Annotated in this window: 49 protein-coding genes and 1 other annotated feature (2 of these 50 cut by a window edge); of the genes, 6 read left to right on the top strand and 43 right to left on the bottom strand. The window is 43.1% G+C overall.

Translation table 11 applies throughout. The features are described from left to right. Both LXO72_RS01845 and LXO72_RS01840 read right to left on the bottom strand, forming a co-directional pair. Positions 1-179, bottom strand: partial view of an ABC transporter ATP-binding protein gene (locus tag LXO72_RS01845; protein WP_023027015.1) — the 5' portion only. Its footprint begins 565 nt before the window's first position; the window shows 179 of its 744 coding nt (coding positions 1-179); it begins with the start codon at positions 177-179; its stop codon lies beyond the left edge, outside the window. A 106-nt stretch (positions 180-285) separates the two neighbouring features. Continuing rightward, on the bottom strand, positions 286-1860 hold the full coding sequence (locus tag LXO72_RS01840; RefSeq protein ID WP_233331342.1) for a M20/M25/M40 family metallo-hydrolase: 1575 nt from the start codon (positions 1858-1860) through the stop codon (positions 286-288). A 444-nt stretch (positions 1861-2304) separates the two neighbouring features. On the opposite strand from LXO72_RS01840, the gene LXO72_RS01835 reads away from it, so the two are divergent. Further along, positions 2305-3756, top strand: a complete 1452-nt coding sequence (locus LXO72_RS01835) for an alpha-amylase (RefSeq protein ID WP_123159075.1) — start codon at positions 2305-2307, stop codon at positions 3754-3756. Positions 3757-4062: 306 nt separating this feature from the next. Here LXO72_RS01835 and trxA read toward each other — a convergent pair whose 3' ends face one another. The 12 genes from trxA to LXO72_RS01775 all read right to left on the bottom strand — a co-directional run bounded on the left by trxA (position 4063) and on the right by LXO72_RS01775 (position 18546). Continuing rightward, positions 4063-4377, bottom strand: coding sequence for a thioredoxin (gene trxA, locus LXO72_RS01830; RefSeq protein ID WP_233331341.1), 315 nt, complete (start codon positions 4375-4377; stop codon positions 4063-4065). Positions 4378-4471: 94 nt separating this feature from the next. Beyond that, the gene (locus LXO72_RS01825; RefSeq protein WP_233331340.1) at positions 4472-7543 is read right to left on the bottom strand and encodes a CocE/NonD family hydrolase; all 3072 of its coding nucleotides are present in this window, start codon (positions 7541-7543) and stop codon (positions 4472-4474) included. A gap of 113 nt (positions 7544-7656) precedes the next feature. Next, entirely contained in the window at positions 7657-9657 is a 2001-nt protein-coding gene (locus tag LXO72_RS01820; RefSeq protein WP_233331339.1) for a peptide ABC transporter substrate-binding protein, read from the bottom strand. A gap of 110 nt (positions 9658-9767) precedes the next feature. Further along, the gene (trpA, locus tag LXO72_RS01815; protein WP_233331338.1) at positions 9768-10553 is read right to left on the bottom strand and encodes a tryptophan synthase subunit alpha; all 786 of its coding nucleotides are present in this window, start codon (positions 10551-10553) and stop codon (positions 9768-9770) included. Between the two features lie 2 nt (positions 10554-10555). Beyond that, on the bottom strand, positions 10556-11758 hold the full coding sequence (trpB, locus tag LXO72_RS01810) for a tryptophan synthase subunit beta (RefSeq protein ID WP_233331337.1): 1203 nt from the start codon (positions 11756-11758) through the stop codon (positions 10556-10558). After that, on the bottom strand, positions 11755-12336 hold the full coding sequence (locus tag LXO72_RS01805) for a phosphoribosylanthranilate isomerase (protein ID WP_233331336.1): 582 nt from the start codon (positions 12334-12336) through the stop codon (positions 11755-11757). Before LXO72_RS01805 ends, trpB begins: the two co-directional genes overlap by 4 nt. Next, positions 12323-13090, bottom strand: coding sequence for an indole-3-glycerol phosphate synthase TrpC (gene trpC / locus LXO72_RS01800; RefSeq protein ID WP_233331335.1), 768 nt, complete (start codon positions 13088-13090; stop codon positions 12323-12325). The genes LXO72_RS01805 and trpC overlap by 14 nt, the downstream gene beginning before the upstream one ends. Further along, entirely contained in the window at positions 13087-14091 is a 1005-nt protein-coding gene (gene trpD / locus LXO72_RS01795) for an anthranilate phosphoribosyltransferase (RefSeq protein WP_233331334.1), read from the bottom strand. Before trpD ends, trpC begins: the two co-directional genes overlap by 4 nt. Positions 14092-14154: 63 nt before the next feature. Next, complete coding sequence (locus LXO72_RS01790; RefSeq protein WP_233331333.1) at positions 14155-14721, bottom strand: aminodeoxychorismate/anthranilate synthase component II; 567 nt, start codon at positions 14719-14721, stop codon at positions 14155-14157. Beyond that, positions 14718-16073: an anthranilate synthase component I gene (trpE, locus tag LXO72_RS01785; protein WP_233331332.1), complete on the bottom strand. Its 1356-nt coding sequence runs from the start codon at positions 16071-16073 to the stop codon at positions 14718-14720. The genes LXO72_RS01790 and trpE overlap by 4 nt, the downstream gene beginning before the upstream one ends. Positions 16074-16563: 490 nt before the next feature. After that, a complete protein-coding gene (locus LXO72_RS01780) occupies positions 16564-17601 on the bottom strand; it encodes a M42 family metallopeptidase (RefSeq protein WP_233331331.1) in 1038 nt (345 codons plus the stop codon). 336 nt (positions 17602-17937) lie between these two features. Beyond that, entirely contained in the window at positions 17938-18546 is a 609-nt protein-coding gene (locus LXO72_RS01775; RefSeq protein ID WP_233331330.1) for a hypothetical protein, read from the bottom strand. Positions 18547-18775: 229 nt separating this feature from the next. On the opposite strand from LXO72_RS01775, the gene LXO72_RS01770 reads away from it, so the two are divergent. Beyond that, on the top strand, positions 18776-19471 hold the full coding sequence (locus LXO72_RS01770; protein WP_117744435.1) for a VIT1/CCC1 transporter family protein: 696 nt from the start codon (positions 18776-18778) through the stop codon (positions 19469-19471). A gap of 453 nt (positions 19472-19924) precedes the next feature. Here LXO72_RS01770 and LXO72_RS01765 read toward each other — a convergent pair whose 3' ends face one another. The 23 genes from LXO72_RS01765 to trpX all read right to left on the bottom strand — a co-directional run bounded on the left by LXO72_RS01765 (position 19925) and on the right by trpX (position 46551). Beyond that, entirely contained in the window at positions 19925-20464 is a 540-nt protein-coding gene (locus tag LXO72_RS01765; protein ID WP_233331329.1) for an NADPH-dependent FMN reductase, read from the bottom strand. A 148-nt stretch (positions 20465-20612) separates the two neighbouring features. Next, positions 20613-21464 (bottom strand): VOC family protein, encoded by an 852-nt coding sequence (locus tag LXO72_RS01760; protein ID WP_233331328.1) that lies wholly within the window; start codon positions 21462-21464, stop codon positions 20613-20615. 239 nt (positions 21465-21703) lie between these two features. Then, positions 21704-24748: a type I restriction endonuclease subunit R gene (locus tag LXO72_RS01755; RefSeq protein ID WP_123159061.1), complete on the bottom strand. Its 3045-nt coding sequence runs from the start codon at positions 24746-24748 to the stop codon at positions 21704-21706. A gap of 54 nt (positions 24749-24802) precedes the next feature. Continuing rightward, positions 24803-26611: a restriction endonuclease subunit S gene (locus LXO72_RS01750; RefSeq protein ID WP_123159060.1), complete on the bottom strand. Its 1809-nt coding sequence runs from the start codon at positions 26609-26611 to the stop codon at positions 24803-24805. Further along, complete coding sequence (locus LXO72_RS01745; protein ID WP_123159059.1) at positions 26608-28179, bottom strand: type I restriction-modification system subunit M; 1572 nt, start codon at positions 28177-28179, stop codon at positions 26608-26610. Before LXO72_RS01745 ends, LXO72_RS01750 begins: the two co-directional genes overlap by 4 nt. A gap of 118 nt (positions 28180-28297) precedes the next feature. Continuing rightward, positions 28298-28663: a TIGR02328 family protein gene (locus LXO72_RS01740; RefSeq protein WP_123159058.1), complete on the bottom strand. Its 366-nt coding sequence runs from the start codon at positions 28661-28663 to the stop codon at positions 28298-28300. Beyond that, complete coding sequence (locus LXO72_RS01735) at positions 28664-29041, bottom strand: YbgA family protein (protein ID WP_123159057.1); 378 nt, start codon at positions 29039-29041, stop codon at positions 28664-28666. Between the two features lie 393 nt (positions 29042-29434). After that, a complete protein-coding gene (locus LXO72_RS01730; RefSeq protein WP_233331327.1) occupies positions 29435-31303 on the bottom strand; it encodes an ABC transporter ATP-binding protein in 1869 nt (622 codons plus the stop codon). Then, positions 31293-33041 carry an ABC transporter ATP-binding protein gene (locus LXO72_RS01725; protein WP_233331326.1) on the bottom strand — a complete coding sequence of 583 codons (1749 nt, stop codon included), beginning with the start codon at positions 33039-33041 and terminating at the stop codon, positions 31293-31295. Before LXO72_RS01725 ends, LXO72_RS01730 begins: the two co-directional genes overlap by 11 nt. A gap of 285 nt (positions 33042-33326) precedes the next feature. After that, the gene (locus LXO72_RS01720) at positions 33327-33494 is read right to left on the bottom strand and encodes a hypothetical protein (RefSeq protein ID WP_233331325.1); all 168 of its coding nucleotides are present in this window, start codon (positions 33492-33494) and stop codon (positions 33327-33329) included. 247 nt (positions 33495-33741) lie between these two features. Beyond that, entirely contained in the window at positions 33742-34887 is a 1146-nt protein-coding gene (locus LXO72_RS01715) for an FtsX-like permease family protein (RefSeq protein WP_233331324.1), read from the bottom strand. Positions 34888-34890: 3 nt separating this feature from the next. Beyond that, on the bottom strand, positions 34891-35571 hold the full coding sequence (locus LXO72_RS01710) for an ABC transporter ATP-binding protein (protein WP_233331323.1): 681 nt from the start codon (positions 35569-35571) through the stop codon (positions 34891-34893). Then, positions 35568-36143, bottom strand: coding sequence for a TetR/AcrR family transcriptional regulator (locus LXO72_RS01705; RefSeq protein ID WP_233331322.1), 576 nt, complete (start codon positions 36141-36143; stop codon positions 35568-35570). The genes LXO72_RS01710 and LXO72_RS01705 overlap by 4 nt, the downstream gene beginning before the upstream one ends. A gap of 150 nt (positions 36144-36293) precedes the next feature. Then, complete coding sequence (locus LXO72_RS01700) at positions 36294-37217, bottom strand: aldo/keto reductase (RefSeq protein ID WP_233331321.1); 924 nt, start codon at positions 37215-37217, stop codon at positions 36294-36296. A 253-nt stretch (positions 37218-37470) separates the two neighbouring features. After that, a complete protein-coding gene (locus LXO72_RS01695) occupies positions 37471-38685 on the bottom strand; it encodes an ABC transporter permease (protein WP_123159049.1) in 1215 nt (404 codons plus the stop codon). Continuing rightward, positions 38682-39575 (bottom strand): ABC transporter ATP-binding protein, encoded by an 894-nt coding sequence (locus tag LXO72_RS01690; RefSeq protein ID WP_013903836.1) that lies wholly within the window; start codon positions 39573-39575, stop codon positions 38682-38684. Before LXO72_RS01690 ends, LXO72_RS01695 begins: the two co-directional genes overlap by 4 nt. A gap of 11 nt (positions 39576-39586) precedes the next feature. Further along, a complete protein-coding gene (locus LXO72_RS01685) occupies positions 39587-40360 on the bottom strand; it encodes a DUF3169 family protein (RefSeq protein WP_233331320.1) in 774 nt (257 codons plus the stop codon). 2 nt (positions 40361-40362) lie between these two features. Beyond that, positions 40363-40572 carry a helix-turn-helix transcriptional regulator gene (locus LXO72_RS01680; protein ID WP_003002675.1) on the bottom strand — a complete coding sequence of 70 codons (210 nt, stop codon included), beginning with the start codon at positions 40570-40572 and terminating at the stop codon, positions 40363-40365. Positions 40573-40585: 13 nt separating this feature from the next. Further along, a complete protein-coding gene (locus tag LXO72_RS10180; protein ID WP_061455075.1) occupies positions 40586-40894 on the bottom strand; it encodes a hypothetical protein in 309 nt (102 codons plus the stop codon). Positions 40895-41128: 234 nt separating this feature from the next. Continuing rightward, entirely contained in the window at positions 41129-43534 is a 2406-nt protein-coding gene (gene pheT / locus LXO72_RS01670; protein ID WP_233331700.1) for a phenylalanine--tRNA ligase subunit beta, read from the bottom strand. Between the two features lie 157 nt (positions 43535-43691). Then, a complete protein-coding gene (locus LXO72_RS01665; protein WP_023023786.1) occupies positions 43692-44207 on the bottom strand; it encodes a GNAT family N-acetyltransferase in 516 nt (171 codons plus the stop codon). A gap of 2 nt (positions 44208-44209) precedes the next feature. Next, positions 44210-45256 carry a phenylalanine--tRNA ligase subunit alpha gene (gene pheS, locus LXO72_RS01660; protein WP_048691032.1) on the bottom strand — a complete coding sequence of 349 codons (1047 nt, stop codon included), beginning with the start codon at positions 45254-45256 and terminating at the stop codon, positions 44210-44212. Between the two features lie 314 nt (positions 45257-45570). Beyond that, positions 45571-46551: a tryptophan ABC transporter substrate-binding protein gene (trpX, locus tag LXO72_RS01655; protein ID WP_416308771.1), complete on the bottom strand. Its 981-nt coding sequence runs from the start codon at positions 46549-46551 to the stop codon at positions 45571-45573. A 156-nt stretch (positions 46552-46707) separates the two neighbouring features. Continuing rightward, positions 46708-46942: a binding site (T-box leader), on the bottom strand. A 180-nt stretch (positions 46943-47122) separates the two neighbouring features. Between trpX and LXO72_RS01650 the strand changes: the two genes are divergently transcribed. Further along, positions 47123-48784: an Rqc2 family fibronectin-binding protein gene (locus LXO72_RS01650; RefSeq protein WP_233331319.1), complete on the top strand. Its 1662-nt coding sequence runs from the start codon at positions 47123-47125 to the stop codon at positions 48782-48784. 170 nt (positions 48785-48954) lie between these two features. Here LXO72_RS01650 and budA read toward each other — a convergent pair whose 3' ends face one another. The 3 genes from budA to LXO72_RS01635 all read right to left on the bottom strand — a co-directional run bounded on the left by budA (position 48955) and on the right by LXO72_RS01635 (position 52219). Then, a complete protein-coding gene (budA, locus tag LXO72_RS01645; RefSeq protein WP_023023795.1) occupies positions 48955-49671 on the bottom strand; it encodes an acetolactate decarboxylase in 717 nt (238 codons plus the stop codon). Positions 49672-49821: 150 nt separating this feature from the next. Further along, positions 49822-51060: a tetratricopeptide repeat protein gene (locus tag LXO72_RS01640; RefSeq protein ID WP_023027056.1), complete on the bottom strand. Its 1239-nt coding sequence runs from the start codon at positions 51058-51060 to the stop codon at positions 49822-49824. Continuing rightward, positions 51050-52219, bottom strand: a complete 1170-nt coding sequence (locus tag LXO72_RS01635) for an AI-2E family transporter (protein ID WP_233331318.1) — start codon at positions 52217-52219, stop codon at positions 51050-51052. The genes LXO72_RS01640 and LXO72_RS01635 overlap by 11 nt, the downstream gene beginning before the upstream one ends. A gap of 175 nt (positions 52220-52394) precedes the next feature. On the opposite strand from LXO72_RS01635, the gene LXO72_RS01630 reads away from it, so the two are divergent. Beyond that, complete coding sequence (locus LXO72_RS01630) at positions 52395-53405, top strand: lactonase family protein (protein WP_233331317.1); 1011 nt, start codon at positions 52395-52397, stop codon at positions 53403-53405. Positions 53406-53481: 76 nt separating this feature from the next. Continuing rightward, positions 53482-53667: a hypothetical protein gene (locus LXO72_RS01625; protein ID WP_023023803.1), complete on the top strand. Its 186-nt coding sequence runs from the start codon at positions 53482-53484 to the stop codon at positions 53665-53667. A 103-nt stretch (positions 53668-53770) separates the two neighbouring features. Here LXO72_RS01625 and eno read toward each other — a convergent pair whose 3' ends face one another. Further along, on the bottom strand, positions 53771-55075 hold the full coding sequence (gene eno, locus LXO72_RS01620) for a surface-displayed alpha-enolase (protein ID WP_000022824.1): 1305 nt from the start codon (positions 55073-55075) through the stop codon (positions 53771-53773). A gap of 186 nt (positions 55076-55261) precedes the next feature. On the opposite strand from eno, the gene LXO72_RS01615 reads away from it, so the two are divergent. Further along, on the top strand, positions 55262-55705 hold the full coding sequence (locus tag LXO72_RS01615; protein ID WP_023027060.1) for a DUF1694 domain-containing protein: 444 nt from the start codon (positions 55262-55264) through the stop codon (positions 55703-55705). A 59-nt stretch (positions 55706-55764) separates the two neighbouring features. Here LXO72_RS01615 and LXO72_RS01610 read toward each other — a convergent pair whose 3' ends face one another. Both LXO72_RS01610 and ezrA read right to left on the bottom strand, forming a co-directional pair. Beyond that, the gene (locus tag LXO72_RS01610; protein ID WP_023027061.1) at positions 55765-56883 is read right to left on the bottom strand and encodes a glycerate kinase; all 1119 of its coding nucleotides are present in this window, start codon (positions 56881-56883) and stop codon (positions 55765-55767) included. 96 nt (positions 56884-56979) lie between these two features. Then, positions 56980-57671: the 3' portion of a septation ring formation regulator EzrA gene (gene ezrA / locus LXO72_RS01605; RefSeq protein ID WP_023027062.1), read on the bottom strand. It continues 1033 nt past the right edge of the window; only the last 692 of its 1725 coding nucleotides appear in the window; the start codon falls outside the window, past its right edge — the gene reads right to left on this strand; its stop codon occupies positions 56980-56982.

Raw genomic sequence — 57671 nt, 5'->3', positions numbered from 1 at the left:
ACTAGAATGCTGCCTGTCGTCGGTGTGATGACACTGACCAAGCTCTTAATGGTCGTTGATTTTCCGGCACCATTATGGCCAATCAAGCCGACAATTTGCCCATCTTCAATGGTCAAATTCAAGTGGTTTAATGCCAGATGCCCATCGTAATCTTTTGTGACTCCTTGAAATTCAATCATAGATTCTCCCTCTTCTATCCCACTTCCCTGATGAAAGAAAACGGTTTACTTGTTTTGCCAATATTTTATTCTATTTTTCCTCTTTTGTCAATGGAAAACTCAAGTATTAAAGTAATTCATCAAAGCGGTAGAGAAGGCCAAATAGATAACTAGGAATGGTATCTAGGAGGTCCTCCGTAAAGACCCGCTCCCCTCTTTGGTGGAGTTCCTTGCCCCAAGGCCCTAAATTGACCGCAGGCACTTGAATCTGTGCAATGTTTGCAAGATCCAACTCGTAAACTTGAGAGGGGATAGCTAAACTATCCAATACGACTTGATAGCTTTCTAGCTCTCTCTCCAAGGCACAATAACTGGTGTCGCAAATGCCCATGAAGTACTCTTCCACCTTCAGTGACAAGCCCCTGCTTGCTAAATAGTAGCGATAATCATCTATTAGGTTATCAATTTTTAGACTGGTATTCGGTAAAGACCGACAATTCATAGAAGGGTAATAAGGTGGAGCAAAGCCAATAACCACCAGAGGATTTTTCTCACTCAAAAACTCTAAGAAACTTTGAATCTGCTGGATGGCAATGGTCTGATAGCTGACTCCTGATAAGAAATCTTGACAGGCTCTTTGCTCACACTGCTCTTGAAAGCTTAAAAATCCTTCCTTCTTTTGGCATCGATCCAGCAATTCTTGATAGCTGATGACTCTTGGCTGAGAGATCACATGGTCTTGCCCTGCTTGGTCCTGAAGGGACAGGTATTTGACATAAAATTGATCAACCGCTTCCTGACTCAACTCTTTGATGCGTTGCAACAATTCTTGAGGGGTCTTTTTCAGATGCAGAACGCTGAAATAGCCGGCAGCATGGAGGACAGTCGACACATCATATTGATCCTTTAAATCCCTCAGATAAGACCAAGAAGGAAGGGGAGACCGCTCACCCAGAGCATGATCAGATAAGTCTGGGTGAAGGTCCAATTTTGATGCAACTGCTATTAGGAGAGAGAGGGCGTTGATTCCCTTTAGAGGCTCTTTCATATGTGACAAAACTCCTTGGGCGACAACGACTGGCATCAGCTTGCCAACCGTTCCGATATGAAGAACTTTCTCCTTGTCACTCCCTGCTTCAAAGGGCTCTGAATCCACTGCTAACACATAGTCCAAGTCAAACTCATCTTTTAACTGACAGAGTAGACCCAAGGCTCCTCTCATCCCGCGTGAATAAGACTCCTCATCTCCCACAGATAGATATAGTAAATTAACCTGACCTCCAGCTAGATCTGAGGCATAGGCTTCTAGAACTCCTAGCTGGAGCGCTAAGGCCGCCTTCATGTCACAAGAACCTCGTCCGAATTGCCATTGGCCAGAATTTAGATCCTCCTGCATTTCTGATCGAAAATCGAGGTCCTTTAAGGCGTGAACCAGTGCTTCCGAATCCAAAGCTATAGGTGCGAGGGGACCGTAATCTTCTAAATCTACCGTATCGTGGTGGTGAAAATGAATCACTGTCTTTTTCTTTCCCTTATCGACCAAAGCCCAGTTGACACTCCGATGGAGATGGTCATTAGGAAGAGGGTAGCGACCAAAGTGATGGGGGTGAGTCTGGAAATATGGAATAGCCCCAATTCGTTGGTCTAAATAATCCTCAATGACGCGTTCACTTTCGGTATTGGTAAAGCTAGGTATGGACATTGCCTCTTGAAAAAATGTGGCAATTTGTTCTTGGAACTTTTCTATGGATCTCAATGGAGGCCTCCTTTTAATGATAATAGCTATCTCTCCTAGAAAGAGTCTATATTACCTCTATTCTAGGACCTTCAACCTGCTTTCAAACAGGATCACAACTAAACTTACAGCAGGGAAAGCTATCTGGACTTTCCTTCCTGTAAATCAATTGATAGAGACACTTCTTCGACCTGTAGGGTCTTCTTAGACAGATTGAGCGAACTTGAATAAAAATAAAAAAATAGTTCCTATTCATGGGGCCAAATCCCTCTCTCTGATCCATACAAGACCTATCTTTTTACCCATTTATACACTATGAAATAAAGACAGCGCTTTCGAGAGCATAAACCTTTGCCCTATCCTTTCATTTTTGGTAAAATAAGGCATTAATTCACGAAAGATGAGAAACAAATGGAAAATCAAACCTTAATGCAATATTTTGAATGGTACTTACCTTCGGATGGTCAACACTGGTCCCGCTTAGCTGCAGATGCTCCTCACCTAGCAGACTTGGGTATTCGTAAAATTTGGATGCCTCCTGCTTTTAAAGCCACTTCTGCCAATGATGTCGGCTACGGCGTCTATGACCTCTTTGACCTTGGAGAATTCGACCAAAAAGGGACTGTTCGGACCAAATATGGTTTCAAAGAGGACTACTTGCAAGCCATCCAAGCCTTAAAAGAAGCTGGAATCCAACCCATGGCCGATGTCGTTCTCAACCATAAAGCAGCTGCCGACGGTTTAGAAACATTTGAAGTGGTCGAAGTGGACCCTAACGATCGGACCATCGTCTTGACAGAGCCTTTTACGATCAAAGGTTGGACAAAATTTACCTTTGATGGTCGAAATGGGGCCTACAATGACTTCCACTGGCATTGGTACCACTTTACTGGTACCGATTACGATGCTTCCCGCAATAAGAGTGGGATTTACCAGATTCAAGGGGAGAACAAAGGTTGGGCACAAGACTACCTCGTTGATAGTGAGAACGGAAACTACGATTACCTCATGTACGCCGATATCGACTTTAAACACCCCGAAGTGATCGAAAACCTCAATCAATGGGCAGAATGGTTTATTGAAACCACTGGGGTTCAAGGCTTCCGTCTAGATGCTGTTAAACACATCGACTCCTTCTTCATGAAGAACTTCATCCAGCAAATCACAGACAAATATGGAGAAGATTTCTATGTATTTGGGGAGTTTTGGAATGGGGATGAACAAAGCAACAATGACTACCTAGCCAGCATTGACTACAAGTTTGACTTAGTGGACGTTGCCCTCCACCAAAATCTCTTTAGAGCTAGCCAAGAAGGGGAAAACTTTGATTTAACGACTATTTTCAATGGTACTCTTGCAAGCAATCATCCAGAAAGCGCGGTAACCTTTGTCGATAATCACGATACCCAAAGAGGACAAGCCTTAGAGTCCACAGTTGGTGAATGGTTCAAGCCTGCTGCTTACGCCCTCATTCTCCTCCGCGAGGCCGGACTTCCATGTGTCTTTTATGGAGACTACTACGGGATTTCAGGTGAGTTTGCCCAGCAAGATTTCCAAGCGGAGCTTGATCAACTCCTTCGTATCCGCAAAGACTTAGCCTACGGTGAACAAAGAGACTACTTTGACGATCCTAACTGTATTGGTTGGACGCGGTCTGGAACTGAAGAGACTGCTCCTATCGCCTGCGTTATTTCAAATGCTGCTTCATCCGCAAAACGGATGGAAATCGGCCAAGTCTATGCAGGACGGACTTACTACGACGCTTTAGGAAATTACCAAGATACCATCCAAATTGAAGAAGACGGTTGGGCTGATTTCCCAGTCTCAGACCGCTCCGTCAGCGTATGGGTTTTAGCAGACTAACTAGAAAATAAGATTGACTGAAGAGGCTGGGACAAAAGTTCTAGCCTTTCAATTGTCTTTGGATTGTCGAGCAAGACGCAGTGGTTGAGTGGGACGACGAAATCGAATTCTAACGAATGACCGATTTCTGTCCCACTCTCTTTCTTATATTTTATAGCAAACTACAGGTTCATTCTAACACCTTAGGAAAGCGCTGTCAATTCTTTATCTGATTCTGTTAACAACTTCATGAAAAAAAAACTCGCTCACTTCCGCAGTGGGAAATGAGCGAGTTTGATCATCTAAGAAGCATGGGCTTCTTTTCTGTTAGCTTAATTCTGCAACAATCGCTTTGAGTTGTTCTTTAGTATGAACACCAGCGACTTGTTTCACCACTTGGCCATCTTTTTTGAACAAGAGTGTTGGGATGGACATGATGCCGAAGTTGCGAGCAGTGTTTGGATTTTCATCCACATCCATCTTAAAGATTTTCAATTCATCTTCATGGATTTCTTCTGCCAACTGTTCTAGGATTGGTGCCTGCATCCGGCAAGGACCACACCAAGTTGCCCAGAAATCGACCAAGACCAAACCTTGGCTAGTTTCTTGTTCAAATGCTGCATCTGTTAGTACGTGTACCATAGTTCCTCCTTTGATCAGTGATTGTCACTAATCTCTCATTGATAGTTCTATTCTACACCAAAATTCAAGTTTTTAGAAATATTTGCTACGTTCCTCAGCCTTGGGACTCCTCTTTCTTTTTCTTCCAGAAAAGAAGGCTAGACAAGAAGAGGGTACCTAAACCATAGAATCCCATCCATTCCTCTGCGCTACCTGTTTGAGGAAGCTGACCTGCTTTTTCTTGTGCTGGAGTTGCTTCTTTAACCGTCTCAGAGACAAATCTTTGTCCATAAGCAACAGATAGAGCCTCTGGTTTTGCAATTTCTTTCTCAGCTGATTTGACGAGAGGAAGTAGACTTGGACTAGCAGGAATTTCTGGTTTTCCATATTTTTCAGGCTCTGGAAGGACTGGCAGATGGTATTCTTCGATAGAATGAATGGCTGGTTCTACTAATTTTGCTCCTTGAATCTCAGGAAGGGCAGCATATGCTGTATCAGCCACGTTCGGAAGATAAGAGGCTACCTGCGAACGAGTCCCTTCTACGATCGGAATAGTCGCACGGATCGAATCTGTCTTGAATGTCACTTCATAAGGATTTTCAACGGTTAAGTCTGATGGATCATAAGTATTGAAGACTAGGGCTAGCTTGTGTCCTTTTTTAACCGTATAAAGGTTTGGTTGGAGATGGACCGTATAGTCGTGGAATTCTCCAATTTTTGGCTCGATGCTATTTCTTGAGCTAGCTGAATCATAGCCAGACTCAGGGTTGGCCAGGTTGATCCAACCTTTTGCGATGACCTTATACTTGGTCTTGATGGTTTCGAATTCAGCCACAGAAAGGTTGCTTAAATTGCTACCCATCCAGAAGCCATCTGCTTTTTTATCCGCCTTAACCCCACCGTTGCCGACCACATCAAATTCTTCATCCGATACGTCGACTAAAAGAGCATTGATTTGGAAGTTCTTTCCTTTCCCCTTAGCAAGGGCTGCCTTGAAGTGTACAGGGATATGTCCTTTGATAGTCGTGTCTTCTGTCACTTCCGATACGAAGGTCATGTTGGCTTTTGAAGAACCTTGGCTCACGGTTTCATCACGCTTGGCAACTTCGACACCAGCTCCAGCATAATCGCTCGAAATTGTTTCTTCCAAGCGTTTCGACTGCGCATTGAGGAAGAGGCGCTGCGTGGTCTTCCAATTATCATAAGTGGTCCACTTGCTTGGATCATAGTTATTTTGCGCCAAGACAGCTGGTAAATTTTCGACGTGATTGTCCACTCCATATAGGTAATGGGTCAACCAGGTATTGAGCAGGTCATAGAAATCTTGGCCATTAGCCTGAATACCATAACCACGGGACATAGCTGCTGGATAGACGTGGTCTCCTTGGTGGAGATAGAGTTTGACATCCTGCCCTGCTTTCTTAAGGGCATCGTACATGAGTTCAAAATGCTTGGTTTTGACATTGTCATCATTTAAACCATGAACCAGGAGGGCACTGGTCTTTAATTTTTCAGGATTGAGGGTATAATCCCGTTCCTTCCAGACATCGCTATAATTGCGTTCATGTGCATTTTGATCCTTATTGAGCTGGTTGATGTAGTTGGCATAATTTTGCCAAATACCGGCCCAGTCAGCTTCATCCAAGATCCGAGTCCCTACGTAGAGGGACAACCAAGAAAGGTCACTGTATGGTGGGTTCCCATAGGCTGTTCCTTGACTGTTAAAATAGTCATACCAAGAAGCAATCCCAGCAGCTGGTACGATGGTCTTCAAACCTTCGACTCCTGTCGCTGCGACACCAAAGGTCGTAGTTCCAGCCCAGGATAGGCCCGTCATGGCGACATTTCCTGTAGCCCAATCTGCCTTGATTTCGACATTGCTAGTCTTATCTGTGTAGGCTTTTCGCTTGCCATTGACCCACTCGATAATATTCTTGAAGGCATTGATTTCCAGATCAGACCCTGTCGTATTGAACCCTTCTGATCCCTTGGTTCCTAGACCAGCACTGGAGATAAAGGCATAACCTCTGACCAAGAAATAGTCATACCAGTTCAAGTTTTCGTAGTCATAGATATACTCGTAGGGACTGTAGTAATACCAATCCGAAGCCTTGGCTTTCTTGGCTGCTTCGACTGTCGAAGAGCTTCCGACTGCCTGGCGTTTAGCTGGTTGCTCCCGCAATTTCTTCATATCGTAAGAGCCATCTGTCGGCAAGCCCAAGCTTTCAAGGGTCACATTGTTCTCATCCAAGGTTCCTGCTACATATGGACGCGCTTCGAGAATGGTCGCCGCCTTAAAGTCTCCCCTGGCCACCGCCTTAGGCAACTGGACAATGGCCTTGACTAAGTCTGGCTTGCCATCCCCATCTGTATCGTAATCCGTCTCTACATAAACTGGGAAGCGAACAATTTCGCTATCCTCATAGTGATAGTCTTCATCTGCTTTTTCCCCTGTAGTATAAGGGAAGATGGGTTGAGCTCGCCCGTTTAAAAAGAGAGGAGCTTTCTTTTCAGAGCGATAGGCATCATAGAGTTTCTTGGCAATGCTGTACATATTGGTTAGCTCTTCTTGACTGACCTTGCGGTTCAAGTCTTCTTGAGTGCTAATCATTCCTAAACTCTTCGCAAAGCGTTCCCGATCCGCAGCCGATTGACCGGCCTGCTTGGGATCCTTCGCAGCCCACTGAAGCAATTCATCGACAGCATTTTGAACAGTTAATTCCTTGTCCTTGAGGTCACTATTCGCCAAGCTACCTGTATAAGAAGTTAAGGCTTGTCCTGTTGCTGGGGAAGATGTGCCTGCCGAAGTAGCTGGGCTAGCTTGTGCACCTGTTCCCTGAGGCACCTGTGGGATATTTGTTTTCTCAACAGTCGTAAGATCCTTATCTTGACCAACTGGCTTATCGACCTTCTCCGTCTCTGCCGGATCTATTGGACTCGCTATTGTTGGTTCAGAAGTCACGTCTTCCTTCTTTTGATCTACACTTGAGACTGATGCAGGCTGAGCTGCTTGAGATTGGGAAGCTGATGTTTCAGAAGCTACAGGCTCAGGAGTCACTTGAGTCACGACTTCTTTCGCTGGAGAAAGCTCTGGTAGATTCTCATCTGCTGCCACCACTTGATTTAAGATAAAGGGAGCTAGAAGGAGGCTAGAAGCCACCATCGAAACCACTGTTTTCTTTTTCATAAAAGAGACCTCGCTATTTTGTAATCAATACAGCTATTATACTATGTAAGCGTTTTTATATCAAATTCTTTTTAACAAAAAAATCGAGGCGAACTGCCTCGATTAATTCATGCTTATTTCACATGATCTTTTAATTCTTCTTGAGCTTTTTGGTTAGACTCTATTTTCTCTTTTTCCCATTTTTCAAGAGCTTTTTTGTAGTCTTCGGTTTTTACAGCCTCGTCTTGAAGTTCCATACCTTTATAGACAACGTTGTCTTTCCCTTTACCACCAGTCCAGGCAAATGGTGCTGAGAATGGTACAACACGACTCAAGAATGGACGACCAGTCTTAGAGGTTGTTGGGATGACCAAAGCACTATCAGTCAACCAAGCTTGAGCTGCAGCATATTTCTCATAACGTTTGTTAAGGTCTTGTGTTTCAGCACCTGCTTCTGTTACCATCTTCTCAAAGTCGTAAAGACCAACTTTCTTAGCTGCCTCGTTGTTTTCGCTTGGGTCAAATCCAAAGAAGGTACGGGTGTTTTCACCAGAAGATGCTTTCAAGATATCAAGGTAAGTTGATGGATCTTGATAGTCTGGGCTCCATCCAACGTTATCTGAGATATCCCAGTCTTCATCTTCTGCTTTAGCAGCAAAGAGGGTCACGTTCAAGAGGTCTTCTTTTGAGACCATGTGGATATCGACAACGACGTTTTCGTTTCCAAGTGTACTTTCAACCGATTGTTTAAAGGATTGAGCACGTTGAACCTTAGATTGAGTCGTTTGGTCTACTGGCATATCCAAGTGGATTGGGAATTTCACACCGTCTGCTTCAAGTGCAGATTTCGCTTTCGCAAACTCTTCTTTGGCTTGTTTTGCGTTATAAAGACCATTTTGACCATCGTCAAGATTTGCATCTTTCCACTCGTCTCCATAAGTCACCAAGTCAGATTTAACCATCTCACCGAAGGTCTTGCCATCTGCTTGAACAAATGTAGGTGGGATGTACAAGTTACGGATCAGTTTACTTGCTCCATCTTTACCATTTACTTGGGCAGCATAGGCTTCACGGTCAAAGGCAAAGCTGATCGCTTGACGGAAGTCTTTGTTCAAAAGAGCTTTCTTAGTAGATGATTTTTCTTCATCAGTTGTTTTTGATGTGTACTTGTATGACTGACGGTCGATATTGACACCGATCACAAAGGTGCTGGCATCTTGTGGAGCGTAGATGATGTTATCTTCAAACTTCTTAGCTTGGTCTGTGAATCCAGATCCAGTTGGGAACAATTTAGCAAGGCTAAGAGCGTTGTCCTCAAATGAGTTAGCCAATTTACTTTGGTCTTGACCATCATAGTATTCTAGCTTAACATCTGAGATGTGAACATTGTCTTTATCCCAGTAGTTTTCATTCTTGCTCATCTCGATAGATGATTTAGAAGTGAAGCTCTTCAAGATGTAAGGACCATTGTAAAGAAGAGAGCTAGTGTCACTTGCTTGGGCAAATTTATCCCCTTTAGATTCTACGAATTTCTCGTTGATAGGGAAGGTGATCCCAAGAGTCAACTTAGAATTCCAGAAAGGCTCTGCCTGGTTCAAAGTGATTTGAAGGGTATGATCATCGACTGCTTTAATGCCAACATTTGAGAAATCAGAGGTCTTTCCTTCAACATAATCATTCAAGCCCTTGATGGAATTTTGAATGATGTAGAGCATTTCAGACTTGTGGTCAGCGGCATATTTGATCCCTGCAACGAAGTCATCAGCTGTCACGTCCGCATACTCTTCCCCTTCTGAATCATACCATTTGGCATCATCACGAAGTTTGTAAGTATAAGTCAAGCCATCTTCTGAAACTGTCCAATCTTTAGCAAGTGACGGGATCAAATTCCCATACTTGTCGTTTTCAAACAATCCATCAATCAAGTTTCCTGTGATTTCGTGGGTTGCAGCTTTACCAGATGTGATGTAGTTCAAGTTTTCAGGTTCTGTCTCATAGACATAAGAGAATTTTTGACCTGCTTCACTTGATTTTGAGCTTGAGCTAGATGATTTAGAACCACCAGAACATGCTGCAAGAATACCTGCTGAAAGAAGAGCTACTCCTGCAAGAGCAATGATATTTCTTTTTTTCATTGTTTTCTCCTAATAAATTTTTTAAGGTTGTCTTAAGATTATACCACAAAGATTTTCAGAAGAGAAGTAATTTTCTGAAAATTTATTAAATTTTGTAATTTTTCTTATCCTTAGCATTTATTAAAGTGGGAACCATAGTCTACAAAGTCCTTGACTTGGCTGGTTTTGCCCTCATGAAGGTCCCGAACAATTTTCGATCCGACGATGACTCCATCTGATACCTGATTAAAGCGGTAGATATCTTCTTTAGTGGAGACTCCAAAACCTGTCAGTACTGGAATAGTGGCCAAGTCTCTCAAGGTCGCCAAGTGCTGATCCAAGTCATCCCGGTAGTTCCCCATTTTTCCAGTCACCCCATTGATGGCTACCGCATAGATAAAGCCTTCTGCTTCTTGGATCAAAGTCTTCTGGCGTTTGATACCTGTGGTCAAGCTGACCAAGGGAACGAGGGCAATGTCACTCTCTTTCAAGTAAGGGGCAATCATATCCGCATGCTCATTTGGCAGGTCCGGAATGATCAAACCTTTGACTGAAGTAGAAGCTAATTCGTTTATAAAGACTTCTATCCCATATTGGTAGACCGGATTGATATAGGTCATGATGACTAGGGGAATCTTGGTCTCTTGTTCTTGGAGTTTTTTCACAATAGCTGTTAAGGTCACGCCCTTGGCTAAACTGCGTTGCCCAGCCATTTCGATGACTGGCCCATCCGCTACAGGATCCGACCAAGGAATCCCAACTTCAATAGCTGATGCTCCACTTTCTTCCAAGAGCTGGATGGTATCAAATAGGCCATCCAATCCCAGCTCGTGATCCCCCGCCATAATGTAAGGCACGAAGATCCCACGCTTACCATCTTTGATGGCTTGTAAATGCTCTGTTAGTGTTTTCGTCATTTCTACTTCCCTTCTGCTTCAAACCGTTCTTTGACCTGCATGACATCCTTGTCTCCACGACCAGATAGGCAGATGATCAGCGTTTGGTCTGGAGTCATTTCTGCTGCGACTTTTTGCGCTAGAGCGATAGCATGACTGGACTCCAAGGCTGGGATAATCCCTTCCAAACGTGAAAGCAACTGAAATCCTTCTAGAGCTTCTTCATCCGTGATCGCATCATAGGTTGCCCGGCCAATTTCATTGAAATAGCAATGCTCTGGACCCACACCAGGATAATCCAAACCAGCAGAGATGGAGAAAGCTTCCATGATCTGTCCATGGGCATCCTGAAGCACTTCCATCAAGGCTCCATGAAGGATTCCTGGACGACCTTTGGCAAAGGTAGCTGCGTGTTTGTCCGTATCTAAACCAAGACCGGATGCTTCTGCTCCGTACATCGCTACAGATTCATCTTCTACGAAGGGATAGAACATGCCAATGGCATTGGAACCTCCACCGATACAAGCTAGGACCGCGTCAGGAAGTTTTCCACCTGAGATCTCTGCAAACTGGCGTTTTGCTTCCTTACCAATAACAGATTGAAAATCTCGAACAATCTCTGGGAAGGGAGCTGGTCCGAGGGCAGATCCCATGATGTAATGGGTATCATCAATCCCAGCTACCCATGCACGAAGGGCCGCATTGACTGCATCTTTCAGCACGCGCGATCCGTCTGTTACACTATGAACTTTTGCTCCCAAGAGCTCCATCCGAAAGACGTTGAGGGCTTGGCGTTTAACATCTTCTTCTCCCATGTAGATGGTACACTCCATCTCGAAGAGAGCCGCAGCCGTCGCAGTCGCTACCCCGTGTTGACCAGCCCCTGTCTCTGCGATAATCTTCTTTTTGCCCATCCGTTTAGCCAGCAAGACCTGCCCAAGGGCATTGTTAATCTTATGAGCCCCTGTGTGGTTGAGGTCTTCCCGTTTCAGGTAGATTTGAGCTCCACCGATGTGCTTGGAAAGACTCTTGGCATGGTAAAGGGGTGTTTCCCGACCTACATAATTCTTGAGCAAGTCATCCAATTCCGCTTGAAAGCTTGGATCTGCTTTGGCTTCTCTATAAGCCTTATCGAGTTCAATCACGGCTGTCATCAGGGTTTCTGGGACAAACTGTCCTCCAAATTTTCCATAAAACCCTTTTTCATCCGGTAGTTGATAATTCATGCTTTCACTCCTTCTATAAATGCTTTTATCTTTTCTATATCTTTGCGACCGTCCGTTTCGACCCCCGAGGATACATCTAGTGCATATGGCTGAAAGGTCTCTCTAGCTTGGCGGACATTGTCCACTGTCAAGCCCCCTGCAATAAAGAAGTCCTGCCGGATCTTCTGATCTTTCAGCAAGTCCCAATCAAAGGTTTGACCACTCCCAGCTACTGGTGCATCAAAGAGCAGATAATCTGCCTGGCTGGTGACTTGGGCTTCCTGATCACTGAGCTGGATGGCTCGAATTACGGGAACTGAAATCATTGGCATCAGCGCTTCATCAAAGGTTCCATGAATCTGAACCATGTCTAAGGGAACCTGACCAATGGATTGCTCCAAGTCCTCTAGACTCGGTGAGACAAAGACTCCGACAATTTTGGTCTTACCAGTCACCCGTTTTGCCAATTCCTGGGCTTGCTCTAGACTGACTTGCCGCTTGCTCTCAGCGAACACAAAGCCGATATAGTCTGCGCCTGCTAGGACAGCTGTCTCCACTGCTTCCAATGTAGACAGGCCACATATTTTAACCTTTGTCAATTTGTAACTCCTTGACCTTTTCTGCTACATCCTCTGCTGTCATGAGAGCCGTCCCTACCAAGATCCCATTGAAGTAGGAAGCGACAAGACCTGCATCTGCTCCATTAAAAATAGCAGACTCAGATATATAAACGGGCTGGTCTTTGAAATGCGTAGACAATTCAAGACTGGTATTCAGATCCGTTTCAAAGGTGACGAGGTTCCGGTTGTTAACCCCGATGATGTCAGCTCCGATCCGATGGGCTATTTCCAGCTCAGGTAAGTTATGAGTTTCTACAAGAACCTCCAGACCAAGTCCCGTCGCAAAGTCATAGAGTTCTTTGAGCCGGGCTTCTGGCAGGGCTGCGACAATCAAAAGAATGACCGTAGCTCCCGCATTGAGAGAGCGGACGATTTGTTTCTCATCAATGATAAAATCTTTGGCCAAGGTTGGAATCGTTACCTGGGAAGAAATCTCACGAAGGTAATCTAGATCCCCCTTGAAGAAGACTTGGTCCGTAAGGACCGAAATCATGGCTGCCCCATTTTCTTCATAGGTCTTAGCTTGGGCGACAATATCCACATCTAGATTGATATCCCCCATACTAGGACTAGCCTTCTTCACCTCGGCGATGATCTGTAAGTGCTCTTGATGACTCTTGAGAAAATCATAGAGACGGTAGGTCTGACGAAGAGATTGGAGGTCTTCCATGACCATTTGAGCCACTTCTTTTTCTTTTTGTTCTAGGATCGTTGGTAGAAAGGCTTTACTCATACTTGAACCTCTTGTAAGTGTTGCAATTTAGCAAGGGCAGAACCATCCGCTATCAATTGGCGCGCCAACTCTACACCTTCTTTGATCGTTGCGACTTTTCCATTAGCAAAGAAGCCAAGACCAGCGTTGAGAACCGTCGTTTCCAGATAAGGGCTGGCTTCATTCTTCAAGACACTGAGGAGAATGGCAGCATTTTCCTTGGCATCACCACCTGTAATTTCGGACAGCTCCACCTTTTCCATCCCCAGATCTTCATAGGTAAAGGAATGCTGGCTGATGTTTCCATCTTCTAGCAGGGTGTAGGTATTGGTCCCATAAAGAGCCGCTTCGTCCATATTGTCTGGTCCTGTGATGACCACTGCACGTTTGCGTCCCAACTGTTGGATAGCACAGGCGACAATTTCTTGCAATTCTACACGATAGAGTCCCATGAGTTGTGTTTCTAGATCCAACGGATTTGCCAGAGGGCCGACTAGGTTCATGATCGTTGGAATCCCCATAGCTTGGCGAGCAGGGCCAATGAAGCGCATAGCCGGATGCATGGTCTGAGCAAAGATAAAGGCCAAACCAACCTCATCCAAGGCTTTAGAGAGGGTCTCTGGCGAAGCAGCTACGTTGATGCCAAGGGCTTCTAGGACATCTGCAGATCCTGACTTGGAAGAAACCGAGCGATTACCGGCCTTGGCCATGCGGATCCCTCCAGCAGCCAGAACAAAGCAAACTGTCGTTGAAATGTTAAAGCTATAGGATTGATCGCCACCAGTCCCACAGTTACACATGGCATCTGAAAAAGTCTCGGGTAAAACCGTCGCATGGGCCTTTAAGGCGCGTACAATCCCCGTAATTTCATCCGCTGTTTCTCCCTTGGTTTTGAGTCCCATCAAAAAGGCAGCGATTTGACTTTCTGATAGTTGGTTCTGCAAGATTTGATCAAAGACTTCTTGGACTTGCTCTTGGGTCAAGTCTTGGCGATTAGAGATTTGTAAGAATAGTTCTTTCATAAAGGTTTCCTCTTGTCTTTTCTAAACGTTTATTCGGTATTCTATCTGCTTAGCACTGCCGGTCTAGTCTAGGACTAGCTTCACAAAATTTTCGATCATTTTTAGGCCATCTGGACTACCGATACTCTCCGGATGGTATTGAAGGCCGTAGATAGGCAGACTCTTGTGTTGAATGGCCATGATTTCTTGGTCGTCCGTAGTAATGGCCGTGACCTCAAATTCTTCTGGCAGTTGATCAACGACGATTGAATGGTAACGCATGATGGGTACTTCATTGTCAATATCCTTAAAAATTGGTGAAGGTGTTTTAAAGGTGATTTGACTTTGTTTCCCATGCATGACATTCTTAGCCAAGCGCAACTTGCCACCAAAGGTTTCAGCCAGGGCCTGGTGACCCAAGCAAATCCCTAACATAGGTTTTTTAGCTGCAAAGTCCTTGATCATGGCTTCCATTTTCCCAGCATCTGCCGGCCAGCCTGGACCTGGAGAGAAGACAAGGGCATCTGCCAACTCCGCCTGCTCATACAAGCGCTCATCATCATTTCGCAAGACCTCAACCTCTGTAAATGTCCCCAGGTATTGGGCCAAATTATAGGTGAAGGAATCATAATTATCCACTAATAAAATCATTGAACATCTCCTATTCTAGTCATTGATTTTGCCTTGTTAATCGTTTCGTAAAATTCATTCTCCGGAACACTGTCATAGACGATCCCTGCTCCTGCCTGGACATAGGCCTTTTGATTTTTGAGGATCATGGTCCGGATGGCAATGGCAAAGTCCATATCCCCTGTAGCGGAGAGGTAGCCGATCGCACCCGCATAGACCCCACGTTTTTCCTCTTCCAACTCATAGATCCGACGCATGGCCCGAATCTTAGGAGCTCCAGAGACTGTTCCCGCTGGTAGTGTAGCTTTCAAAGCATCTAAGGCTGTTAGGTGAGGCAGGAGTTGCCCCTTGACCACACTGGTCAGATGCATGACATAACGGAAGTACTCCACTTCCATATACTTGGTCACTTCGACCGTCCCGTTTTGGGCGATTTTCCCGATATCATTGCGTCCCAGATCCACCAGCATGCGGTGCTCGGCTGTTTCCTTGATATCGTGGAGGAGTTCATGAGCCAGGGCTTGATCCTCTTCCTCCGTCGTCCCACGTGGTCGAGTACCTGCGATTGGATTAGTCGTCACCTCTCCTTTTTTCACCGATACCAGGCTTTCCGGACTAGCCCCAATGATCTGGTAGTCTCCAAAGTCGTAGAAATAAAGATAGTTGGATGGGTTGGTCACACGTAAATTTCGGTAATAATCCAAGGGATCTCCTTCGAAGTCTGCTGAGAAGCGTTGACTGAGGACACACTGGAACATATCGCCTTCTCGGATCAGCTTCTTGGCCTTGGCCACCATCTCCATAAAGACTTCTTTTTCGATGTGGTTGCTGAAGTGCAGGGCCTGCAAGGCCTGAGGGGTGAACTCATTTGGTGCTTGAGTTTGTAGATCAGTCACCACTTTCCCCAGTGATTGGCGGACTGCATCATTGCTCCGACCAGAGTAGATATTGTCCTCCACCACATAGACTTTTTCCTTCTTGTGGTCAAAGATCAAATAGGATTCGTAGATGAAGAAATGCATGTCTGGTGTCCCGATGGTATCCTGAGGAATCCTTCCAATCTCCTCATAGACTCCGATCATATCATAGCCCGCAAAACCGATAGCTCCACCGGCAAAAGGAAGATCAGATGTCAGCCCCTTGACCGTTACCTGATGGAGGTAGTCAAAAGGATCTTGCTCCAGCACCTTGCCATTCTCATATAGGATCCCATCCTGATAGGTCACCTCAAAGACTGGATTGTAAGCCACGATAGAAAAGCGGGCATTCTCCTTCTCACGCGGGATAGACTCAAGGATGACCTTATGGTCTCCTTGGACACGCATGTAGGCTAGGATGGGGGTTAAGGTATCAGCTGGTAAAATTTTTTTCATAGGAATTCCTTTCTTTTCCTAAGGACGAAGCGATGCAAGTCCTGATCCAATCACATCCAATACTCTTCAAAGTTAACAACTAGACCAACTTCAAAAGAATACAAAAAACCTCACAGAGTAAAACTCTGTGAGGGCATTAAATCGGATTTAACACGGTACCACCTCAGTTAATGGTCAAAAAGGGTAGAAAGCGACCATTATCTCTATCTCCTCTAACAAGGAGTTGCACGATAAGGGGTGCCTACCGAGAAGAATATGTGTTATCTTCTCCTACTCTAAACAATCAGCCCAATGTTCACTAACTCCGACTACCTGCTCACAATACCCGCAGGCTCCCTGAAAATCTTAGACTAGTTACTTTCTGATTTACTACATATTTTACTACAATTTTTTGGCTTGTCAAGAATTTTTTGACAGTTTATCCTAAAAAATCTGCCCAGTCGGCTTGACCAGGCAGATTCAATCCGAGTTTTAAATTTGAAAATAACCCTTATTTCACCAAGTCACTCTTGAGATAGGCATCGACCATGCGTTCCGTCGCTACCACAGAATCCACATGGGTCCGCTCATAGGAGTGGCTAGACTCGATCCCTGCTCCGAGAAGACCATGCTTGACTTCTGCTCCTGCACTCATGGCTGCGGAGGCATCAGAGCCATAGAAAGGATAGATGTCCAGTTTGTAAGGGATGTTTTGCTCCTTGGCCAAGGCTACCAAGTGCTGGCGGAAACCATAGTGGTAAGGACCCGAAGCATCTTTGACACAGATAGAAACCGTGTATTCGTCTGTCTGCTGGTCATCTCCCATCGCCCCCATGTCCACCGCCAAGTATTCGACAGCTTGAGCCGGGATGCTAGAGTTAGCGCCATGCCCTACTTCTTCAAAGACAGAAAAGGCAAAGTGTGTCGTCACTGGAAGAGTCACGCCTTCTTCCTTGTAGACGCGCAAGAGGTTGAGCAAGATAGCAGCGCTGACCTTGTCATCCAAGTGACGAGACTTGATAAAGCCTGTATCCGTGACAATGGTCCGAGCATCAAAACTGATAAAGTCTCCCACTTCAATCCCCAAGTCACGCGTTTCTTTTTCATTGGTTACTTTTTCATCCAAGCGCACTTCCATATTGTCCTGAGTCCGCTCCACGGTTCCCGCATCCTTATAAACATGGCAAGAGGTTTGGTGGACAAGGATAGTACCCGAGTGGGTCTTACCAGTATTGGCTACATGGACAGTACAGTTTTCCCCTTCGATCATGTTCCAAGGGAAGCCACCGATGCGATCCAGTTTGAGACGGCCATCTGGCTTCACTGCCCGCACGATCGCTCCAAGCGTATCCACATGGGCTGTGATATAGCGGTGTTGTTCGTCATTTTCACCCTTGAGGACAACTGTTACCCCACCCTTGGCTGTACGGATCGGACTGTAGCCCATCTCTGTCAAGGTTTTCAACAAATAGGCTGCCACTTCTTCTGTAAAGCCTGTCGGTGATGCAATAGCTGTGAGTTCTTTTAGATATTCGACTGTTTGATTCATGAACTTCTCCTTCAATAATCTGCTAGTACGATTATAGCACGACTGCCTTTAAAAGACTAGCAAAGCAAGACAGCAAAAAAGAGTCAGAGAGTGGGACAGAAATCGGTAATTCGTTAGAATTCGATTTCGTCGTCCCACCTCCGCACAGTTGAGTAGGGCTGTAAAAGCTGATGAAATCAGCGTAGTAGAGCCCACTCAACCACTGCGTCTTGCTCGACAATCCAAAGTCAATTGAGAGGCTAGGACTTTTGTCCCAGCCTCTCACTCTTTTATTCATTTCGATTTTGATTCAATCTATAACTGCAGAAACTAAGTTCCCACAGAGAAGATAGGGGTTTAGCTAGTCAAACCTCCAACAAACTTATAAGCAGTTACCAAAGCATTTGTCATCGTATCACGGGTTGCTTTGAAGGCCTCAATAAAGGCTGCACGGTGCTCTTCTGGGAAAAGCGTTGTATCATCTCCAAATTGAGTCAGTGTTTCATTCACAGAAGCCAACTCTTCATCCATCTTTTTGATACCAGGTTCCAAGGTCTTAAAGTAAGATTCTTGTTCAGATTTTGGCAACTTTTCTCCCAATTCATTGGCATGCTTCTTATAATTTTCAGCTAGTTTTGCATAAAGACCCTTGATATCACCGATTGTTTTCGCATTTTCAATTTCTTGATCTGTCACCAAAACAACTTCTGGAGCTGTTGCTTGAGCGCCAGAGCCTGATGAAGACTGGCTGGAAGAGCTACTTGTATCATCCGTCAACTCAAATTTCTTTGATGAAAATGATTTCTTCTTAGATGAGGAAGTTTTCTTAGAGGAAGAAGATTTCTTTTCCACCTTGCTAGAAGATTTCTCTGAAGAAGACTCTGGTTTTGCAGTTTGATTTCCCGAACATGCGACCAAGGTCAAGACTGAAAGCAAAGTGATTCCACTTGCGACTAATTTTTTCATGGTTCTCTCCTATAAATATTTTTGCTTTTGTAAATTATATCTAAAATCATTTCGAATGTCAAAACACTATAATATCTATATTTCCCTCTCTTACCTTAGGATTAACTCAGGATTAAATGGTCATTAGACTTTTCTTAAATTGTCGGACTTTTATCATTTGGGACAAAAGACTTGCAAACTGATAAATATTTAATTATAATCATTCTAAATAAGAAATCAGGAGACAAGTATGACTGAAACAAAACATGGGGTTGATGCCTCTTTTAACGACCGCTTAAATATCTTACGGGCTGGAGTGCTCGGTGCCAATGATGGCATTATCTCAATCGCTGGAGTTGTCATTGGGGTTGCCAGTGCGACCAGTAACCTCTGGATCATCTTTCTATCTGGCCTTTCTGCAATTCTAGCTGGTGCCTTCTCTATGGCAGGTGGTGAATACGTGTCTGTATCAACTCAAAAGGATACAGAAGAAGCTGCTGTGAGTCGAGAACAAGCCCTTTTGGACCGCGATCCAAAAGCTGCACGCGACTCCCTCTACGCAGCCTATATTCAAAATGGGGAATGCGAAACAGCTGCTCAAATCATGACCGAGCGGGCCTTTCTCAAACACCCTCTCAAGGCCTTGGTGGAAGAAAAGTATGGCCTAGAGTTTGAAGAGTTTACCAATCCATGGCATGCGGCTATGTCTAGCTTTGTTGCCTTTGTCCTCGGATCTCTTCCTCCCATGCTGTCCATCCTTCTCTTTCCCAAAGAAATCCGAATTCCCGCAACGGTGATCATCGTAGCCCTTTCCCTTCTCTTTACTGGCTACACCAGCGCCAAGCTAGGAAAAGCCCCAACCAAGCAAGCCATGATCCGTAACTTGGTCATTGGACTACTTACCATGGGTGTAACCTATCTCTTCGGACAATTGTTTAGTATTTAAAAAAGCTGAGACAGCAGTCTCAGCTTTTGAAGATAAAATCTTCAAAAAAACTTTCCTTAGGTGAGTACGGACGTCAGCGAACTTCATAGAAGTTCCATGACTTAGTTTTGGACCTAAGGTTCCAAAACTCCCGAGTGCCTGAAACAATTGTGTTTCAGGTACTTTGCACACAGCGGAAAGTTTTAGATCTTCTTAAATGACTAAAAATAGAAGTCATTATATTGAAGAATCATCTAGATAGTTTACGTAAAAAGTAGTTTCTCTACATTCTAAGAGGCTGGGACAAAAATCCTAGCCTCTCAATTGTCTTTGGATTGTCGAGCAAGACGCAGTGGTTGAGTGGGCTCTACTACGCTGATCACATCAGCTTATACAGCTCTACTCAACTGTGCGGAGGTGGGACGACGAAATCGAATTCTAACGAATTACCGATTTCTGTCCCACTCTCTTTTCTTATGCTTCCAATAAAGCTTGGGCTTGTTTTTCTAAGCCTGCGATTGCTTCGTCTGTCAAGACCAATTCGCCTGTTGCCCAGGCTTCTGGGTTAACGGTTGTTCCTGTGAAGTCTCCCACTACTTGGGTACGAACGAATGGTAAGAGGGCTTGGTAGGCTGCAAACATTGGCTCGTGTCCAGCATTAGCAACTGAAGAGACTGTTACGATCTTGTCTTGAAGAGCAGATGGGCCACGAGTTTCTGAAAGATCAAGGGCACGGCTGAGCCAGTCGATCAAGTTTTTCACCACACCTGGAATGGCAAAGTTATAGACTGGTGAGAAGATCCAGATGGCGTCCGCAGCAAGGACTGCATCACGCGCTGCTTGCACCGCTGGCAAAGTTGGCGTTTCCAAATCTTGGTTCATCATCGGGATGTCCTTGTAGTCCAAGTACGTCACTGTTGCTTTTCCTTCAAGAAGGCTTTCTGCTTTCTCAGCCATTTGTTGGTTGAATGATTCTTGACGAAGAGATCCGACGATAAATAAAATGTTTTTCATAGATGTTTCTTCTTTCTGTTGTAATATCATTTATTACAATTACTATTCTACACGACCCAGGTATAAAGTCAAGAATTACATCTTGAATATTACTAATTCTTACTATTTTTTTATTTTTTCTCTCAAAAAGACAGATTTATCAAGCTTTCTAACCCTTTCTGACACGTGTTACAATCCCATCTGGGTCTGTAAACTCGAGCTCGCTTGAGGTCAACCAGTTGACAGGTGCCTCCTGCTCTTTTGCTCGCTCTGCAATGGCAACCAAGTCTTTTTTCTTTTCTACTTGGATGACGTAATAGGCAAGTCCAGGAAGCTGGGCTTCTCGTTTGGCCAAGTGCTTGCCACCCCACTCATTGACTGCCAAGTGATGGTGGTAGTCACCCGAAGCGATCCAGCTGGCTGATGGAAGAGTAAACTTATCCGATAATGCCAGCACCTTTTGGTAAAAGGCTGACGCTACTCGACTATCCCTTACGGAGAGGTGGATATGTCCCATGCGGGTATCGGACGCTATCTGGAAGGGCACTACTTTGCGCCCCATTTCATAGATTTCTTGAGCAGAGAGTTCCTCTGTCACCCCGATGATGCGACCATCCTCACGGATATCCCAGTCCGCCACTGGCTTATCCCGGTAGAGCTCGATACCATTGCCCTCTGGGTCCTCGAGATAGAGGGCTTCACTGTAGCCATGGTCCGCAGCCCCGACAAAGGGATAGTCCAGCTCAGCAATATGCTTGAAGACATCCGCCAAGTCCTCTCGACTAGGTAGGAGAATGGCCATGTGATAGAGACCATAGCTAGCTCTAACAGATTCAGACCGGTCCGTTTGGATGAGATGGACCAAGGACTTGCCCCCAGCCCCAAGGAGGACCTCCTTCTCCGACTGAGACAACATCTCTAAGCCCAAAATTTGGGTGTAAAAAGCAGTCTGGCGCGCCAAATCCTTCACATTGAGCACAGCTTCTGCCAAGTAAATCTTGCTATTGTAGGCGTAGGCCATAGTTTTCTCCTTTTCGTTTTTGTTTTGTTGTAACATTTTATATTACATCATTATACACTCTTTTTTCAAAGAAGCAAGAAAAATAACTCGACAAAAAACCCTCCTTAGAAAACTAAGGAGGGTAAGAAGTTAACCAAGTGGATATAAGATAACTGTAATTATTAACAAAGGAGAATAAACTTCACTCAAATTTTCATCCAAGAAGCTTTTAGTACAAATAGTTAATGATTAATAATCAATTAGATTCCAGAATAAATATCAACCAGGTTTTGAATTTTATGAAGGATATCTTGTTTCTTACGTTCACGAGCTCCTTGTCTACGAGAAGTTGGTGGAATAATCGAATCCAACTCAGCTCCACTATTCTCAGCATAACCTCGTTGAATAGATCGATCAATGAATAATTGATAATCTTTTACAAGCTTTTCAGACTCTGCCAATTCACGAATAGCGACTGCTTTACGTTCTTTACCATAAGCATAGAAGGCATTGATAATCTCATCATGGTCTTTCAGACTCGCTAAATCAGTATCACTAATGAACCCAATAACCAACTCTTCCTTAGCACGAATATCAATACTTGAGCGGATGACACGGCTAACTTCAGCTTTCATTGCTTCTTTAGACTCAGAGTTCTTCGATTTTTCGACAATCAAAGCAAGGATATAGTCTAGATTAATCTCATCTGTTTTTAAGAGTTCAATCTCAAATTCAATATCTGAAAGGTCAACACCTAAGTCTTTTGTTCTTTCATAATTTTTAAGGTTTAAGAATTCATCTCGAATTTCTACATAAGAACTTCTTAAATCTTGGAGATACCCTTCCGAAATAGGCTTGTCGGTTTCTTGAAATTCATCATAATTTCGAAGGACGTTATCAAGCTTCAGAAACTCACCGAATAACTTAACAAATTCTTTTTTATCATGCTCTGTTTCAATTTCTTGTGGATTAGGGAATCTTTCCAGAATTTCCTGACAGACTTCTGTATAACCTTTGACCTTAACACCCGTTACCTGATCCACGAAACCATCCATGTATTCGCTAAAACTTTTTTCTAAGATAATATCAAGTTTATTGGTATCCCCAAAGGTTTTAATAGCTTCTTGAGTGGCCTTTTCTAAATCACGGAAACATACGATATTCCCAAATGGTTTAACCTTGTTAAAAATTCGATTGGTTCTAGAAAAAGCCTGAATCAAACCATGATAACGTAGATTTTTATCAACAAAGAGAGTATTCATGGTTGGAGCATCAAATCCTGTCAAGAACATACCCACTACAATCAGCAAATCCACTTCCTTGGACTTTACTCTTTTAGAAAGGTCACGATAGTAATTTTGAAACTCTTTCCCATCAGTCGAAAAGTTGGTCTTGAACATTTGATTATAGTCGTGGATTGCCTTAGAAAGAAACTCTTTAGATGAAAGAGGCATAGTTGCATCTTGAGGATCTAGCTCTTCATCTTGAATCTCGCCATAAGCTGACTGTTCTTCATTAGGCGCAAAGCTAAAAATAGTCGCGACCTTCAAACGCTTAGCTTCTGGTATTTCTGCTTGTTGTCTCTGAAGTTCTTCATAGTATAATTTCGCGGCTTCAATACTTTGTACAGCCAGCATGGCATTAAATCCAGACAGTTGTTTTTGTTTATGAGTATAGTGTTGATTTCGATGCGTCTTATCATTATAAACTCTCAAAAGGTACTCTGTGATAGTTGCTATCCGTTCTGGATGCAAAAGGAGTTCCTTCTCCATCTTTTTGAGCTTCTTCTCATCAAGCTCTCGGCCGACTGCTTTTTCCGCTTCTCTATACTTATTTATTTCAGGTTTGATATAGTTATAGTCAACCTTGAATTTCAACACTTTTTTATCTCGGATAGCATCTGTAATAACGTAGTTATGAAGTTGTTCGCCAAAAACCTCTTGTGTTGTTTCTCCCGTTAAGCTATTTTCTGGGAAAATCGGAGTCCCAGTAAATCCAAATAAGGCATACTGTTTAAAAGCTTTTTTAAGCCGTTTTTGTGCTTTCCCAAACTGAGAGCGATGACATTCATCAAAGATTAAAACACATTTTTTACTATAGATTTCATGGTTTGGATTCGCAGTGATGAATTTATTTAACTTTTGAATGGTTGTGACAACAATTCGATCATCATTTTCTTCAATACTACGTTGGAGTTCTTTTGTATTGTTACTACCATTGACTGAATTTGGTTGGAATTTTTGATATTCCTTCATGGTTTGATAGTCAAGGTCTTTTCTATCCACCACAAAAATCACTTTATTAATATAGTCCAACTCCGTTGCTAAACGAGCGGTCTTAAAGCTGGTCAAAGTTTTCCCTGAACCTGTCGTATGCCAGATATAGCCACAAGCATTAATCGTACCGAAATTCTTCATTTCATTTGTGGAATGAATCTTTCGTAAAATACTCTCTGTTGCAGCTATCTGATATGGGCGCATGATGAGTAAGGTATTATCCGCATCAAAGACACAATACTTGGTCAAGACTTCCAAGAGGACTCGCTTACTCAAGAAAGTGACAGTAAAGTCTTCTAAATCGTGAATGGTTTTATTTTTACGGTCTGCCCATTCACAGGTGAATTCATAATGATTTTTATTTTGAGCTGTCGTATTTGCAAAGTAGCGTGTATAAGTTCCATTAGAAATGACAAAAATTTGAATGTATTTGTATAAAGAATTTTCACTATTGAAGCTTTCCTTACTATATCTATGGATTTGTTCAAAAGCTTCTTTTAGACTAACCCCGCGTCTTTTCAATTCAATCTGAACTAAGGGAAGACCGTTAACTAAGATGGTTACATCATATCGATTAGTGTGACTTCCCATCTGAGTCACTTGGTTGATGACTTGCATACTATTGTTATGAATATTTTTCTTATCAATGATAAAAATATTCTTAATTCGTCCATCATCAAAGACAAAGTCATAGATAAAATTTTCTTGAATTTTTCGAGTTTTTTCAACTAATCCTTCATTGGGGCAGTCTAAATACTCTACTACAAAGCGATCCCACTCAGCATTCGAAAAAGTCACCTTATTAAGTTTTTCAATTTGCATCTTGGCATTTGCTAAGAGCTCTTCAGGTGTATGAATATTTAAGCGTTCATAGTTGAGATGATTCACCAAATCAGAAATCAACTGATTTTCTAAATCAGCCTCTGACTGATATTCTCGATCCGTGCGATACTCTGGTTGATACTCAGCCAAGAGAATCCCTTCATTTGTTTCCGCAATTACTTCATGTACTTTTGAATAATCAACCATGGTATGTTCCTTTTTTGTTTTAATTGAGATTCAATCTCACATTGATTAAAGACTTTATCTAGTAAAGGTTAATAATTGTTCTCGCCAGTATTCATACTGTTTCTGTCTTAGTTCGATTTCTTTTGGAAGGCCCTCAGAAAGAGAGTTAGTTAAGGTGTTGAAATGGTCAAGAATGGAGACAATTCTTTCTTGTTCTGTAATGGATGGTAAGTAAAAAGTCATTTTATCAATAGCATCCTTAGATAATCTCGGAATACTTGCCTTTCGAACTTGCGATTTGAGTCTATCTTGCTTACTTAACAAGACATAGTACATAAATTTATCAGAAATATTATCTGACGTCTCTAATGTGTACACATCATCTGCTGCCCAAAAGTCCGTATCACAATATCCTATTTCACCAGCCGCTCCTGCACAAATCACAAAACTAGTATTTTTCACTCTGTTTGCTTCGGTATAATATCCCAAAGGCGTCAAACTGTTTTGATAAACTGGAAAACTTCCTGAAGTAGTTAGCTGATTTCTAACAAGACGCTTCCCACGTTGTAAACTGATGACTTGTCCTAACTTCACCCGAATTGGACCAAATACCCAATTTAAGAGCCTAATGATGTCTTGTCTGTACTGTACTGTACTGTCAGTGTACTCGCCTTCGGCGACGAATGTCAAGAGTTTTTCTCGGAAATATTCGTACTGTTTTTGACGTAGCTCAATCTCCTTAGGCAGTCCAATATTTAAGTCGTTACAAACCATATCAAAGTTGTCCAGAACTTGAACAATACGAGACTGGATTTCTAAAGAAGGTATTGGGATTTTTACATTTTTCAAACTATTCGCATTAAACTGGGGCTGACCTGCCTTTGAAACCAAATTATTAGCCTGTTTCCAGTACAATTCACTCTTTGAAAAGTGCCAATAGTATCTCGAATTTAACTTCTCTGATGGAGTAATTTTTATTAAGAAAGAGGCATACGCGCTAGTTTCAGCAGTATCAATAAATAAAGTTTTACCATAAGTAGCACCCGTTCTAGCCATCAATAAGTCACCATGTTTTACTAGATAGTTTCTAGATTCTTCGGTTAAAGAAATATACTTTTTATCATTCGACTTGAGATAACCATTTTCATCAATATCAGTAATTCGAATAAATCTAATATCTCCCGTCTCTTTCGCTTTATCAGTATAGCCATAATTAAATCTAGCCACTTCTCCTAGAGTCTTCCACTCAACCTGGTATACCTCATCCTCAAATGATAAGAGTTTATCTCGATAATAAGAATATTGCTTTTTACGTGAGGTCAATTCTGAGGTCAATTCTGAGGTCAATTCTGTAACATACTCAGTCATTTTGTCAAGTATCTGCACGATTTTTTCTTGAATTTCTAGAGGAGGAATTGGGATTTTAATCTTTGATAGATTTTTAGGATAAAGCTCTATAACTTTAGTGCCAATTACTTGTTTTTCTTTCTGTTTTTGAAAGAAAATAGATTGCATATAATAGTTTATATACTTTGGATTTTCATTCGTTTTTATTATACAAGAATGACCTCCAATGCATACATCACCATCTCCCAACCAAACAATAGATTTTCCTACATCTTCTATATTTTCACTAGTTGTCGCTACAATAATATCGCCAGTTTGTGCTTTTTTCAACTTTTCAGACAAAGAAATAGAGACAAATGATTTCGTTTTATATACATAACTACTGTAATATGTATATATTTGTCCATAATGAATACAAGGTATGCCTTCATCTACAAAATCTTTTTTCTGTAACCCATTTCCTCTGACAATTTCGCACACTTCCCCTAGCTCTTTCCACTTAACGGGGCAGTTTTGAATTTCTTCTAGGATGTTCATAATTTACCTCCTAGTTCCTCTACAATCTTATCTATCTCTGCACGCAAGTGGTCAATTTTAGCAACAGTCTCAGCGATTTCTTTATTAAGCTCATTAATATCAATCTTCTCACGTGTATCTTCTTGTTCAACATAGGTAGAGACAGAAAGGTTGTAATCCTGCTCTGAACCTATCACTTCATTATCAACAAGAGCTGCTTTGTAGTCTACACTTTGATAATTAGTAAATAATTCAACGATATGGTCGATATTGTCATCCGTCAAGACATTGTTATTGGTCTCTTTTTTGAACTCCTTACTCGCATCGATAAAAAGTGTTTTATTTTCTAGTTTATTCTTCGCCAACACTAAAATCGTGGTTGCGATAGAGGTTCCAAAGAAGAGATTATCAGGCAGAGCAATCACTGCTTCAACAAAGTTGTTATCTACTAGATACTGACGAATGGTCTTCTCAGCACCTCCTCGATAAAAAATGCCTGGGAAACATACAATGGCTGCTCGACCTCTGTTAGACAAGTGGTTGAGACTATGCATGATAAAGGCAAAGTCAGCTTTTGACTTAGGAGCTAGTTTACCAGCTGGTGCAAAACGGTCATCGTTGATGAGAGTTGGGTCTCCATCTCCCACCCATTTGACAGAGTAAGGAGGGTTTGAAACAATCGCATCAAACGGTTTTTCATCCAAATGTTGAGGATTTAAAAGGGTGTCTCCTCGCTTAATATCGAAGTTATTGTAGTTGATATTGTGCAAGAACATATTCATACGAGCCAAGTTGTAGTTGGTCATATTGATTTCTTGACCAAAGAAACCATCCTCCAAAATATGGTCTTCGTATTGTTTTTTCATCTGTAACAAGAGAGAGCCCGACCCACATGTTGGGTCGTAGACCTTGTTAATCTTATCCTTACCAACCATCACCAAACGAGCAAGTAATTTAGAAACTGTCTGAGGAGTGAAGAATTCACCACCACTTTTACCAGCATTACTCGCATAGTTGGAAATCAAGAACTCATAAGCATCCCCAAAGGCATCAATGTCATTTTCCTCAAAGTTGCCAAAGTTAATGCTATTGATACCATTAAGAATATCAGAAAGACGTTTATTTTTCTCTGGAACAGTTCCACCAAGAATGTTACTTCGTGTGTCCAAGTTATCAAATAAACCTTTGATATCATCCTCAGACTTGAATCCAATCGCCGACTTCTCAATATCTTGGAATATCTTAGCTAAATCTTCGTTTAAATTTTCATTTTGTGAAGCATTCTTGACGACATTCTTAAACAATTGACTTGGAAGAATAAAGAACCCCTTATCCTCAACTGTCCCTGGTTTGAAATCTCGCTCAGCTTCTTGATCACTCAAATCAGCATAACGAAATTCTATATCTCCAGCCTCATGCTCAGCATGATCAAAATAGTCTGCCATGTGCTCAGAAATAAAGCGATAGAAAAGAATTCCCAGTATGTACTGCTTGAAATCCCAACCGTCAACAGCTCCACGAACATCGTCCGCAATCGCCCATATTTTTCGATGAAGCTCCTTACGCTCTGCACTTTCTTTATTTGCCATTTTTACTTTCCTTAATTAATGTATTATCCTTTCTATTTTATCATATTTCAGATACTAAAAACCATTAGTAATAATTTGATTACGAATGGTTTAACTTACATTTTTACTTAATCAATAATTAGTCTAATTGAATCCCTTTTTCTGTCAGATTCTCCAGGCATTCTTGGAGGTAAGTAGCCTGGTGCTCGGGATAGATGGGGGTGTTCAAAGCTTCCTTTTCCAATTCTGGATAGGCTGGGCAGGTCTTGCCTCGGTAGGTCGGCTCCCACCACTCTGGGCTGACCTTGTATCCTCTAGCGGTCATCTCCTCCATGATCAGGCGGTGATAGGCATAGAGGCGATAAGGCGAGTAGTCAAAGACATAGTTGACCGTCGCATGCTTCTTGCCCCAGCCATTGCCTCTCAGAGCGCAGCATTCTCGGTGTTGGCCCAGGAGCTGGGGGCGTGGGAGTTTGGGAATCAAGTCTTGGTGCCAAAGTCTCATCTATTGGCCTCCTAGTAGCGTCGAATCTTGTAAATAGCGATTAGGGTAGCGCTCAAGGAGATTTTGGATCCCCTTGATAAGGTCCTCTTGGCTAGCTTGGCCATGCTGGTACTTCTCAAGTAACAACATGAAGTCCGCCTTTTCCTCTGCAGTCGCCTGCTTTTTGAAATAGCCCCAGATATGCTGGAAGGCATTGGAGACCTGGCCACGATTTTCCGGTAAAGCCAGCGCTTGCTGGATCAAGCCCTCAACCTGGCTGACCTCTACCCGGTCTTGCTTGAGGTATTCCCGAATTTCCTTGTAGATATTACTAGAACGACTCAGCACCAGGTATTTATTTTTCGCCCATAGGACTTGGCAGTGATGTTTTTGATCCACTCTTGTCTCCTTTTGATCTTCTCTATGAATAGTCCTCCCATTATACCATGGAAATGAGTGAAGTCATAAAAAGAGAGTGGGACAGAAATCGGTCATTCGTTAGAATTCGATTTCGTCGTCCCACCTCCGCACAGTTGAGTAGGGCTGTAAAAGCTGATGAAATCAGCGTAGTAGAGCCTACTCAACCACTGCGTCTTGATCAACAATCCAAAGACAATTGAGAGGCTAGAACTTTTGTCCCAGCCTCACGGAAATTTTGAAACTATAGGTTCAAAACTAAGTCATGGAACTTCTTCGAAGTTCGCTGACATCCGATCTCACCTAAGGAAAGTTTCAAAGACAACATTATCCATAAGCAAAAAGCCTGAGCCAACGCTCAGACTTTTTTTTGTGTTAATCAATTTCAAGACCACCGGTGTAGAGGCGGTAATAAGTCCCGCGTTCTGCCATCAAGGAAGCGTGGTTGCCTCGCTCGATGATGCGTCCCTTGTCCATGACCATGATCACGTCCGAGTTGACAATGGTAGAGAGACGGTGGGCGATGACAAAGACGGTCCGTCCGGCCATCAGACGATCCATCCCCTCTTGAACCATCTTCTCTGTCCGTGAGTCAATCGAGGAGGTCGCTTCATCAAGGATCAAGACCGGCGCATTGGCCAAGGCAGCACGCGCAATGGCTATCAGCTGACGTTGACCGTTGGATAGACCAGCTCCATCATCGCTCAAGACAGTATCGTAGCCTTGGTCCAAATGTTTGACAAAGGAATCCACATTGGCAATGCGAGCTGCTTCCAGGATTTCCTCCCGGGTCGCATCTGATCGACCATAGGCGATATTTTCTGCGATCGTTCCAGTGAAGAGGTGGGTATCCTGCAAGACAATCCCTAGCGAACGACGGAGCGAAGCCTTCTCGATCAGCTTCACATCGATACCATCATAGGTGATAGATCCTGATTGAATATCGTAGAAACGGTTGATCAAGTTGGTAATGGTGGTCTTCCCTGCTCCTGTCGCGCCGACAAAGGCCACCTTTTGACCCTTGTCCGCATAGAGGTTGATATCGTAGAGGATTTGGTTCTTATCATTGTAAGAGAAGTCTACATTGTTAAAGACGACATTTCCGACCAGTTTGACCAGTTCATAGTCTCCATTTTCCCGCGGGTGTTTCCAAGCCCAGAGGTTGGTCTTCTTATCAGTGATGACCATGCGACCATCAACCTCTTCATAGTTGACCAAGGTCACTTTCCCTTCATCCACTTCGACTTCTTCATCCAAGAGATCAAAGATCCGATCTGCCCCAGCTAGAGCCATGAGGACAAAGTTCAACTGTTGCGATACTTGAGTGATAGGCCCGTTGAAGGAACGGTTAAGCTGGAGAAAGGCCATGAGGCCACCAATGGTGAGGCCACTGATCCCATTCAAGGCGAAGATCCCTCCGACCAATGAGGTCAAGACGAAGGAGACATTTCCAAGGTTCCCCAAAATCGGCATCAGGACATTGGCATAGCGGTTGGCTTGGTAGGATGTTTCAAAGAGTTGGTCATTGATCCGCTCAAAGGCTTCAATACTTTCCTCTTCGTGGACAAAGGCCTTGACCACTTTTTGACCAGCCATCATCTCTTCGATAAAGCCATTTTCAATCCCTAGGTTCTTTTGCTGATCGGCGAAATAGCGACCAGACTTACCAGAGATATCCTTGATGACATAGGCCATGACGCCGACCATCGAAAGAACGAGAAGGAAAAGAAGAGGGCTAATCATGATCATGCTGAATGCTACACCGATGATCGTGATGGCAGATTGTAAGAGCTGCGGGATAGATTGCTCGATCGCTTGGCGAAGAGCGTCGATGTCATTGGTATAGATAGACATGATATCCCCGTGCTGGTGGGTATCAAAGTACTTCACAGGGAGCTTCTGCATACGGGCAAAGAGCTGGTTCCGCAGAGAGCGCAATGTATCCTGAGATACTGTCGCCATAATGAGGGAGAAGCCATAGTTGGCCAAAACTCCCACCACTCCAATCACTGCTAATGTCGATAAGAAAGTTAAGAGGGGGCCAAAATCCTTGCTTCCACTATCCAGCATGGGTTGGATATATTGGTCCACCAAGGCTCGGATGGAGGACGTAATATAGACCGTAGAGAGGGAGGCTGTCACGATAAGGGCAGCTGCTAAAAGAAGGACGAACTTATACTGTTTCCACATGTAGGCCAGTAGGCGCACGAGCGAGCCCCAGCCAGCTTTTTTCTTATTCTGCATCTGCTTGTCCTCCTTTCCCTTGGGTTTGCATGCCATAGACTTCACGGTAGATGGCATTGGTCTCAATCAAGTCGTGGTGAGTACCAATCGCATCGATCTTACCATCATTCATGACCACGATCCGGTCTGCATCTTGGATAGAAGAGATCCGTTGACCAATGATGATCTTGGTCGTGTCTTTAAGACTGGTAGCCAATCCTTGACGGATCAGGCTATCGGTCTTAGTATCGACAGCCGAGGTCGAATCATCCAAGATCAAAATCTTTGGATTCGTCAAGAGAGCACGGGCGATACAGAGACGTTGGCGCTGACCACCTGAGACATTGGCTCCACCACGTTCGATCATGGTGTCATAGCCATCCTTAAAGTTCTGGATAAATTCATCCGCTTGAGCAATCTTACAAGCTTCCATGATTTCTTCATCCGTCGCGTCCTTATTTCCCCAGCGCATATTTTCCTTGATAGTACCAGAGAAAAGGACATTGGTTTGAAGCACCATGGCTACTTGCTTGCGCAAATGATCCAAATCATAGTTTCGCACATCCTGACCAGCGACCTTGACGCTACCTGACTCCACATCATAGAGACGAGGGATGAGCTGGACCAGACTAGACTTACCAGAACCAGTCCCCCCAAGGATCCCGATCACTTCACCCGAGCGAATGCTGAGGTTGATATCGGACAAGACATGGGTCTTGTCGCCATTTTCATCCGTGTAGGCGAAGTCCACATGGTCAAAAGTAATAGAACCATCTGCTACTTCTGTCAGACCGTTCTCCGGAGAGACGATGGTTGACTCTGTCCCAAGGACTTCATTGATCCGCTCTACAGATGCCATAGAGATCGAGAGCATAACGAAGATCATCATAAACATCATGAGGGACATAAGGATGGTCATGACATAGGCAAACATAGACGTCAGCTCACCAGTCGTAAAGCTTCCACCCACGATGAGTTGTGCCCCGATCCAAGAGATCAAGATAAAGGAAGCATACAAGGACAACATCATGGCTGGACCACTCAAGATCACGATACGAATAGCCTTCATAAACATGTTGTAGATCAAGCGGGAAGCCTTCTTAAACTTAGCAGTCTCTTCTTCTTCCTTGACATAGGACTTGACTACGCGCATATTGGTGATGTTTTCCTGGATACTGTTGTTCAAGTTATCATAGGCATCAAAGACCTTGGTAAAGAGTGGAAAGACAAGCTTAGTGATCAACCCCAAGACCAGCCCCAAGAAAAGGGTAATCCCTACAAAGATACTAGTCATCTGCGGATTAATCAAGTAGCTGGCAGCAATAGCAAAGATCAGATTGAGCGGTGCCCGCACACAGATCCGGATCACCATCTGATAAGAGTTCTGCACATTGGTCACATCCGTCATCATCCGGGTTACCAGACCACCTGAGGAGAAACTATCGATGTTTTCAAAGGAGAAGGTTTGGATCTTCTTGAAGATCGCCTTCCGTAGGTTCTTAGCAAAGCCAGCTGAAGCAAAAGCCCCGTAGCGAGCCGACTGCATCCCACAGAAAAGAGAGAGAAAGGCGAAGACCAACATGAGGAGACCATAGGTGAGAACAGTGGTCATATCCCCCCTATGAACCCCTTTGTCCAGAAGCGTCGCCATAATGAATGGAATAGAAATCTCAAACATGACCTCAAACACCATATAGAGTGAGGCTAGAATAGAGGGTTTCTTATATTCCTTGATTTCAGCAATCAATGACTGAAGCATAGTTACCTCCTAAAAATACTAGTTAGTAATCCTTTCTTTAGCTGGCCGTCCATCTCCGAACAAAGAAACAGTCCTTCGTTCTGAGAGGATTGTGCCTACAAAAGAAAGCTATAGAAAGAGAAAGCGCCCTGACAGCGTTACTGTAGGGACGACTTTCATTATTCATACTATTTAGTATAGAGGAATATGGAAGAAAAATCAAACATTTAGGTAACATCACTAAAGAATATTCCAATTTGGCCAGCTTGAAACCTAGTAAGCCAGATTTCTATTTAAACCGTATTCCTATTCACTCGTACTGAGGGACACCCAGCTCAAGGTTGCAGCCCCAATACCAACCACAAACTGCAAGAGGATCCCTAAGAGATAAAGGAGCATTTGTTGCGCCAGATTAAGTAAAAGACCCCTTTCAGGTCCTGCCAGTAGTTCCGTTTCATGATGTATCATTTCCATTCTATTATTCCCTTAGAATAGCGGAAAAGCCCCTCTCTGTCAATGAGTTTTACAAGAAAAGAGAGTGGGACAGAAATCGATCATTCGTTAGAATTCGATTTCGTCGTCCCACCTCCGCACAGTTGAGTAGGGCTGTAAAAGCTGATGAAATCTGCGTAGTAGAGCCCACTCAACCACTGCGTCTTGCTCGACAATCCAAAGATAATTGAGAGGCTAGGACTTTTGTCCCAGCCTCTTTCTATTTATTTTATTCAGCTAAAAGCACTTCTTTAATGGTTTGTTTTTGGAGTTTTCTGTTGGAGAGATAAAAGAGACTTTCATAAATCACAGCAAAACCGATCAAGGTCCAAAAGCACACGTTCCCATCAAAGTTGTGCTCAATCTTTTCAGGAACCGTGTCTTTGATCACACCGATCAAAATTTCCATGATGCCGTATTGATAAACCGTCCCAAGAACAAACCCTAGATAGGCCCAGAAACGATAGGGAGAGAGAATATGACTTTGGCATTCACGATCGGTGTAGCCAAAGGCCTTCATCAAGGCCAAGGTTTCACGACTTTCTGAGACCACAATTCCCAATGACAAAAAGAGAATAGAGAAAGAAAGGATCAAGCCAATCATAATCATCATAGCTTGGATGATGTCATCTGTGTAGTCACTTAGGCCAAAGGACAATTGAACCATGGCAGCGAAACACATGGAGCCAAAGACTACAAAAAATAAGATCGATTTTCTACCCCACATCAGCGACGAAGACAGCTCTTTTAGGAAGGATTTCTCTTTCTTTGGAGCACTCTTTCTCCTTTTGACCTTGATCGGTGTTGGAGATTTTTTCAATAAGCGAAGGGCCGGCGTTTGTAGTTGTCTTCTAGCATAGCCAACCGCAAGAACCATAAAGAAAAGCGTTGGCAGTATTACCAAAGCAACTAAGAGTTGCCAATGAAAATGAATAGTAATTTCTGGCAAAATCCCCTTCTCGTTGCGGAAGTCATAAAAATGTCCCATCATGAGAAAGGAAGCGAAATAGCCAAGAAGCGCTCCAACTCCAAAACTGAGTCCAAAGGCCCAAAATCGTTTAGCCAACTGGCCATTGCTATAACCCAAGGCCTTTAAAATTCCTAATTGTTCCTTGTGGTCATCTACAAATTGTTTAATATAAAAGCACATGAGAAGGATCGACGTCAAGGACAAGACGACTCCACTGACCATGGCCACCATCCAAGATAGCGAAACTTGGGCATCATAGTAGGTCGTAATCATCGGATTGGTTTTAGAAATCTCCAACTGCTCAATATCAAGATAAAAATTCAAGAAGAGATTGGCCACAAAGACCGCACAAGCACCAATGATACTGACGACAACTAATTTTCGAATATCTTTTATTGAAAACATGGCTTACCATCCAATCTCATAGGCAGTCTGAGGCTGATCATTGGTCACCACTTCAGTAATCTTGCCACTATTGACACGAATGATGGTTCTTGCCATATCCGCAATATTTTGGTTGTGCGTCACCATGATTAGGGTAAAGCCTAGCTTTTCCTTCAACTTCCAGATATAGTCGAGAATCTTCCGGCCTGTTTCTTCATCCAAGGCCCCCGTCGGCTCATCTAAGAAAAGAATCTCTGGCTTTTTGGCCAAGGCACGAGCAATAGACACTCTCTGCTGTTCCCCACCAGACAATTCACTCGGATACTTGTCTAGCTTATCACCAACCCCCAAATCTTCGATAATCTGCAAAAAATCATGATTGTTTGCCAGGTCAGCTCCCATTTTTACATTCTGTCTGACCGTCAGATTAGGCAATAAAAAATACTGCTGAAAAATAAAGGCTATCTTCTCACGTCTAAAGGCTGTCAATTGAGCATCTGTAAGTTGCGATAAATCCCGTCCTTGGATAAGAATATGCCCCTCGTCTACCTTTTCTAATCCGGATAATACGTTTAAGAGAGTTGACTTGCCCGATCCAGAAGGGCCTAGGATAACCACATCATCCTGGTCTTGAATCTGCAGATCAATCCTCTTTAAGACCTTGGTTTGGCCATAGCTTTTGTGAACATTTTCTAGTTGAATCATTTCTTTCCTACCATTTCTTTGATGAGAGATTGACAAACTTCTGTCAATAATCCAATCACTTCTTCCATGCTGAACTGATAAATACCAGAAGCAACCATAGAAGCCATCCCGTGTGAGTAGATAAATAGATGCTGGTACAAGCGGCTAGCCTCCTCTAACGTCAACGGATAGTCTGCAACAATCGAATCCAGAACCAATTGGTAACTATGATCCTTGATGGGAAGAAAATCTTGAAAGCGACCAATCGGATCTTTGCTTGGATTTTGGAAAAGCAATTGAAAAAGTTGGGGCTCTTTTGAAGCGAACAGGATATAAGCAACCCCGACAGATCGAAAGGGCTTCTCATCTTCTAAGGCTTTGCGAATATACTCCACCACTACCATTTCCGCAGCAACAATAACCTCTGCTTGTAACTCAGACATATTAGCAAATTGCCCAAAAATGACTCTTGGTGTGGCTCCCAGTTTCTCCGCTAATGCCCTAGCCGTCAAACTAGCCAGGCCCTCTTCTCTCACCAATTGTAAAGCCGTCCCAATCATAGTCTCTTTACTAAATTTAACCTTTGGTGGCATAAGACTCCTTTCGCGCAACGGTTGTTGCGCAACATTTGTTGCATAAAGAATACCATAACAAAGGAAGAATTGTCAAGAAAAATCCGTAAAGCATAAAACAAAAAAACCAGCCCACTGATAGAAGTGAAGTCTGGTCTACTAATAAATATTCTATGGCAGATCATTACCCGCAGCCAGGTAGATTTGGTACCATTCCTTACGCGTTAGGGTTACTGTTGCTGCTTTCCCTGCTTCAAGGACATGCTGGGGTTTGGTCGTTCCGATGACGGCCTGCATCTTCCCTGGATAGCGGAGGACCCAAGCAAGGGCGATTGCTGTCGGAGTGACCTGATATTTCTTCGCCAAGTCATTAAGGACATGATTGAGAGCCGCAAACTCTTCCTTACCGACAAAATTCCCCTTGAAATAGCCATGCTGAAGGACAGACCAGGCTTGGATCACCGTATCTGTTAAGCGACAATACTCAAAAACACTGCCATCTCGCACGGCTGCTTTTGGCCCTTCCATATTGACATGAAAACCAGCTTCAAAGCTAGGCGTAAAGGCGGCACTCAACTGCAACTGGTTGACCTTGAGTGGTTGTTTAACAGCTGTTTTGAGCAATTCCATCATCATAGGATTTTGATTGGACACCCCAAAATGACGGACCTTGCCCGCTTGCTCCAAGTGATCAAAAGCTGCTGCTACTTCTTCAGGCTCCATGAGAGCATCCGGTCGGTGAAGGAGGAGACTATCTAAGCGCTCGATCTGTAGACGCTCGAGGATGCCATCGACGGAGTCCAAAATATAGTCCTTAGAAAAATCAAAATAGGTAAAGCCGTCTTTGCGAATGCCACACTTGGACTGGATCCACATCTGATCCCGAAGATCCGGACGGCGCTTGAGAACCTTACCCAGCAGGATCTCACACTGGCCATCGCCATAGATGTCCGCCAGATCAAAAGTGTTGATCCCAATCGATAAGGCTGCCTCCACTAAGGCCTCCACCTCATCTTCACTCATCTGGCTGATCCGCATCATCCCAAGGATAATCGTGGACAGACGCTCATTTTCAGAAAACTCAATATAGTTCATGTCCGCCTCCTTTTCATTCTACTTTCATTATAAAGTAAAGAAGACCAAACAGCAACGATTTCACAAAGCAAAGAGACTGGGACAAAAAGTCCTAGCCTCTCAATTGTCTTTGGATTGTCGAGCAAGACGCAGTGGTTGAGTGGACTCTACTACGCTGATTTCATCAGCTTTTACAGCCCTACTCAACTGTGCGGAGGTGGGACGACGAAATCGAATTCTAACCAATTACCGATTTCTGTCCCACTCTCCTCTTTTAACGATAGCTTAAAGCTTTTTTAACAGTCTTGACCAAACCTAAATCATCTGTTTGTAGGATGAGGCTAGAATAGATTTTTCCAATGATCATGGTGCCGAGGAGCGTGAAGGCTAAGGCAATTCCGAATGAACCCCATGATTCAAGTCCACTTGCATAGCCATTAATCGTACGGAAAGGCATGAAGAAGGTTGAAATGAATGGAATGTAGGATCCAATCTTCAATAGAGGGACATCTCCTGCGCTACCCAAGGCAGTCACTCCAAAGAATCCAACCATCACTAACATCATCAGAGGAGAGAGGGCCTTTCCTGTATCTTCTGGACGAGCAACTGTTGAGCCTAGGAAAGCTGAAAGAACAACGTACATGAAGATTCCGAGAATGATAAAGAAGAAGGTGTTCAAGGAAATAGATTGTCCAATATGTTGAGTGATAGGAGAGTCTGGAGATAAAATATCTTTTACAAGAGGAATGGAATCTCTAAACATCCAAACGCCTCCCAAGCCGACTGCATAGATACCAATATGGGTAAAAATTACTCCAAAAAGACCAATCATGCGAGCATAGAAATAGTGAGTTGCACGAATGCTTGAGAAGACCACTTCCATGATCTTGGTTCCTTTTTCACTAGCTACCTCTTGAGCAGTGATACTTGAATAAAAGATCAGAATCATGTAAAGAAGAAAACCGATTCCTCCAGCTACCATGGTTTGCACCATTTTTAGCCCTTCTTTCTTCTCATCAATTTTTTCAGTCAATGAGACCTGTTGCGAAAGGGCTGTTAACTGCTCTTGGCTTAAGTCCGCCTTAGAAACATTGAGCATTTGTTGGACCTGACTCAATTTTGCCATAAGGACTGATTTGAAATCTGGCTTCATGGCATCCTCACTCTGGTAGCGAGCCTCTAGCTGGCCATCCTTTTCTTCAACTGTGAGGATTCCCTTGATTTCTTCCTCTTTCATGGCCTTCTTAGCTGCTGCTTCATCCTTATAGTCAAAGGTCAAGCCATCAGTTCCTTTCAAGCCTTCCTTGACAGGAGCTTGATCTGTAATCAAGGCAATGTTGCTTTTAGCAGAGGTAGAAGAGCCAACGAAGTAGTTTATTCCGATCGTCAATCCAATGAAGAGAAAGGGAGAAAGAACCATCAGGAAAAAGCTCCATGATTTCACTTGGCGTAAATAAGTTTCTTTGATAACAATCAGCATCTGTTTCATACTTCTACTCCTGATTCTAATTTAAAGATTTCATCAATGGTTGGGGCTTGTTGGTCAAAGGTTGCTAGATAGCGACCCTTGGTCAACTGGTCAAAGAGGTCTGGACCAGCTGTCTCATCATCCAAGACCAACTTCCATAGACCTTGCTTGGTCATGGTCACCTTGGTCACGTGAGGCAGCACTTCCAACTCCTCTTTACTGAAGTCATTGGATACGAAGAGACGAGTCTTCCCGAAGCTATTGCGAACTTCTTGTACGGGACCTGAAAGAATCACAGATCCATCACGAATCATAACCAACTCATCACAGAGTTCTTCCACATTGGTCATGACGTGGTCAGAGAAGATAATGGTGGCACCGCGTTCTTTTTCTTCAAAAATGACCTGCTTAAGCACTTCTGTATTGACAGGATCCAGTCCACTAAACGGCTCATCCAAGATGATCAATTTTGGCTCATGGATCATGGTAATGATCAATTGAACCTTTTGCTGATTCCCTTTTGAAAGGCTCTTAATCTTATCGGTTAATTTCCCTTTTACTTGGAGCTTTTCCATCCAAATTGGAAGTTTCTCCTTGACCTCAGCAGTTGACATTCCTTTGAGATTAGCAAGGTAACGGACTTGCTCGTAGATAGTCAACTTAGGCATGAGGCTCCGCTCTTCTGGCAGGTAGCCGATTTCCTTATAGGTTTCTTGACTGATTGCTTGGCCATCCAATTGGATATCGCCACTGTAGTCAAGGAAGCGGAGGATACTATGGAAGATGGTGGTCTTCCCTGCTCCGTTCTTCCCGATCAAACCTAAGATAGATCCTTTTTTCGCAGTCAAGTCAATCCCGAACAAGACTTGCTTCTTGCCAAAACTCTTTTCTAAATTTCTAATTTCTAACATAGAAAACTCCTCTACTCTTTATAGTAACGTTTGGTAATCTTGTACTGAGAGACCAAGATATAGACATAAATCAGTGATACAACTACTAATGCTAACAAGATATCTGTCTGGAATGTAATCCCAACTAAGAATATCGCCATTAAGGAAATCGGTAAGACATAATTGCTTAACTTGAAAACAATGTCGAAGTTCTCCTCGTAGCAAATTTGTTTTTCTGCTTCATCCATCATACTCATTATTAATTCACGGACTTCTGCTCCGCTAGAATTGCGTGGAATCGCTTTTCCATAAATCTGTTTAAACGTCTTCCGAAACTGATGTTCCAATCCAAAAGTAAGGAGGAGGAGTCCAAGGAAAATAAGCGGGATGGTGTATTTTCCAAGGATACCTGTCAGTTTTTCTTCATAGACTAGTTTTTGGCAAGAGAAGAAAATCACTAGTAGATAGGGAACAATCATGACGCCTTTGAAAATCGTAGCCAAGTCATAGATTCTTCTCGTTTGGCTTTCATAACGGTAGGCTTCGTCTTCGTCATCGGTCGCCTCCATCATTTGATAAGACTGACGAGACGAGAAAAGATAGGTAGACGCAATTCCGAAAATTATCAGATATAACATGATAGAACCTATATAAAGCATATCTCGATCAAATAACTTTTGGAATTCAATTGGATGGTCAGCACCAAAATATCCTGTCAAAAAGCCGATGATGACACCTAATAAGATCATGGCTACATTTCTCCAAAAACGAAAACGGGCTGACCTCTCTTTTAACTTCTTTTTCACTTTTATTCCTCTCCCTCTACTAGACTAAAAACATTCTCCACCGGTTCCTTGAAAATCTGGGCGATGGTGATAGCAATGATAACCGAAGGGGTGTATTCCCCTCGCTCCAAGAGACTGATGGACTGGCGCGAGACCCCTGCTAGCTTAGCTAGCTCGGATTGGTTGAGCCCATCACGCGCCCTCAGCTCTTTCAGTCGATTTTTTAAGATCATGGCTTTCGCCCCCTTATAGTTGAATACCTTGAATATCTTCGATGCGAACTAATTTTGTCTCTCTTTGTTGTTTATTATTCACACGAGTCAGTTTGACCCAATCTTCGTCGATATCCAAAATTTCATACTCGAACCCAACACCACTCACTGTAACAGTGGCCGTTTGGCCTTTCAATTCTTCTAAAATTCTAGACATGTCTTGATTTCCTTTCACTTGTTTTTCTAATCGTCTAATGCGTTTGTTCAACCTTTTAATCTTCTTTTCTGAGCTCGCATAAACCATAATCAGAAAAGGGATAAAAAGAATCCATATGGCTCCCATAAGAAACCTCCCCTTCTTTCAACTAAAATCATTGTAACACTTCTTTTTCTTTTTGACAAGTATATTTGTCAAAAAAATAAAAATATTTGTCAAAAATAGAAAGATGGTTGACATGGATATTTTGAATCCTTAAAGGAATTTCTTTATTTTTATAGGGTTTTAAGCTCTATATCAAGTAAATTCTGTAAGAAAAAAACAGCTGAGAAATTCTCAACTGTTCCAAATTTTTACGATTTACCGCACTTCTGCGTCTACTTTTTCTTCAAGGGAAGCTTGGATTTTTTCCATGTAGCGTGCGACTTCTTCGTCTGTCAAGCTATCTTCTGGATTTTGGAAGGTCAGACTGTAGGCCATAGACTTCATTCCGACACCCAGTTTTTCACCTGAGAAGACGTCAAAGAGCTTGATGTCTGTCAAGCGTTTCACGCCCGCAGCTTGGATGGCATCGACCACTTCTTGGTGGGTCACTTCAGCTTTGAGGAGAAGAGCGATATCACGGCTCACCGCTGGGAACTTGGTGATTTCCACAAATGGAGCGGCTGGTTGAAGGGCTGCTTCGATAGCTGAAAGGTTAAGCTCTGCTACATACGTCTCTGGAATATCATAAGCCTTAGCCGTTACAGGATGCACTTGACCGAGGAAACCAAGGACTTGGTCACCGAGTGAAATCAAGGCTGTCCGTCCTGGGTGAAGACTCTTGATCTCTTGCGTTGCGGTATAAGTCACCTCAAGACCCAAGCGAGCAAAGAGGGCTTCCAAGATTCCCTTGGCATAGAAGAAATCAACTGGAACAGCTGGCGTTTGGAAGTCTTTTTCAGCGACTAAACCTGTCAAAGCAAAGGCAAAACTGTTGATTTCGTTTGGCAATTCTTCTTTTGGATTTCCAGTTTGCTCGAAGACTTTTCCAATCTCGTAAAGGGCCAAGTCTTTGTTCTTACGAGCCACGTTGTAAGCAACGGTATCCAAAATACCTGAAACCATATTTTGACGAAGGACTGAACGATCCACAGTCATTGGCCACATGAGCTCAGTTAAGTTGCTTGGTGTAGTCGTAAATTCAATCGCTTTTTCAGGTGTTGTCAAAGCATAGGTGATGATTTCAGTCAGTCCTGCTCCTTCTGCAATGGTGCGAACTTTACGACGCAATTTTTGAGTAACAGTCAATTCACCGGCTGTCCCATCGTCTTTTGGAAGACTGGTTGGCAAGCGGTCATAGCCATAGATACGTGCGATTTCTTCAAAGAGGTCCGCTTCGATGGTGATATCCCAACGGCGACGTGGTACGCTAACTGTGAAGCTCTCTGCATTTCCAGAAAGACCAAATCCAAGACGACGGAAGACATCTTCTACATCCGCGTAGGAAAGTTCTGTACCAAGGACACGGTTAACGTCTGCAAGGGTGGAAGAAACCTCTACATCCGAAGTATCCAACTGGCCTGCTGAAACGATTCCCTTCCGCACTGTCGCACCAGCCAATTCAGCAATCATGCTTGCTGCCGCATCAAGGGCTTCATTAACAGTTGCCACGTTGATGCCTTTTTCAAAGCGAGAAGATGATTCCGAACGAAGGTTGAGGCGACCGCTGGTCTTACGGATTGATTTACCATTGAAGACAGCAGCTTCAAGGACAACACGACTAGAGTTTTCAGAGATTTCTGTAGCCTGACCACCCATGACACCTGCAAGGGCTACTGGTTTGTCAGCAACCGTAATCACGAGGTCACTTGCTTCCAACTCACGTTCTTCCCCATCCAAGGTCACCAATTTTTCACCAGCACGCGCTTCACGCACACGAATGTCAGTCCCTTCAAAGGTATCCAAGTCAAAGGCATGCATGGGCTGACCAAAGTAAAGCAGGATATAGTTGGTCACGTCGACGACATTGTTAATCGGACGGATACCTTCGTTCATGAGGAGGTTTTGCAACCATTGTGGACTTGGTGCAATAGTCACATTGTCCAAGATACGGGCTGCATAGTAAGGTGCCTTGTCTGTGTCAATGCTGACTGAAAGAGCATCTGCTGCAGCTTGGTCTGTTTCTGTTAAAGTAAATTCTTTGAAGGTGACTGCCTTGTCATAGATGGCTGCCACTTCGTGCGCCACTCCACGCATTGAAAGGGCGTCTGCACGGTTTGGAGTGATGGAAAGTTCGATGATTTCATCATCCAAGTCTAGGTAAGAGAATACTTCCTCACCTGGTACTGCATCATCCGGCAAGATTTGGATGCCATCTGCGAATTCCTTCGGTACAACTGAGTCAGAAATACCCAATTCACCAAGTGAACAGATCATCCCTAATGACTCTAAGCCACGGATTTTCCCTTTTTTGATCTTGTAGTTATCCGCGATGCGGGCACCCGGAAGAGCCACCATGACCTTGATACCTGCGCGCACATTTGGTGCTCCACAGACGATTTGACGGGCTTCTTCTTCACCCACATTGACTTGGCAGACATGCAAATGAGTTTCGGGCACATCTTCACAAGACAAGATTTCTCCGACGACAATTTTTGAGAGACCAGCAGCTGGTGATTCCACACCTTCTACCTCGATCCCTGTAGTTGACATTTTTTCAGCCAACTCTTGTGATGGCACATCAATGTCCACCAATTCTTTTAACCATTTATAACTAACTAACATATGTAAGATACCAAGGGTTCTACTGAAATCTAGATGACTTTCCCAGATTTCTTTTGGCCCTCGTTTAGATCCTTTCATTTTGTGTTTTCCAGCTCGAGGCTGGCTTAGGTAGGTCTAATAACCTCCCCTTCTCTAGAATAGAAGTTTCTTGTCCATTCTAGGTCAATTTCTTTCTCAACAACCAGTCAATATCAACCGTATCACCGGTAGGATACTCGTGTTCACTAAATCGTTCAAATCCAAAACTGTAGTAAAAATCTTGTGCCTTAAAATTGCGTTCCCAGACACCTAGCCAGGCCCACTCAAAGCCACGGCTCTTGGCTTGATCCAGCGCAAAGGTAAACATTTCCTTACCGAAACCAGCTCCATGATATTCCTTTTTGACATAGATCCGTTGAATCTCAAAGGACTTTTCCATCTCTACTGGCTCCGTCTGCGCTTGCCCCCAGTTGATCTTGAGAAAACCACAGATTTCTTGTTCTTCATTGAGGACAAAATAGGTTTCGGATTCTGGATCTAACAGATCTTTCTCGATTTGCTCCAAAGAGAGCACCGTAGAGAAGTACTCTTCCAAGTCTTCCTCAACAATATAGGGACCAAAGGTCTCCCGATAGGTTTCCACCTCTAGGTCACGTAAGGTCTGCAATTGATCGATTTTTACTCTAACTAACATGATTATTTAAACTGTTCTGAGAAGCGAACATCTCCTTGATAAAAGCCACGGATATCATTGATTCCATAACGAAGCATGGCTACACGCTCCTGACCAAGTCCAAAGGCGAATCCTGAATAGACTGTCGAATCAATGCCACTCATCTCGAGCACGCGTGGGTGAACCATACCGGCCCCCATGATTTCGATCCAACCTGTCTTCTTACATACATTACATCCCGCTCCACCACATTTGAAGCAAGATACATCGACCTCAACGGATGGCTCTGTAAATGGGAAGTAAGAAGGACGCAGACGGATTTGACGTTCTGCACCAAACATCTTCTGCACGATCAACTGAAGCGTTCCTTGAAGGTCTGCCATAGAAATGTTCTTCCCAACAACCAAGCCTTCGATCTGATGGAACTGGTGACTGTGGGTCGCATCATCTGTATCCCGACGGAAAACACGCCCTGGAGAGATCATCTTCAAAGGCCCCTTGCTAAAGTCATGCGCATCCATGGCACGCGCTTGAACTGGCGAAGTATGGGTCCGAAGCAAGATTTCTTCTGTGATGTAGAAGGTGTCCTGCATATCACGAGCTGGGTGATCCTTTGGCAAGTTCATGCGTTCAAAGTTGTAGTAGTCTTTTTCGACTTCAAAGCCATCTACAACTTGGTAGCCCATCCCGATAAAGATATCTTCGATTTCTTCACTGGTTTGGGTCAAGACATGGCGATGACCAACTGCGACTGGACGTCCCGGAAGGGTCACATCAATACTCTCACTAGCTAATTTGGCTTGGACTTTCTTTTCTTCCAAGAGCTTAGCTGTTTCTTCAAAGGCAGCCGTCAAAACATCACGCGCTTCATTGACGTGTTTCCCGATAACCGGACGCATTTCAGCAGAGACATCTTTCATCCCTTTAAGGATTTCAGTAAGGGAACCTTTTTTCCCAAGGACAGAAACGCGTAGCTCTTGCATCTCTTTTTTATTTTCAGCAGAGATCTGCTTCAAGGCTGCCAGCGTTTCTTCTCGAAGCGCTTTTAGTTGTTCTTCAATCGTTGACATATTTCCTCCATCATGGTCCTCACTCAGACATAGAAAAAACCACGTGCCACACCCATATTCGGAGCGTTGACACGCGGTACCATCCGTTTTTTATCTGAAACTCAGACCTTAATTTCTAAATCCTTGCGCAAGTGAATTCACTCAGCTTTCATGCAAAGAGCTTTCAGTCACGGCTCTTCTCCCTGTTGCACTTCCCTTGAGGTACTAGTCTTGCAGATTTCTATTCAGTTACATTCTAGTTTAGCAGATTTTACAAAAAATGACAAGTGAAGCCTGTTTTTCTTCACTTGCCATTCTTGTTATTCGTTTGGTTTTTATTCGATGACTTGTCCAGCTTCTTTCAAGACAGATTCTGGAATGGTAATGCCTAATTCTTCTGCCACTTTTTTGTTAATGACAGACTTACCATCTGTGAAGATTTCAACTGGTGTGTCAGCTGGTTTTTGACCTTTCAAGATCTTCGCAGCCATTTTACCAGTTGCCACGCCAAGATCATGCTGGTCTACGACCACAGATCCTAAACCACCTGCTTCGACCATGGCTGTCGCACTTGGGAAGATTGGTTTTTTAGCTGTTTTGTTTGCTTCAACTACCGTTGAGAAGGCTGATGCAATGGTGTTATCGATTGGAACCCAGATAGCATCCACTTTACCAGTCATGACAGAAACCGTTGAAGCAATTTCATTTGTAGAAGGGACTGAATAAGGAACTACTTTGTAGCCTGCTTTTTCAGCCAATTTTGTAAATTCTTCTACTTGAGTTTTAGAATTATCTTCACTGGTTGAGTAAAGAACCCCGATTGTTTTCACGTTTGGAGTCAACTCTTTGATTAACTTCAACTGTTGTTCCGTTGGGTTGTGGTCAGATACTCCTGTGATATTGCCACCAGGTTTTTTCAAATCTTTGACCAAGTTTGCGCCGACTGGGTCTGTGATAGCACCCATGACGATTGGTTTGTCCTTAGTCGCACTAGCCAAACCTTGAGCAGATGGGGTTGCGATTCCGATCAAGACGTCGTTGTTATTTTGAACCAATTGCTTACTCATGGTTGCAACCTTGTTTTGGTCTCCTTCCGCATTGAGGAATTCGATCTCAATCTTGTCCTTGTCGTAGCCTTCTTCAGCCAAGCCATCTTGAATCCCCTTGTAGATTTCGTCTAGCGATGGGTGGCTGACTAACTGTAAGACACCAACTTTTACCTTTTTGGTTCCATCTGTTTTATTCGCATCCTTTTTATTGGTTAGTATTGGGTAAACAACAGCTACCAAAATAACAGCTAGTAAAGCACCAATCATTCCCAATACACGTTTGTTTTTCATATTTTTTACCTCTATCTTTTATTTTTTCGTTTTTTTTCATCTTTGTTAAAAACTGAGTCGCCATCGTTTCTTCATCTTCTTTTCTCCCTTCTTTCTTGAAACAAAAAACACGCCTACACATAGCGAAAGCTATGTGAGGACGTGTCATCGCGGTGCCACCTCACTTATGGGAAAATGGATAAACTCCTCCCACATCTCTGTCTTGTCTAGCAACAAGTTGCACGATAAGGTGTGCCGACCGAATTTTTATTGTTTCAAATTCATCTCATCATTAGTCCAATTTCATAAATGTCCACTACCCACTTTCACCAACCGTGAGCTCTCTAATAAATTTTCATTTACTACTTTTCTAATTGAATCCATTGTAAATGTTTCTGTAAGCCTTGTCAATACTTTTTTATGTTTTTTTTGAAAACGTTCGGCATTTCCTGAAATTCTTTTCCTAGTGAGGTTGTTTTTGCAAAATGTTTGTCCTTCTTCTTCCTAGGTTTTCAGGCACTTTTTTGATATAATTTACTAGAACTAGTCTAGAATGTTGAGGAAACCCATGTCTTTTGATGGATTTTTTTTACACCATATGGTGGATGAATTACAAAGCGAACTCTTAAATGGTCGCATCCAAAAAATTAACCAACCCTTTGAACAAGAGTTGGTTTTACAAATTCGTAGCAACCGCAAGAATCAAAAACTCTTGCTTTCTTCTCACTCTGTTTTTGGACGGATCCAACGGACCCAGACCAACTTCGAGAATCCTGCCTTCCCCAATACCTTTATCATGGTCATGCGCAAGTATCTCCAAGGAGCAGTCATTGAGCAGATCCAGCAAGTGGAGAATGACCGCATTTTAGAAATCGCCGTCTCTAATAAAAATGAAATTGGAGATGATATCTCTGTGACTTTGATTATTGAAATCATGGGCAAGCACAGCAATATCATTCTTCTGGACAAGGCGACAGGAAAAATTATCGAAGCAATCAAACATGTTGGCTTCTCTCAAAATAGCTATCGGACCATTTTGCCAGGCTCGACCTATCTAGCTCCTCCAAAAACCGATGCGGTCAACCCTTTTACAATCAAGGACGAAGCATTATTCGCCTTTCTCCATCGGGAAGAGTTGACACCTAAAAACCTTCAAACTCATTTCCAGGGTCTTGGTCGAGATACTGCTCAAGAATTGGCCAGTCGATTAGAAACTGGAGAAAAACTAAAAACCTTCCGAGCATTCTTTGAAGCTCCAACAGATCCTCGTCTAACGAAAAAATCCTTTGCTGCTCTCGCTTTTGCTGATAGCCAGGAGGAAACCTTTGAGACCTTATCGGGTCTCCTCGACCACTATTACTTAGACAAGGCCGAGCGCGACCGGGTCCAACAACAAGCTGGAGAACTCATCCGCAAGGTGGACAATGAACTAGAAAAAAACCGGAAAAAGTTGGCCAAACAGGAAGCCGAACTGGCAGCGACAGAAAATGCCGAAGACTTCCGGCAAAAAGGGGAGCTTCTCACCACCTTCCTCCATCAAGTCCCAAATGATCAAGATCAGGTCACCTTGGACAACTACTATACCAATCAACCTATCACCATTGCTTTGGATAAGGCTTTGACCCCCAGTCAAAATGCGCAACGCTACTTCAAGCGTTACCAGAAGCTAAAAGAAGCTGTTAAACATTTGACCTCTCTCATCCAGGAAACCAAGGAAACCATCTCCTACCTGGAAACAGTCGAAACCGCTCTGGCCCAAGCAAGCCTTTCTGAAGTCGCCGAGATTCGAGAAGAGCTGATCCAAACAGGCTTCATCAAACGACGCAACCGAGAAAAGATCCACAAACGCAAAAAACCAGAGAAGTACTTAGCCTCAGACGGCAAGACCATTATCCTGGTCGGCCGGAACAATCTTCAAAACGAAGAATTAACCTTCAAAATGGCTAAGAAAGATGAACTCTGGTTCCACGCTAAGGATATTCCAGGTAGTCACGTGGTCATTACAGGTAACCTCAACCCTTCAGATGAGGTCAAGACAGATGCAGCTGAGCTAGCGGCCTATTTCTCTAAGGGACGCCTCTCTAATCTGGTCCAAGTCGACATGATTGAAACCAAGAAACTTAACAAACCGACCGGAGGAAAACCTGGCTTTGTAACCTATACTGGTCAGAAAACCCTACGGGTCACCCCTGAAGAAGAAAAAATTAAAGCCATGCGTATCAATGAGTAATAAAAAAGAGGCTGGGACTTTTGTCCCAGCTTTTCTCATATTGATGATAAAAAGTTTCAGTGTATGTTTGAATGAACCTCAAAGTATACCTCATTTTTTAAGCATACTAAGGTTCTTATATGTAAAATAACTTTGTCTACATTTTAAAAGGTTGAGCGACGCTCAACCTTTTATTCTGCTTTATTGATATCCTCTTTGACCTGATCAACATTAAACTTAGCAAAGAGATACTGGCGATCCTGGACAGGGAAACGTTGATCCAATTGATCAATGGCCCCAACTTCAACAATCCCTTCTTTGATAACAAAATCCATGACATGACCTCCGAAGGTATGATCATCTGAGATAAAGTGAAGGTGATAGCCTGCTACACTGACCCCATGGAAAATCTCTGGTGTCCAAAAACCAACAATAGTTCCTGTAACATTTTCTCGCGTAAATTCAGGCTGATGGGTCGCCACATCTGCAAATTTGGTGTCTGAAGTTGATTTGGGAATCATACGCACATGCATCTTGGCGAAATCACCGTGAATCTTGATGGAACGAAACAAATTTTCGCCATCATAATAAGATTCAATGCGAGCCTCTAATTCCTCATCCGTCATTTCAAAGCGCTGACGAAAAATCACTTCGGCCTGATGGGGAACGATGGCCGCATAAGGGACTGTCGCATCCGGGGCCACTTCCACAATCTCTGGCTCCTCTCCTGATCCCTTAGCTTGGTAGGCTTTGCCATCTAAGACAATCAGTTCGCCATCAATGGAGTCCAGGGTCCCAATTCCAAGATCTCCATGCTCTAGTAATTCTTTAATGGTAAAGGATCCTCCATAGAGACCAGCCATCAAAGCCCCCAAGGTATTGTATTGAAACAATTTCACCGGTTCCATTATCTTCTCCCTCATTCATCTTGTCTTCTTTTCAGCCCTTCCAGTATACCACAATCTCAAGGACAATGACAGAAAAGACTGATTAAAAAAGAGCGGGCCAGAACAAGGATGCACACTTGTTCTGATTCCCGCCCTTCAAGGGTCAAGTAGTTAATCTTCTAACAGGCTCTCATAGAAAGCTTGCATTTGCCCATCATCTGGGACTAGCTGCAAATAGCCTTCTGCCACTTCCCGGGCTTTTGCGATTTGTCCCAACTCTCTCAAGAGGTAACTATAGCTTTCTAAGTACTCTGGATTTTCTTTCAAATCTGGGTAGAGCTCTTCATAGATCGGAGCCGCTTTTTCAACCTCTTCGAGTGCTACCAAGGCACGAGCGATATTCCAACGGGTGACGACATTTTCCACTTCCACTTCTTGCCATTCAAGGACGTCTTCATAACGTTCCTGTTCCAGATAAAGAGTTGTCAGACGAAGGGCGATATCTTCAAGATCCTCAGCAACTTCTTTGGCTTCTAACAAATACTTCTCTGCTTTTTCTGGCTGGTGCAACTCGTAGGCCAATTGGGAGGCTAGAAGGAGGAGATAAGCGTCAAAAGGATTCTTTTGGATCCCTTGCTCTGCTATTGCTAACGCTGTTTCTCGGTCATTTTCAGCTTGAAGAGCCAAGGCATAGCCGTATTCATACCCTTCAAAGTCTGGCGACAGTGTATCAATCTGCTTGAAGTAGATCAGAGAACGTTGATACTCTTCTCGGTCAGAGAGAAGGGTTGCCAATTCATAGGCAATCTGGTCATCAAACTCAATTTCCAAGGCCTTTTCTAAAAACTCAATAGCAGACTCAAACCGACCCAGATTCGCATAAGCATAGCCAATCCGCTGGTAGGTGGAAATGCCCGTTTCTTCTAAAATGAGACGGTTGTCTAACTGAGCATACTCTTGAATGGCTTCTTGGTAATTTTCAAGTTCTAAATCAATCTCTGCCAAGCCTAGTTGAATAATAGGGTCATCTGAAAGAGTCGCTGCTTCCATCAGTTTTTCTCGAGCCACATCTGCCAAGCCCTCACTTTGGTAGAGGTCTGCCTTGACTAAGAGACTGGCTAGATACCATTCCGAACTTTCCGGGATTTCTTCCAAATAAGCAAAGGCTTCTTCCATTAGTCCATCTTCCGCTACGATAGTGGCTAGACTCAGATAGACCTCTGGATAATCATCTCTCAGATGCAAGTAGGTTTGCTTGGCTTCTGGGTAAAAACCAATACTTTCAAAATATTGTCCCAATTCTAACAAGGTAGCTGGATCATCTTCTAGCAAAGCCTTATCCAAATAAGCTGGCAGACGATCTAGCTCTTGTTTCTCAATTGCTTCTAAAATTTTTTGACTATTCTTCACTTTGAATTTCCTCAACTTCGTCCTTTTCGTACAAACCACTGACCTCTTTGTACCATTCAAATAGAGCACTGATGACTACTTTAGCCGAAGCATAAACCGGGATTCCTAAGAAGACTCCCCAGATTCCAAACATAGAGCCAGAAGTAATCAATACAAACAGAATCGTGATTGGGTGGATATTGAGCTGACTCCCCAAGACAAATGGGGAAACGAAACGTCCCTCGATGGTTTGCTCAACAATAAAGACAATGACGACTTTGACAAACATCTCTGGTCCTGCCACCAACCCCAAGACTAAGGCTGGGAGCATGGCCAAGAAGCTACCCAAGTATGGTATCAAGTTCAAAAAACAAGCGGTTACACCGAGTGTCACAGCGTAACGAAGCCCAATGATCTTAAACAAAAGAATAAACATTAAAGCTACGATGATAGCAACAGTAATCTGACCTCTGACATAATTGGCCAATTGTGTATTGACATCAGACAGGACTTTGTCTGCAGATTTACGAATCTTGGTTGGCAAGAAACGGATGATTTGCCCTTTTAAGTTCTTTCCATCTCTCAAAAGATAGAAGACGATAAAAGGCATAATAATCAAAGCGATAATGACCTGAGAGGCGACAGTAATCAGATTGCTGACCCAGTTGACTGCTCGGGCGGAAAAAGAACTCGCCCAACTGGTAATATTCTGCGATAATTGGCTGGTCCATTCATCCAGCTGAGGCTTGATTTCTGGCGACACTTTGTTGTCTAAGACATCATCGATGGTCCTATTGGCCTTTTCCAAGTAATCTGGCAGGTTCTTCATAAAACTAAGAACTTGATGTTGAATAGCTGGAATAGCGACAGCCAAGCCCCATAAAATGAGAAGCGCGATCAAAATAAAGACGATGGAAATTGCAATAATCCGTTTGACTCGGTGCCTTTCCAAAAAGTCCACGATTGGATTTAACAAATAATAGAGGAGCCCTGAAATAATGACTGGTAGCATGACTGCTGCTCCAAACTCTAACAGGGGTGTAAAAATAAAACTAATCTTGCTGAGAACTAAAATATTCAATCCCATCAGTAAGGTTACTAGAAAAACAGTAATGGCTTTATTATCTACAAACCATTTAAAAAACCAGGATAAACTAAAATCTTTTTCTTTATGTTCCACGGGAATCTCCTTCGTTTTCAATCTGTCTTTATTTTAGCATTTTTAGTCCATAATTTCACGATATAGCTGAAATGTGAGCTTTTTTTTAATGCTTAGCTTGTCAATCCTTCACCTAATCGTTTTCCATCCCCTTCTTTTCTGATATAATGGAGCTATCAACAAAGTCGAGGTGCATGTGATGCAAGATATTTATTTCGGAACCTATACCAAACGAGACTCTAAAGGAATTTATAAGGCTTCCTTCGATGAAAGAACTGGTCAACTTAGCGACTTACAACTAGTTGCTCAAGAGCCAAACCCAACCTATCTCGCTTTTTCAAAAGCTGGTTTCTTATACAGTGTGGGTGCGGAGCAAGGTCTTGGCGGCATTGCAAGCTTTAGTCCTGATCACCAGTTAATCAATCATGTGGTCGAGGAAGGGGCGCCCCTCTGTTATGTCTCTGTTGATGAGGCGCGTGGCTTGGTCTATGGAGCTAACTACCACAAGGGACAAGTCCTCTCATATCGCATCCATGAAGATGGTCATTTAACCTTTGTCGACCAAGCGACTCATCAGGGTTCTGGACCTCACGAAAACCAAGCGAGTCCCCATGTACATTATGCAGATCTCACTCCCGATAAGCTACTCATCACTTGTGATTTGGGTACCGATCAAGTAGTGGTCTATCAAGTCGATGATCTTGGTAAACTAACGAAGACTCAAACCTATCAAACAGCTCCAGGTGCTGGTCCACGTCATATCATTTTCCACTCTCATTACAAGACCGCCTACCTCATTAACGAATTAAACGCTACCATCGATGTCCTTTTCTATGACGGACTTGGCTACTTTGAACATTTCCAAACCATCTCAACCCTACCTAAAGAGTATGAAGGTCAAAAATGGGCCGCTGCTATTCGCCTCTCAGAGGATGGGAAATTCCTCTATGCCTCAAATCGTGCCCATAACTCCATTGCAGTTTATGAAATCTTGGCAGATGGTAGCTTAGTGCTTCTGGAAATCGTTCCAACCAATGGACTCAATCCACGTGATTTCATTCTTAGTCCGGACCAAGAATATCTCATTGCAGTTCATCAAGATTCAGACAATGCCACTGTTTTTAAACGCGATAAAGCGAGTGGTCGATTGACTGAATTGAGCCATGATTTCCATGTCCCAGAGGCGGTTTGTGTCCTCTTCAACTAACAATCAAAACGCTTGCTAGTTTAGTTAAAAAATGATTAAATAGTGATAATAATAAATAGGTTATAGGAGAAAACTCATGAACCCAATGGATTTATTTAACCAAGTCAAAGAAATGATCGAAAAGAAAGATTTCGATGCTGCTAAAAAATTTATCGATGACAACAAGGATAACCTTGGTGACTACTTAGAACAAGCAAAAGCTCTTGTTGCTGGAAACGATCTAGTGAGCGGTGCTGTTGATAAAATCAAAGGCTTATTCTAATCCCTAAAATTCTCAACTACTTGGTTGAGGATTTTTTGTTTAGCTCGATAGCAAAAAAAATCCTTGAGAAAACTCAAGGATCTTTTTAGTCTAGTAAACTAGCTTATTTTTTCAAGTTGTAGAATGATTTCAATCCACGGTATTCAGCTACTTCACCAAGTTGATCTTCGATACGAAGCAATTGATTGTATTTAGCGATACGGTCTGTACGTGAAAGTGAACCAGTCTTGATTTGTCCTGCGTTTGTTGCAACTGCGATGTCAGCGATTGTTGAATCTTCAGTTTCACCTGAACGGTGTGATACAACGGCAGTGTAACCAGCTTCTTTAGCCATTTCGATAGCATCGAATGTTTCAGTAAGAGTACCGATTTGGTTAACTTTGATAAGGATTGAGTTAGCTGCTCCTTCTGCGATACCCTTTTCAAGGTATGAAGTGTTTGTTACGAAGAAGTCGTCACCAACCAATTGAACTTTTCCACCAAGACGTTCAGTAAGAGCTTTCCATCCGTCCCAGTCATTTTCATCCATACCATCTTCGATAGTGATGATTGGGTATTTGTTAACCAATTCTTCAAGGTAGTCGATTTGTTCTGCAGCAGTACGTACAGCAGCGCCTTCACCTTCGAATTTAGTGTAGTCGTAGACTTTACGTTCTTTATCGTAGAATTCTGATGATGCACAGTCAAATCCGATGAATACGTCTTTACCTGGTACATATCCAGCAGCTTCGATCGCAGCAAGGATTGTTTCAACACCGTCTTCAGTTCCTTCGAAACGAGGAGCGAATCCACCTTCGTCACCTACGGCTGTTTCAAGACCACGAGATTTAAGGATTTTCTTAAGAGCGTGGAAGATTTCAGCACCCCAACGAAGAGCTTCTTTGAATGTAGGCGCACCAGCAGGTACGATCATGAATTCTTGGAAAGCGATTGGAGCATCTGAGTGAGAACCACCGTTGATGATGTTCATCATTGGAGTTGGAAGAACTTTAGTGTTGAATCCACCAAGGTAGCTGTAAAGTGGGATTTCAAGGTAGTCAGCAGCAGCACGAGCTACAGCGATAGACACACCAAGGATTGCGTTCGCACCCAATTTACCTTTGTTAGGAGTACCGTCAAGAGCGATCATTGCACGGTCAATAGCTTGTTGATCACGAACATCGTAACCGATGATTGCTTCAGCAATGATGTTGTTTACATTGTCAACAGCTTTTTGAGTTCCAAGACCACCGTAACGAGATTTGTCACCGTCGCGAAGTTCAACCGCTTCGTGTTCACCAGTAGAAGCTCCAGATGGAACCATACCACGTCCGAAAGCACCTGATTCAGTATAAACTTCTACTTCAAGTGTTGGGTTACCGCGTGAGTCTAGGACTTCGCGAGCGTAAACATCAGTAATAATTGACATTTCTTACTCTCCTTTGAGTTTAAATTTTTTACACCTCTATGATACCTTAAAAATACGCGTTTTTCAAGAAAAAACGTTATCTTTGTGCAGATTTTCCTTAACTTTAGCAAGAAATCGCTTTCTTTATCTTGAAATCCAGCTCCATTCGTTTGTCATTTTGTAGTTAAAGTATGATATACTATTCTTATGACTGATCTATCTAAAGAAATTATGGAAAAGGCCCACGGTGGCTTAAAATTAAATCCTGATGAACAACGTCGCTTTCTAGGTACTTTTGAAGAGCGCGTCCTAGGGTATGCTGATTTAAGAACAAGCAACAGTCCTCAGCTTCAAAAGGGCTTTTTGAAGGTGCTTAAAAGCTTCAGTGAGCAAGCTGACCCTCTCTTTGTAAAAATCTCCCCAAATGTTGATTCTAGCGTCCAATTGAGCTATCTAAAACAAGCAAAAGAGTTCGGTTGCCAGGCTACCATTGTTTCGGAAGAGCATGACTCCTCTCCTTTTGGGCTCGTGATACATACAGATGCACCAGTGACCACTACTGACAAGGACCTTCGCTCTGCTTTTGCAGATCTCTGGGAGGAAGAAAAGAAACCGAGCAAACCTTCTCTTTGGAAGAAATGGTTTGGTTGATCATGACTGTCCCCTAGGCATTTATATCAATAGCAAAAGATTACATAGAAAAAAGCGGTTTAACCGCTTTTTTCTATGCTTAATAGATTTCCAATATTTCTAGCTGTAAAGAGAAGATTTTCCCTTGCGTTCTTCAGAAGTTGGTCTAAACTATCAGGGTGTTTCGTTATGGAAAAAGCTCCGACTATATTTTCAAATGGGAGACTTGGTAAATCATCTGCAAGACTTCCACAAATAGCTATGACAGGGATTCCCTTTGGGGTTCGTCTCGCAACTCCTATCGGAGCTTTTCCTGATAGACTTTGATGGTCCAGTCGCCCCTCACCGACAATGACCAAGTCTGCATTTGCTACCTTGGAGTCAAAGTCGATTAGCTCTAAACAAGTTTCAATTCCTGAAACAATCCTTGCATGCGCGAAGGCACAGAGACCTGCCGCAAGGCCACCACCAGCTCCCATCCCTGCTTGGGTCAACACACTAGGACAGTTCTTTTCATAAAAGCTGTAAATAGCTTGATCCACTTTATCAAACATAGTGGGGCTAAGCCCCTTTTGTTTTCCAAAAATATAGGTTGCTCCATCTAGTCCACATAGAGGGTTCGACACGTCTGCTAAGATATGTATCTGGACATCCTCTGGAATCTTTATCGCTTTCTCTTTACGGATGGAATCACACTTTAAAAGACTTTGTCCACAGGCCTTCAATTGCTTTCCTTCTCTATCATACAATTGATAGCCTAGACCTACTGCAAGACCAAGCCCACCATCATTGGTGGCTGTTCCTCCAACCCCGATATAAATATCCTTTTTTCCTTTATTGATCAAATAACAGATCAGTTCTCCAATTCCTCGGGTCTCTATGTCAAGTGGATGACGTTGATCAACTGGAATTTTTCCTAAGCCGATCAAGTCGGCTACTTCAAAGAGAGCCATAGTTTCCTTCTCCACATACCGCATTTCTACCGGCTTTCCAAATGGACCTGTAACAAGGGCAAAGGTTTCCATCAAGTCTAACGAGTATCGGATGGCATCCACTGTCCCTTCCCCTCCATCTCCAATAGGACAAGTAATCGGTTCTACATCGATAATAGACTGTCGCAAGCCTTCCGCAATCATTTCCGCTACTTCTTTCGCGGGTAGGCACTCTTTGAATGAATCTGGAGCAATTAAAATTTTCATGGAGTCACCTCCTTTATCTCTTTCTATGTTGGTATTTCCCATCACATCTTATCTCCATAAAAAAACATCCAGGAATATTCTCCTGGATGTTTTGGATTAGAATCGGATGGATTCTCTTGTTTTTTCATATGAGCTAACAAATCTCTCTGTTACTCCTGGTTCTACTGTTTCCAATGCTTCTGAAATGACTTTGAAGGAAGCAGGATAGTCATACTCTTTTTCAAAAATGTACAAAGCTTCATCAAAAGCTGCTTGGACATGATCATCGAACGAACGATAACGATTTGAGTATTGAAGCAACTGCTCTGTTAGAGTAGCGTATTGTACCAGTTTATAAGTTTCTTCTTCTAACTCTGTCATATCGTTGGTCAAAATATCCAGGAGACGATTGACGTTTTCAATATTGACACGACGACCTTCTAACTCAGCCAAAAGAGCTTCTGTGTTATCACTTGCAGTGAAGAAGATAGTAAGGAAGGATTGAGGAATTCCAGGTAAGTTACGCTTATCCATGTAGCGCTTAATAGCATGTAAACGGTTAGCGTAGATATTTACCTTTTGACGAGCATTCGTATCGTCTTTCTCAATCTTAGACAAGGTTTCGCTCAGTGCAATCTGATCATCTTCAATTTCCTTCAGACGTTCTTCAATCGCTTCTAACTCTTCTTGAAGAATAGAGTAAGCTTTTTGAGTTTCAGATGTATCATTCAAGGCATCCTCTACAACAAGCTCTTGAGCTGTTAATTCAGCTTCTAACTCCTTCAAGTGATTTTCCTTGAGTACTTTGC

Origin of the sequence: Streptococcus sp. XMC (genome assembly GCF_021341835.1) — a bacterium.
Lineage (GTDB): Bacteria > Bacillota > Bacilli > Lactobacillales > Streptococcaceae > Streptococcus.
Note: the sequence above shows the minus strand (reverse complement) of the source record. Positions and strands in the feature narration are given on the sequence as shown.

Excerpts from the sequence above, each read along its gene's own strand:
- pheT (WP_233331700.1), bottom strand. The coding sequence starts at position 43,534 with ATGTTAGTTAGTTATAAATGGTTAAAAGAATTGGTGGACATTGATGTG.
- LXO72_RS01755 (WP_123159061.1), bottom strand. The coding sequence starts at position 24,748 with ATGGTTGATTATTCAAAAGTACATGAAGTAATTGCGGAAACAAATGAA.
- eno (WP_000022824.1), bottom strand. The coding sequence starts at position 55,075 with ATGTCAATTATTACTGATGTTTACGCTCGCGAAGTCCTAGACTCACGC.
- LXO72_RS01720 (WP_233331325.1), bottom strand. The coding sequence starts at position 33,494 with ATGGAAATGATACATCATGAAACGGAACTACTGGCAGGACCTGAAAGG.
- LXO72_RS01765 (WP_233331329.1), bottom strand. The coding sequence starts at position 20,464 with ATGAAAAACATTTTATTTATCGTCGGATCTCTTCGTCAAGAATCATTC.
- LXO72_RS01650 (WP_233331319.1), top strand. The coding sequence starts at position 47,123 with ATGTCTTTTGATGGATTTTTTTTACACCATATGGTGGATGAATTACAA.
- LXO72_RS01625 (WP_023023803.1), top strand. The coding sequence starts at position 53,482 with ATGAACCCAATGGATTTATTTAACCAAGTCAAAGAAATGATCGAAAAG.
- LXO72_RS01840 (WP_233331342.1), bottom strand. The coding sequence starts at position 1,860 with ATGTCCATACCTAGCTTTACCAATACCGAAAGTGAACGCGTCATTGAG.
- LXO72_RS01775 (WP_233331330.1), bottom strand. The coding sequence starts at position 18,546 with ATGAAAAAATTAGTCGCAAGTGGAATCACTTTGCTTTCAGTCTTGACC.
- LXO72_RS01760 (WP_233331328.1), bottom strand. The coding sequence starts at position 21,464 with ATGGCCTACGCCTACAATAGCAAGATTTACTTGGCAGAAGCTGTGCTC.
- LXO72_RS01730 (WP_233331327.1), bottom strand. The coding sequence starts at position 31,303 with ATGCAGAATAAGAAAAAAGCTGGCTGGGGCTCGCTCGTGCGCCTACTG.
- LXO72_RS01725 (WP_233331326.1), bottom strand. The coding sequence starts at position 33,041 with ATGCTTCAGTCATTGATTGCTGAAATCAAGGAATATAAGAAACCCTCT.
- trpA (WP_233331338.1), bottom strand. The coding sequence starts at position 10,553 with ATGACGAAAACACTAACAGAGCATTTACAAGCCATCAAAGATGGTAAG.
- budA (WP_023023795.1), bottom strand. The coding sequence starts at position 49,671 with ATGGAACCGGTGAAATTGTTTCAATACAATACCTTGGGGGCTTTGATG.
- LXO72_RS01740 (WP_123159058.1), bottom strand. The coding sequence starts at position 28,663 with ATGAGACTTTGGCACCAAGACTTGATTCCCAAACTCCCACGCCCCCAG.
- LXO72_RS10180 (WP_061455075.1), bottom strand. The coding sequence starts at position 40,894 with ATGGGAGCCATATGGATTCTTTTTATCCCTTTTCTGATTATGGTTTAT.
- LXO72_RS01790 (WP_233331333.1), bottom strand. The coding sequence starts at position 14,721 with ATGATTTTATTAGTGGATAATTATGATTCCTTCACCTATAATTTGGCC.
- LXO72_RS01820 (WP_233331339.1), bottom strand. The coding sequence starts at position 9,657 with ATGAAAAAAAGAAATATCATTGCTCTTGCAGGAGTAGCTCTTCTTTCA.
- trxA (WP_233331341.1), bottom strand. The coding sequence starts at position 4,377 with ATGGTACACGTACTAACAGATGCAGCATTTGAACAAGAAACTAGCCAA.
- trpD (WP_233331334.1), bottom strand. The coding sequence starts at position 14,091 with ATGAAAGAACTATTCTTACAAATCTCTAATCGCCAAGACTTGACCCAA.
- LXO72_RS01695 (WP_123159049.1), bottom strand. The coding sequence starts at position 38,685 with ATGAAACAGATGCTGATTGTTATCAAAGAAACTTATTTACGCCAAGTG.
- LXO72_RS01715 (WP_233331324.1), bottom strand. The coding sequence starts at position 34,887 with ATGTTTTCAATAAAAGATATTCGAAAATTAGTTGTCGTCAGTATCATT.
- LXO72_RS01770 (WP_117744435.1), top strand. The coding sequence starts at position 18,776 with ATGACTGAAACAAAACATGGGGTTGATGCCTCTTTTAACGACCGCTTA.
- LXO72_RS01690 (WP_013903836.1), bottom strand. The coding sequence starts at position 39,575 with ATGTTAGAAATTAGAAATTTAGAAAAGAGTTTTGGCAAGAAGCAAGTC.
- trpC (WP_233331335.1), bottom strand. The coding sequence starts at position 13,090 with ATGAGTAAAGCCTTTCTACCAACGATCCTAGAACAAAAAGAAAAAGAA.
- LXO72_RS01780 (WP_233331331.1), bottom strand. The coding sequence starts at position 17,601 with ATGAATCAAACAGTCGAATATCTAAAAGAACTCACAGCTATTGCATCA.
- LXO72_RS01665 (WP_023023786.1), bottom strand. The coding sequence starts at position 44,207 with ATGTTAGTTAGAGTAAAAATCGATCAATTGCAGACCTTACGTGACCTA.
- LXO72_RS01825 (WP_233331340.1), bottom strand. The coding sequence starts at position 7,543 with ATGAAAAAGAAAACAGTGGTTTCGATGGTGGCTTCTAGCCTCCTTCTA.
- LXO72_RS01835 (WP_123159075.1), top strand. The coding sequence starts at position 2,305 with ATGGAAAATCAAACCTTAATGCAATATTTTGAATGGTACTTACCTTCG.
- LXO72_RS01700 (WP_233331321.1), bottom strand. The coding sequence starts at position 37,217 with ATGAACTATATTGAGTTTTCTGAAAATGAGCGTCTGTCCACGATTATC.
- LXO72_RS01615 (WP_023027060.1), top strand. The coding sequence starts at position 55,262 with ATGACTGATCTATCTAAAGAAATTATGGAAAAGGCCCACGGTGGCTTA.
- LXO72_RS01745 (WP_123159059.1), bottom strand. The coding sequence starts at position 28,179 with ATGGCAAATAAAGAAAGTGCAGAGCGTAAGGAGCTTCATCGAAAAATA.
- trpB (WP_233331337.1), bottom strand. The coding sequence starts at position 11,758 with ATGAATTATCAACTACCGGATGAAAAAGGGTTTTATGGAAAATTTGGA.
- trpX (WP_416308771.1), bottom strand. The coding sequence starts at position 46,551 with ATGATTGGTGCTTTACTAGCTGTTATTTTGGTAGCTGTTGTTTACCCA.
- LXO72_RS01680 (WP_003002675.1), bottom strand. The coding sequence starts at position 40,572 with ATGATCTTAAAAAATCGACTGAAAGAGCTGAGGGCGCGTGATGGGCTC.
- trpE (WP_233331332.1), bottom strand. The coding sequence starts at position 16,073 with ATGAAAAAAATTTTACCAGCTGATACCTTAACCCCCATCCTAGCCTAC.
- LXO72_RS01705 (WP_233331322.1), bottom strand. The coding sequence starts at position 36,143 with ATGCCACCAAAGGTTAAATTTAGTAAAGAGACTATGATTGGGACGGCT.
- pheS (WP_048691032.1), bottom strand. The coding sequence starts at position 45,256 with ATGTCAACGATTGAAGAACAACTAAAAGCGCTTCGAGAAGAAACGCTG.
- LXO72_RS01750 (WP_123159060.1), bottom strand. The coding sequence starts at position 26,611 with ATGAACATCCTAGAAGAAATTCAAAACTGCCCCGTTAAGTGGAAAGAG.
- LXO72_RS01610 (WP_023027061.1), bottom strand. The coding sequence starts at position 56,883 with ATGAAAATTTTAATTGCTCCAGATTCATTCAAAGAGTGCCTACCCGCG.
- LXO72_RS01710 (WP_233331323.1), bottom strand. The coding sequence starts at position 35,571 with ATGATTCAACTAGAAAATGTTCACAAAAGCTATGGCCAAACCAAGGTC.